The sequence below is a fragment of the Candidatus Paceibacterota bacterium genome, from assembly GCA_035452965.1.
Lineage (GTDB): Bacteria > Verrucomicrobiota > Verrucomicrobiia > Limisphaerales > UBA8199 > UBA8199.
Window position 1 is genome coordinate 1 of record DAOTCE010000018.1, and the last position, 57671, is coordinate 57671.

Consider the following 57671-nt stretch of genomic DNA (forward strand, 5'->3'; position numbering starts at 1 on the left):
GGAGCAGAACCGGGCTCTCCTCACCACCGGTGAATAACTTTGGATGAGCTATAAGGCGGCCGGGATCGTGACGGTGGGTTTCATTGACACGACCTGTCCCCCGACGAGCGTCTATGCCGCCTACAACGCGCTCAAGGGCAAGAAGGAAATCTTCAACGACCCGCCCAGCGCCCACGCGATTTCACCGGGCGCAAGAGAGGCAATGCGCAGCGCCATCCTCCGGTATGCCGACAAGCTGAAGTAGTCGAGGCAAGCCTCCAGTTCTGTCTTGGCCAACGGCCGAGGTTTCTGGCGAGGGTGCCCGCCGCAGCGCCCGAGGCTTACGCACTCGTGGATCAATGAAGATCACATTGAGCGTCACCTCGTCGAACGGGTCGGCATAGGTTCGGTTGGCGGTAAAGGTCACCTCGACCGCAACGTTGGCTTCCGTCCGCAGGCTAAGTTCGCTGGGCGCAGCGGAGACCGGCGCGCCCGGCAACAAGGCCAAGGCCAGAGCCAGGTTGCGCTGCAAGGGCGGGGCGGAGCCAGATAGTCGGAAGCCGAAGACTCCGCTCCCGGACCGAATCACCGAGTTGTTGTGGGGCGTGGCGCCACGACCATGAAACAGCAGCCGGCATTTGGAGACCGGAAATCAGCCCGCTCCCTGCGCGACGCGCATCTCCCGCTTTTCGGGGCGCGGAAATTCTTGTCCGCATAAGCGTTGGCCGGCTCATGAGGGCGGACAAGTTGTCCGTGCCGCGTTCTCTGGGGTTGTGCCAGTGACCAGTGAACAGTGAACAGTGGTCAGAAGGTGTCACGTGTCCAGTCGGCCGGCCAGTTGACGGGCGGCTCCGGCAGGATCGGCCTGGCGCGTAGGTCATTGCAGCCGTTCCAGAGGCGGTTGTTAAGGCTGGCTTGAGCAGGCTTCATGGATTCGACGTGGCCATCACAGAAACCGGTATTGGCGCGTCCGAGGTGGCGGGAAGAGAGGAAGGAGACGTAATCGTAGAAGGCCCAAGCCTCCAGCGTTCAGTCTTCGTCTCTGACCGGCTTGACCGCCCAATCGGGATAGGGCACGTCCGGCCCCTTCATGGCACGCCAAAGAATGCGGTTGAAAACATCCTCCGGACAACGGTCCACTTCCTCAAACGGCAGGCGACTGGAGGTGAGGGCGTCGTGACGCAGCACCGGGTCGGAGACCTGCCCGGGCTCGGGATTCAATTGATCGAGCGGCACCCGGTTAGGGACGCTCGTGAACGGGGTCAGGTCCGCTTTCCCGGTAAAACAGTCGGTCATCGGCGTGGCCGTGGCATCCAGGTGGTTCATCGGCGGCAATCCAAGAATCAGCTCCATAGTCCGCATAAGGCTCGTCTGGTTGTATTGCGTGCTGATGGTCTGCCGGCGCTTGGTGTAAGGACTGACGACGTAGCAGGCGGTGCGATAACCGCTCACATGATCCCAGCCATTCTGTGGATCGTCCTCAATCGTGAAAACGCAGGTCTCCGGCCAGAACCGGCTGTGACTGACAGCCTCCAGGATCAGGCCCAGGGCCAGGTCATTATCGGCCATCTGCGCGCCCGGGGTGGGATACCGGCTGCGCGTGCCGGCAGTGTGGTCATTGGGCAGAAAGAGAATCACCAGATCAGGAAACCACCCCCGGGCCTCGAACTCACGCAGTTCCCGAATGAACTCGGCCGCGCGCATCACATCCGGCACCCTCAAGTTCCAGCCGAGGGTGTTGGTGTTGCTGTACGGCCGGAGAGTCTCGATGGCCGGTCGGCTGCGAATCTGCAGGGCCCCCGCCCCGGTTTGGAACTCCCGCCAGAAATCAAGCCAGGTGGCAGAATCCTTGCGGTTGCGGTCCTTCCAGCCGGCCTCGGAGAGCATCCACTCGCCATAGTTGCGGAAGGTCTTCCCGTGCGCCAGGGCGTTGTCCCAGATGAATCCGGAGGAGGCCCAGGCCAACGCGTCGGCGCCGTCCTCGGTCTTGCCCCCCGGGTAACTGCGCGGGGTGTCGGAGGTGATCTGGCGCTCCATGTACTCGTTGGCAATCGCGCTGTCGGTCCATTGGTGTCCGTCTGCGCTTTGGACGCCGGAACAATACGTGTTGTCGAGCAGGACGAATTCGCGCGCGATCTTGTGCTGGTTGGGGGTGTAGGTCTCGCCGAAGATGCATAGGGCGGGGTCTCCGTTGCCCTCCGTCATGTCGCCCAGGAGCTGATCGTATGTGCGGTTCTCCTTAATGATGTAGATCACATGTTTGAACACGCTCGGTTCGCCCACCCGCTCAGGCACGGGCCGGGCCGGCACGCCGGTCCGGGCTGGCAGGCGTGCTGCCGCCAGCCTCGGGTAATGCATGTTCCGCAACGCGCGCTTCGTGAGAGCCGACAATGCCTTCTTCGTCGGCACCGGAATCAGGGAAACAGTACCGAAGAAGTCCTTGGTATTCAGCTTTACCGCCTCATGCGGCTCAAAGACTTTGGTGGCCCCAATGCCTTTCATGTTGGCGACGCAGAGTGTCTTGCGGTTCGTGTCATACTGAATCGCACCGGGGAACCAGCCCGTCGGGATCAGCCCCAGCATCTTCGAGGCGTTGGCCTCCGGCTCGAACCGGATCACCGCCACTGCGTTCTGCGTGCCGTTGCACACATAGAGGCGCCGCCCGGTCCGGTCGAAGGCGAGCGCGTTGGGCTGCGCGCCGAACAGGTCGGCGGGAGTCTGGCGCGCCCAGACCTTCTCCACGATCCGATCCGTGGCAGTCTCAATCACGTTGAGCGTGTCGCTGCCGCTGTTGGCGACCACCACGTACTGGCTGTTCGGGGAGACTGCCAGCGCGGATGCGTGCAGCCCGACCAGGATTTCGGACTTCACCTTTCCTGCGGTCAGGTCAATAACCGTCACTGAGCCCTCGCTGGCAATGTGCCGGACCGGGTCCACCCGGACAGTCGTGCCTTTCCCTGCAGGGGCGACCAGATCGCCTGCCTCCGGGCGACGCCCACCCAGGTTGCTGACGTAAGCCTTGTCACCCGCCAACACGACGTCGAACGGCGCCGCGCCCGTCTTCCACGAGCGCAGGATCTTTCCGGACTCCGCATCCAGCTCATGGAGCCGGTTGCCCAGATTGCCTGCGACATACAGCCGCTTGCCGTCCGGCGAAACGGCGATGCCGGTCGGGATCTCATGCTTCTGATGCGGGACATTGGCATTCGGGACGGCAAGCAACTTTGGCTGGCCTGCCTGGCCCAGGCGATCAATCGGAAACACCCAAACATTCCCGCCAGTAGTCGAAAGGTAAACCCGCCGGCTATCCGGGGAAAAGGTAAGCCCTGTGAAACTCATCTGACCGGTGACAGTCTCGGAGCTGTCCTTAGCTTTGGGGGTGGAGAGTTGCACCGTCTGCAGGATGCGGCCGTCGGCCGGATCAATGAGCACCAGTGTTTGATTCTTCCCCCCGGTCGCCAGTAGGTTGCCATTCGGACTTAACGCAAGCGCCTGCGGACGCATCCCCGGCAACTCAATCTGCCGGCCAGTGGGGGTCAGTAATTGCCCGGTAGGGACCTGATAGATGTTTGCCCCCACGCGTCCGACATGTTGCGGCTGCACCAGTGATCCGGGTGCTTCATCCAAATCGCGGATGCATCCGGACAAAAGGACCGTGAGTGCCATGCTTAAGGCGCAGCTCAGCCGACAAAAATCAATTTGGCGCATTCTCCATATCTTAACCCAATAGTCCGGTGAAGCGTCAACCTCGTTGGCCAAGCGGCTAAACCAGGCTGACGGCAGGTCTTTACCGCTGGAGGCCATGGAAAAGCTGCTCAGCGCGGATGCGCTGCGTCGAAACGGCGGGAACCATCGAGAGACGGCAAGGGAGTTGGGCATCAACCCGGGCACGGTCTTGCGGGAGGTGAAAGTCTTGAAGCCGGCCAGGAGCGGTTGAGCTTGATACGGTTCGGGGACTGATGAACACGCTGGTTCTCAAGTCCATCGGCACGGCTCATTCTCCGTTTCGGGAAGTCACGGGCACTCCAATACAAAGCGCCTTGGCGCAAGGTGTGTAAGGTTCGGTCGAGGGGTTGCCGGAATTTGTGTCAGGACTGCGGGACCTCGGGGGATTCGATCGCATTTGGCTGCTCTACTGGTGGCGATCGAGTTAGGTAGGCAGGTCTTTGCCGGTGGAGGTGACGGTGAGTTTGCCGTGCTTGACACCTTTGGCGGCGATAAGCTCATCGGCGATCTTCTTGACCAGCACTGCCTGCCCGCGGACGACGAGGACCTCCAGGCAGTTGTGGTGGTCGAGGTGGACGTGGAGGGTGGAGATAATCAGCTCGTGGTGGTCGTGTTGGATATCGGTCAGGGCGGCCTGGACGTGTTGCTTGTGGTGGTCGTAGAGGAGCGTGATGGTGCCGGCGATCTCGCGTTTGCCAAGGTTTTGCCGGTGCTCCACCAGGCCAGCGCGGATCATGTCGGCGACGGCGAGTGAGCGATTATCGTAGCCCTTCTCGCGGGTCATTTGGTCGAGCTGCGTGGCCAGGTCGCGTGGAACGGAGACGGTGAAGCGGACCACGCCGTCGGTTTTGGCGGTTTTCATCGCGGGGAGCCTAGCAGAGGCGGGTCGGACATCCAGTGTTTAACAGCAAGTGCGGACGGCGCTCGGCTCTTTGACGGTGGGGTGAGACGGCTTACTTGTGCAAGAGCAAGTCCCCGGCGTCGCCGGCATCGCGAAAAGGGTTGTCTGGAGACCGGGCGTGCGGTTACTTGATCTGATTATGCTGCGCATGCGGATCCGGATCGAGGTGAACCCATGAGGCGAAAGACCTTGTGGGGGCTTGCGGCCCTGCTGTTGGTCGGCGCGGCGGACGTGTCTGCCGGCGCGCCGGACGGGTTTCTGCACAACGGCGTCACCGCCCACCGCGGCAACTCGAGCGAGTTCCCGGAAAACACCATCCCGGCTTTCCAGAGCGGGATTCATCTGGGCGCGGATTGGATTGAATTAGATGTGCACCGCACACGGGACGGTCAACTGGCGGTCAGCCATGACCGAACCACCGGCCGCGTCGGCGACCAGGATCTGGTCGTGCCCGAATGCAGCTACGCAGAGCTGCGGGCGGTGGATGTGGCGGCCAGTTTCCGGCGCGAGCGCGGCAAGACCCTCGATCAATGTCCGAAGCATACCATGCCACTGCTGGAAGAGGTGCTCCGGTTGGTCATGACTCAGAACCGAACTCGGCTCTCGATTCAGCCCAAGATGGACTGCGTGGCTGACGCGGTGAAGCTGGTGCGGCGGCTGGGGGCTGAGAATTGGGTCGGCTTCAATGACAGCACCCTCGACTATATGGTCGGGGCGAAGAAGTTGCTGCCTGCCGTCCCGGTTTTTTACGACCGGCACCAGACGAACCTGCTGGAGGATATTCGTGTGGCCCGGCAGCATGGATTCCAGGCCCTGGTGCTGCACCACACGCTGATCAACGAAGCGCGGGTCCGGCTGATTCACGCGGCGGGACTGGAGGCGGGCGCCTGGACGGTGAACGATGAAGCCGAGATGAACCACCTGCTGAACCTTGGGGTGGACCGCGTTTACACGGACTACCCGGGGCGGGTGCTCGCTCTGAAGCGGCAGCGCGCCCGCTACCAATCGGCATCCTGCGAGGGAACCTACCCCAGACACCTCCAGGGGATCTGCCTGGACGGCAAAGGCGCCATCTACTGGTCATTCACCGACGCACTCGTGAAGACGGATGCGGTCGGGAAGGTGCTGAAGAAGGTGGCCGTGGCCAACCACCACGGCGACCTTTGTTACCACGACGGCAAGCTGTACGTGACGGTCAACCTCGGCAAGTTCAACGAGCCGCCGGGAAAAGCCGATTCGTGGGTTTATGTGTATGCCGTCGGCAACCTCACCGAACTGGCCCGCCACCGGGTGCCCGAGGTGGTGCATGGCGCGGGCGGCATTGGCTGGCACGCCGGCCGCTTTATGGTCGTGGGCGGCCTGCCACCCGGCGCCAACGAGAACCCCGTTCACGAGTACGACCCGAACATCCGGTACGTTCGGACGCACATCATCCGGAGCGGCTACACGCTGATGGGCATCCAGACAGCGGAATTCAGCAACGGCTATTGGTGGTTCGGCTGCTACGGGAATCCCCGGATTCTGCTTAAGACGGACGACTCGTTTCGCCTCGTCGGGCGGTATGAGGTTGACTGTGCCTTCGGGCTCGCCGGCCTGCCGAACGGCAGGTTCTTGATCGGCCGGGGGGCAAACGATGCCCGGAAGGCGTATGTCGGGCACGTCGTTCTCGCGCGCGCCGATGAGATCAAAGGGCTCGTGGTGGAGGACGCCGAGCGATCCGCGGGCAGGTGACGTTGGAATGACCCGCGGCGGGTGACTCTTGCGCTGCTTCTGGAAGAGTCCAACGGTGGTGGGGCCAATCGCGCCAGAGCGCTTTACCTGATTCTGTAGCCGCGAACGTTAGTTCGCGCCATATCATCTCCTGCCCCTCAAGAGCAGGCTGGACAGCCCGCCCTAAAGCCGCCGATGGCCGGGGCCCAAATTCGGTCCCGGCCATCTCGTGGCCGCCTAGTGGCCGTCTCGGTGCCGCTATCACCCGCGCAAGCGCTCAGACGGGCGCGCAGAAAGCAGATCTGCCAATGCCAGTCTCATGGCGAGGACACTCGGTAGAGGCGGGCAGGGATCGCGGCTGACGGAGGTAATGGGGACCACCATGCAAACAGGTTCGCCGCGTGTAAGAACCTCCAGCTAGGAGGGGCGTCCGGATCAATAGTCAGGAGCCGGAACTTGTAAGTGTCGGCCTTCAGATTCCCCGGCAGGGGCAGAAGGCCGTTGGCGGCGCCGGCGGGCCCTTCGTCGTAGCTGCCGCCTAAATAGCCGGAGTAAATGATTGGACTGGGAGCCGCGCCCGTGGCCGGCCGCAGCGCCGACAAAGCGACCAAAAGCATGAGCAGGCAAACCGCCTTTTGACAAACTACCTCCCTCGACCTGCCCGGAACCCGCAAGCCGTTCTTCATGCAGGAACCCGGATTCAGGGCTACAGACCTCACATTGTCCCTGGCGAACCCCGCAACCTTCCACACGGGTTCAGCGCCGTCAAACGAGCGGCACCGAAGTCTGTCGCGTTACAGCGCGTACGCAGGAAGGCACGCGGGCAGCTTGCCCGCTTGGCTGGTCCGCAATCCGCAAAGCGGGCCGCACTCCTACGGCAGCTTCATGCATATGCGCTAGTCGCGTTGAGACTTTCGCGGCGTAGCAAGGACCGGGGGGCGCTGACTCCGGCCAGCCTCAAAGCAACTATGGGTATCGCCTCCGGCCACAATCTCGCAGGGTGGCCGCAAAGGCGGGGGACGTCACTTGTTGGACTAACCCAGACGATTGGGAAGAGCGTCGGTCTCCCAGGGTGTCATTGAACCCGGATGCGGTAGAACCGCTGTTGGCTCGACGGATTCAAGTCAAAGAGGTTAGTGATTGTGCCATTTCCCCGGCAGGAGGTAATTGGCGTCCAGACCGTGGTCAACGCGAGATTAGTCACGTACTCGAGATAATAGAAAACGTTGGCATCAGGGACCGTCGGGAAACTGAACATGTATTCGGCCGGATAGGGGGCCGAGATCGTCACCTGGGGCCGGGGCGGAGTTGCGACACTGGACGGCGCGAGGGTGGCCACAAACGCTCGCGGGTTCGCGGGGTTATTGGTGTCCAGGCCGACGCCGGCAACCACCAACCCGCCAGCCGCGTTGGTGCCGACGCTATACGCCCGGGTCAACCGGCTGAATACACCCATAGCTCCCTTGGTCAGCGCCAAGTCTGTCAGGTCAACAACCGCCCAGTTGGTTGCCTGGGCATCTTGCGTATCCCACAGCACTGCCTTTTCGATCCCCCGGTAGCTCATTCCCACCGCGAACCTTCCGTCCGCCGTGCAGCCGTAAGGCGCCGCGGCGCTGCCGGCGGTTCCCACGGTTTCAGGGAAGTTGGGCAACTCCTGCACCCTCTGCAGCACGCCGGGGCTGGCGCTGGTCACGACGGCTTTGTAAGCCCAGCTTCCCGGCCGGCCGCCGCTGACGGGTGACTGGCCGAAGAGAATGGTGCCGTCGGCGCTGACCGCAAAGGCCTCGCCCGCGGTGCTGCCATTCAAACCGTTGAAGGACCAGGCCGTCGGCGTGCCGGTTCCGGTCCAATCCAGGATGTAATGTGTCCGGGGAGTGTTGCGGAAGCCCACCGCTCGCCCGGTGGCAGAAATGCCATGCGTTTGAGCCAGGCTGTCGCTGGCCGCTGTCTTGTCCCAGACCGGCGTCGAGGGCCACGCGCCGGAGAACCTGCCAACGTAGAGCTGGTTGGCCTTGCTGTTACCGTCATACCACGTCGAGAAGAATACATCCGTTGCTGTCCCGGCCAGTCCGTTTGCCAGGACGCCCACGGGAGCTGTGCCCACGTTGGTGTCCCGGCGCTTGGCGCCAAAGGCCGTGCCATTGGTTGTCATGTAATTGGCATTCCAGCCGGAGGAAGTGCCGGACATCACCACTTCCGTTTGGCCGTTCAAGCGGCGGTGACCCACCCCCGACAGCAGGGTGGCTTGGGCCCCGCCGGCACTGACGTTGAACACGTTCGTCGTACCGACTTCATGGAGGAACCCGCGCGTGCCGGAGATCCCGACAACCCATCGGCCATCGGGGGTTACCGCGCGCGCCTCGTTTGTGCCGTCGCCGCTCAAGGCGGGCACGGCCGCGAGCGTTCCGAGGACGAAGTTGTTGGTGACCAGCATCAGGGCGGCCGGACTGCTGGTGACGCTTCCAAAAGCGTTGGTCACCACGCAACGGTAGCTGGCCACATCGCTGCTGTCGGCCGCGGTCACGAGCAGCACCGCCGTCGCGCACCCTGAGTAGTGTCCGCCGTCGGCCAGGTTGGCCAGGTTCTTTTGCCACCGATAGCCTAGCGGGCTTGTTCCGTCCGCCGCGACGCTGAAAGCCGCGTTCTGGCCCACCGGCACAAACTGCGCCCCCGGCTGCTGGGTGATGCTGGGCGGGAAGTTCACGCACCATTCCGGAGCAAAGCTGCAGACCCCCGGCTGGACCTCCTGGGTATAGCGCTGCTGCAAATTTGCCCGCAGCGACGCATTCCGCGTCAGCACGATCATCCGCGAGACGTTCAGCGTGCCCAACCCGACCACTACCTGGTTGCCGTTGGTCTGCAGATTCACATCGCTCAAACCGCTGGCGGCAATCTCGAACGCGGTCGGATGCTGCATCCAGGAGGGCAGGGTGACGGTCACCGTGGCATTGGCGACTGGGTTGTAATGGCAGCCCGCACCGTCATTCGTGTAGTTGTCGTTCACCGCCAACAGGATCATGGAATCCGTTCCGACCGCGAGCGCCCGCGCCCAGACATTGGCGCTGGCGGCCAGCGGCCAGTCCACCGGATGGCTGGTGACCAGCAGTGGCTGGGCGGTCTTGATCTCGGCGCCCAGCAGGCCAATCTCCTTCCATAGCGCCAAGGCTCCCGGTGTCCCCGCGCCGAGGCCATTGAACTCGAAGTCGGTCAGATACCACCAATACGCCAGGCCCTTGGCGCCGGCCGCCAAGGAGTAATACACCTCGATCCGCTTGGTGGCTGGCGGGGCAAAGGGTCAGGACTCGCCCGTGGACGTGTTTCCGTAAGAACACGAGTACAGAATCATGTGCATCGGGTTGGGCTCGCAGGCCAGCGCCGCGGTCTGGGCGCTGGCGTAGATGTAGGTGGCTTTGCGGTAGAGGGGAATTTTGTAATTGTCGTACCAGTGGGCATTCGCCAGAAGCGGCTGGTAATAGGCGTCGGTCATGAAGACGTCGGGCACCTGCCCCCAGTTCCAGTAGTTGTAGGGCTTGAGGTTGCCGTTGATGTTGACCGTGGTCGGGGCCAGCGGGTAGTTCGGCCGAAGCCCCTCGCCGTCCTCGATCATCTGCATGGCCATGACGCCGGGCTTGTGGGTATTGCCCGCAGGCAAACCGCCCACCGTGTAATCCACATAGTCGGGCTCATCACGGATGAACCACATCCGGGGCGTGCCACAATAGAACTGGCCATACGATTGGATGACAAAGCCGTAACCGCGGCTCTCGGCGTACGCCCGGCCGGCACTCGTGCTGAGAAGAGTTCCCAGGCCATCCGCCCAGTTCATGACCAGCGCGTTGACGCCATGGGCCGTGGCCTCATCCACCCAGGCTCGCCCCGCGCTCACATCGGCCGGGATCGGCTTCGAGCCCCAGGTGCCGTGGAGAAAAGGATTGGCCCACGTGCGGACGGCTGCCGTGGCGGTCTTGCCGTCCCCGAAGATTCCCTGATACACGTGGTTCGTCATCGCGGAGAGCGGCGCCGCCAGGTGCACCACCGACGCGCCGAAATTTACCGCCGCGTCCCCCACCGTGGTTGTGTTCGCGGTCACGTTCGTGCCATCCATCCAGACCGTGGCTGGCGCGGCCCCCTCCGTCCGGCGCCAATGCAGATACACCTTCGTGAGATCGGCGGAAAAGCCGACACTCGCCAGTTGCGGCGCGTTCGCATCCACCGTGATATTCGTGGTGACCGTATTGCCGGTGGCTACAACCCCCACCGCAACCGTTGGGGTCGTGGGCACCTGTCGCAATCGCACGACCACCTGAGCGACCGCGCCAGGCGGAAGCGCTGTCGCCGGGTCAACCTTGTACCAGACCGGTTCCCCGGCATCCATAATTGCCTGGGGCGGGGTGGTCCAGTAAAAGTAAATGCTGCTCGCGTTGCCCCAGGTCGCGCTCTTCGGAATCACCGTCTTCAGGCTGTAGCCGGCCAGCCTCACGTCGGTAATGGCCTCTGCCGACGCGCCGGTGTTCTTCACGAACACCTTGACGTTGGCCCCGGGCACCGTGGCGGTGCAGGGGCCGGGATACTGCCGGTCATGCCAGATGCATTCATACTCCGGAAAGATTCGGTCCGGCTGATACTGCACGCCAATCACGCTGACTTCCGCCCTGGCCACCCCGCCGATGAGGCTCGCGATGAGTACGGCCAGGAGGGATGGTACTGCCAACCCTGCCCGGCAGCGCAGGTGTCCCCACGAGCCGGGATTAGACGAATTTGACCGGATGCAAGCAGGATGAGCGGGATGCTGTGTCATAAAATCAGGGCGGGTCGCTGCTGGACGCGGATACGATAACACTTAAAACTGACTTTGCGCGTTACGCGTACTCAGCGCTGCGCGGGTGAGGGAGAATCGGTCTTCTGCAACTCACTGAATATGGTGCGATGATACCACAAAGGTGTCCGCTGTGTCAACGAGCCGTTTTGCCGCCACCAGCGGTAATGGTGGGGCGACCAGTCCCGGCAAGTTCCGCAGAGCGTGCCGCGGGGCCAATACGGTTACTGCATTCTGGGGCAGCTTTGGTACCAGCAAGACCAGGCGAAGCGGCGTTTCCTGCGGCAGGAAGACCGAACGCCCAGGCTGGCGAGGGCTCCAATGCGGCGGCGGCAGCGGCTTCCTCGCCCCTTCGGGCAGGTGTGGCCTGGCGCACTTCAGGAAGCCGGTGCATTCATACTAAATGGGTATTGCGTAATACCCAACGGCGCAGTAATATTGTATGATATGAACGTAACGCTGGCAATGAAACGCAACCACGCGGTTACCGCTCTCGCCCTGGCTGCTTGTCTAATGGCTGGAACAATCCATGCGGAAACGCACTCGAATTTGCAGGCTGTCACCAGTGTCGGCACCAGCGCCTGGAGCGGGTCGGCCCCGTTTACTCTGACTGGAGTACTATTGACCGACCCGATCGAGATGCTGGATCCGGCGCCTAATTTCATCCCCTGGAACGGAGGGGCGGGGCAGTACCAACTGGGCGCGCAGTGGCAGATCTTTTTCCAGGCGGTGGAGCCGGGCGACCGGGGCGGGACGGCCTGCTACGTGGGCCAATGTTACGGGAACATGCCCTGGAACCACAACGACGACCTGAGCTACGCCAACGCCGCGTGGACGGCGGAGGTGCTGCGCTTGAGCTTTGATGCCGAGACGATGCACCCGTTTCGCGCCGGGGACCTGATCGAGGTAACGGCCAATAGTTACGCGTTCTACGGCGGCAAACTAAACGTCAACGAGACGCACCACATTGATCCGGCCTTCAACTTCACCATCTCGCTAGTGACCTCGAACTATGGTTTGCCGGAGCCGGACGTGCTCACACTGGCGGATTTGAAGCAGGCCGACGACACTTACATATTCGACGACACGCGGGCAACCGGGGGTGAGCACTGGCAGGGGATGCGGATTCGGATCAACAATTTGACGTTGCTGACCACCGACGGCTGGAACCCGACCAACGCCTGGGGAGCGCGGCTCTGCACGGCGACGGACGGCACGGGCCGCACATTCCCGCTGCGGACACCGCGTTACAGCCTCGGCGCCGCGCCGAGCGGGGTATTTGACGCGATCGGGGTGCTGAACCAGGAGTCCGGCTCGGGCAGCCAGGGCACCAATGGCTACGAGCTGTTTGTGCAGCAGGTGATTCCGCAAGCGGAGCCGGCGCTGGGCATCGCGCTGAAGATCGCGCTGACCTGGCCGGTGAGCGGCGCGGATTACCAACTGGAATATCGCGACGACCTGAACTCGACCAACTGGCACGCCTACACCAACAGCACGCCCGTGGTGATTGACGGGCAAACCACAGTGCTCGTTCCGCCGGCGGCGAACACGCAGCAGTATTTCCGGCTCCGGAAGACGAACTGAGGGTTGCATGCGACCGAGCGGGGCGTCGGGAAAACGGCTGGTCCGCCGCCGCCCCAGGCCAGTCCATGAGCCTGCTTGACGGTCAGAGCGGGAGTGTTACGCTTAAAGTTGGCCGTAATATCATGACCAGGCAATTGTCGCATTCAGCCAGCCGCTCGCGCCCTCCGGGCCGTGAGGCGTTTACGCTGATTGAGCTGCTGGTGGCGATCGCCATTATCGCGGTGCTGGCGGCCCTGCTGCTCCCGGCGCTGGCCCGAGGCAAAGAGAAGGCCAAGGTGGCGCGGGCACATGCGGAACTGTATGGCGTGGGCCTGGCGCTGGAGATGTATTCCGAGGACAACCAGGGCCGGTTGCCGCCGGTCCGGATCAACTGCAACAGCGACCTCGTGACCCATTGGTGCGAGTTTCCGGTGGAGCTGGCTGAACAACGTTACCTGGGGAGAAGCGACAAGCCGGGGATGGCCGCCAACATGGAAGATGTGTTCAACCGGGAGCACACCTACAAATACGCCGCCCCGGGGCCGCAACTGCTCAACGGCAGTCCGTCCGGCAATTACCAGCTTTGGGTGCCGAACGACTCTCCCGCCTGCGCCAGCACGAATGGCCAGTATTACTCGACCCAGAAGGACTCGCCAGTGCGCTGGGTGATCTGGAGTTTGGGACCGCAGCCCAACAGCGCGAAGACGCTGGATTCACGGGCGCCGATGGCCAGCCGGAGCTGGTATCGCCGCGCGGGACAAGGCGGCGTTATCGCGCGCTTCGCCACGCGCAACGGTTTGCAGATCAAGAGCCCCTGATGAACCTGCCCGTATGACCTGGAGATTGACCACAACCGGGACCCCGAGGAGAGCCGCCGGACTCGCGCTGGCGATGCTGTTGTTGCTGGCTGCCGCGCCCGCCCCCGCGCACAGCGGCCCGGGGGTGATTGTGGACACGGACATGGCGGCGGACGACGCCCGGGCGCTGGCGCTGCTGCTGAATTGCCCGTACCTGAATGTGCTGGCAATCGTCACCAGCGACGGAGTGAGCCCGCCGGATGCAGGAGCGACCAACGTCTGCCGAATGTTGGGGTTTCTACGGGTGGAGGGGGTGGCAGTGGGGGTCGGGCGGGCGCTGGGAACGCCGGCACCGGCTTTCCGCGCCAACGCCACCGGGTTGGATTGGGATCAACTCGGCGAGCCGGCGGCACCGGCGGGCCGCATGTTGAGCGCAACGAACCTGATCCGATTAGCGCTGCGAAGCAGTCCCGAGCGCGTGGTTTATATATGCCTCGGCCCGCTGACCAACCTCGGGGATGCGCTGGCGGGCGCGCCGGAATTGGCGGAAGCGATCAGCGCGGTGCTGTGGTTCGGCACGGCGCCGGGCGGGAGCGAACCCGACTGGAATGCGAAGCGTGACGAGGCCGCGTGGCGGCAGATCGCCGGCACAGGGTTGCGGGTGGAGGTGATGCAGTGGCCGAAGTCGGCGACCGCACCGGTGGTTGATGACGCGTTGCTGGACGAGGTGGGAGCGCTGGATTCGCCGGCAGCCGAACTGATCACGCTCCTGCACAGCACCGGGCGCGGGGCGGAGCTCGTCCGCGCCGGGCACCTGCGTCTCTGGGACGACCTGGCCGCGCTGCGGTTTTTGGATTCGACGGTGGGCAAACTTTCACCCGCGGCGAGCCAGCCGGGCTGGTGGGAGCTGACGGCGGTGGATGCGGCCGCGGTTCGCCGCGCGTTCCTGGCCAAGCTGCGCCTGTTTCCTGAACGGGCCACGGTGGTGATGGCGGAGTTTCCGACCGAGCCGCAGCGGCTGCTGCCGGATGTGAGGGAGTTGGGAACCCGGATCATCCAGCAGCATGGGTTGGAGGAATGGAAGGCGGCGGTGCTGACGAGTGAGCTGCACCGGCACCTGGGCACCTACTCGATCGTGGGGGCCAAGATGGGTCTGCGGGCGCGCGAACGGCTCAACGCGGCGCTGGACGAGCTCCACGTCGAGAGCCACGCCGGCTTGAAGCCACCGCTAAGCTGTGTGAACGACGGCCTGCAGGTGGCGACGGGCGCAAGCCTGGGACGCGGCACCATCACGGTGGTCACAAACGGGCCGGGGGCCTGCGAGGCGGTGTTCAAGCAGGGCGACGCGTGCCTGCAGGTGCGGCTGAAGCCGGAGTTGGCGAAGAAGATAGCCGCGGACATGGCCGAGCTGGAGAAGAGGCACGGGGGGCTGACGCCGGAGTATTTTGAGGCGGTGCGCGGAGTATCGCTGAAGCACTGGCTGGATTTTGACCGGACAACGATGTTTGAAGAGACGATGGAGCGCAGGCCGGTGACGCCGTGAGCCCGGATTGGGGTTGCGGGGAGGCGGGCCGGGCAGGTTAGCGGGACACCAAACGGCTCCTTTCGAACCTCCCTTTGACTCATTCCTCGGTTTTGCTGCTGCGCAGTTGTCAGCCACGGCACCGTGCGGTATTCTGCGCCGGATGTTGAACGAGCACGACCAGGATGTCCTTCCGCGCTGCCACCGCCTCGGTCACGAGCACCACGGAGGCAACTGCCACTGAAAGCAGCGAACACGGCACCGCTCCTGAGGGGCCAAGGCGACTTGTGCGCGCGTAGAGTTGGAAGCTGGCGACTGATATGAACGAATCTGTTTTATCCGCTACTATGACATTAGTCATCTACTGCGCGCTGGTGCTGGTGGCCTCGCTGGCGGGTGGCTGGCTGTTGCTGGCGATGCGGCTAACCCATGCGCGGCTGCAAACGGCGGTGAGCTTTGTCTCCGGGCTGATGCTTGGCATGGCGCTGCTGCATTTCATCCCGCACGCCTATCATCAAAACCACTCGTTGGATCAGACCATGAAGCTGGCCCTGGGCGGCTTCCTGGCGATGTTCTTCCTGCAGCGATTCTTCCCCCACCATCACCATGACGTATCGGAAGGGGCGGCCGAACACGGACACTCCGGTGGTGAGCACGCGCACTGCCACGAAACCAGCGCTGAGCCGGTCGTAGCCGCCCACACACTGGCTGAACAAGCATCCAGCCAACTTTCGTGGACGGCGACTACGATCGGCATGGCGTTTCATTCGGTGTTGGGCGGTGTGGCGCTGGCCGCGGCGGTTGGAGCCGAGGCCGGCGGGCATGGTGGATTGGTCGGATTGGGCACCGCGCTGGTGATTATTCTGCACAAGCCGTTCGACGCGATGACAGTCTCGACACTGATGGCCGCCAGCGGTTGCTCGCGCGCGTCGCGCCACGTGCTCAACTGGCTGTTTGCCCTGGCGACTCCTTTGGGCGCGTTCTTGTTCTACGCGGGTGCGAGTCATTTCTTCGGTTCAAACCCGGCATTTCTGGGCGGCGCCCTGGCTTTTTGTGCCGGCACGTTCCTGTGCATTGCCTGTGCCGATCTTTTGCCGGAGCTGCAATTCCACTCACACGACCGGCTGAAGCTGTCGCTGGCGCTGGTCGCCGGCCTTGCGGTGGCGTTATTTATCGGCCTGCTTGAATCGTCCGGCCACGACCACCATCACGAGGTGCCGTCTTCGGAACAGGTTCTGTGAGGGTGTAGCTGAACCGTTGAGTTTGGTTCACCATGGATTTCCGGGAAGTGCCAACGGTGGTTTGCACCTGCACGACTCGGATGGCCTCCCGACCTTCACTACCCCAACACTGTCCAATTTTGGGACAGTGTTCCTGCCTGTCAGCCTTTTCGAGTCCCTGCTGATACCTGCACCTTTGGCCTGTGATTATGGTGTCTAGCCTGCGGTGCTACGGTGTGGTTCCCATGGGGGTCGGCCCCCATGGGAACCACACCGTAGCCTGGCCGCACTGACAAGCCATCCTCCAGCCAACCGCAAGCCAACGCCGGCGTACGGTCACCGTAGCAGTGCGGACGCCCATCCGGCGGTGGTGCAGGCGGCAAGAAGGGGAGTCCGAGACGGCGAATTGCCAGTGGTATTCCCCGGAAATCCGCGCGAGACCTTAAGCTTGGAGCCAGGGAGTTGATGGAAGGAGGGCGTTCTGCAACGGTGAAGCGTGGTTCAGCCTCTCCCTGGCGCGGTCCAACAATGCGAAGAAATCGCTATGGAAATCGCCGGGTGTCCTGCCGGGCGGCCAAGGGTGGCTTGGCAGGGTGAGGGCTGATGAATAACGAGGCTGCTTATGGTCTCGCGACCAGGATTGCGCGGACCGGCTTGCGCTAGGGTTTGCTGTAAAGCTCGGCTCCGCCTTTGATAAACTCCTTTGCTTTCTCCTCCATCCCCTTCTTGAGGGCGTCCTGTTCAGTCACGCCTTGTTCGACGGCGTACCGGCGGACATCTTCGGTTATCTTCATCGCGCAGAAATGCGGGCCGCACATGGAGCAGAAGTGAGCGAGCTTGGAGCCTTCCTGCGGCAGGGTCTCGTCGTGGAACTCGCGCGCGGTCAGCGGGTCGAAGCCGAGGTTGAACTGGTCTTCCCAGCGAAACTCGAAGCGGGCCTTGCTGAGGGCGTCGTCACGTTCGCGGGCGGAGGGGTGGCCCTTCGCCAGGTCCGCCGCATGCGCAGCGATTTTGTAGGCGATGACGCCGTCCTTGACGTCCTTCTTGTTGGGAAGGCCAAGGTGTTCCTTGGGCGTAACGTAACAAAGCATCGCGCAACCATACCAGCCGATCATCGCCGCGCCGATGGCGCTGGTGATGTGGTCGTAGCCCGGCGCGATATCGGTGGTCAGCGGGCCAAGCGTGTAGAAGGGCGCTTCGTCGCACCACTCAAGCTGCTTGTCCATGTTCTCCTTGATCAGGTGCATGGGGATGTGGCCGGGGCCTTCGTTCATGACCTGGCAATCCATCTCCCATGCGATCTTCGTCAGCTCGCCCTGGGTGCGCAGTTCGGCGAACTGGGCTTCATCATTGGCGTCGGCAATCGAGCCGGGGCGTAAGCCGTCGCCGAGGCTGAAGGCGACGTCGTAGGCGCGCATGATCTCGCAGATTTCGCGGAAGTGGGTGTAGAGGAAGCTCTCCTGGTGATGGGCGAGGCACCATTTGGCCATGATCGAGCCGCCGCGCGAGACGATGCCAGTGACGCGATTGGCCGTGAGGGGGACGTAGCGGAGCAGCACGCCGGCATGGACAGTGAAGTAGTCCACTCCCTGCTCGCACTGCTCGATGAGCGTGTCGCGATACACCTCCCAGGTCAGCTCTTCGGCTTTGCCGTCCACCTTCTCGAGGGCTTGGTAGATCGGCACCGTGCCGATGGGTACGGGTGAGTTGCGGATGATCCACTCGCGGGTTTCATGGATGTTCTTGCCGGTGGAGAGGTCCATGACGGTGTCCGCCCCCCACTTGGCCGCCCACCGCATCTTCTCGACTTCCTCCTCGATGCTGGAGGCGACGGCGCTGTTGCCGATGTTGGCATTGATTTTCACCAGGAAGTTGCGCCCGATAATCATCGGCTCGCATTCCGGGTGGTTGATGTTGGCGGGGATGATGGCGCGGCCGCGCGCCACTTCCGAACGGACGAATTCGGGGGTGATGAAGGAAGGGAGTGTTGCGTGGTGCGTGTTGCGTGTGGCGTGTGGCGCGCGGCCGAGGTTCTCGCGGATGGCGATGAACTCCATCTCGGGCGTGATGATGCCCTGGCGGGCGTAATGCATCTGGGTGACCGCCTGGCCGGCTTTCGCGCGCAAGGGCTGGCGCTTGAGCGTGCTCGGGACGGTCGCGTCGCTGTGGCCGGGGACCGGCTTGTAGGAGGATGCCACTGCTTGGACATCGCCGCGCGCCAGGATCCACTGTCGGCGCAAGGGCGGCAGGCCCTGTTCGACCGTGCCGCTGAATTCGGGGTCTCCCCACGGGCCCGAGCAGTCATAGACCTGAACGGGTGGGTTGGCCTCGGCCCGGCCATTGGCGGCGCGCGTCGGGCTCAGCTTGACCTGGCGGAACGGCACCCGGACCTCTGGGTGCGTCTTACCCGGCACATACACGCGCTCGGAGTTAGGCAGCGGCTCGACGCTCTGCGGTTCGATGGAACTCTTGCTTGCGATCATAGTATGCCTGTGTTCGACAATCAGGAACCGGTTCCGGGAAGCGTGGCGAGATGGGTTCCCTTCGCCAGCATTACCTGGATCAGGTTCAACGGGTCTGCCGCGCTCCCGCGCCGCACTCTCAGCCTTCGCCGCCCGCAATTCCGGACGGCCGGTTGGCTCCCCTGTGATGGAGATAATGCTACCCCCACCTTCCTCCGGGGTCAAGCCGGGCTTCCTCGCACTGGGGAGGGCGCTTAACGACTTTTTAATGCGGGGAAGGGGTGTTTTGATTAGCCGCCGTTGACAGGAGGCACCAACGTGTTCGTATGAACAGCCGCGCTTGCGCAGGACCAACTCCGCGCCCGACCTATGGGTGACCTGATCTTCATCGGAATCACGCTCGCGTTCTTCGCGATTAGCGTGCTGTACGTTCGTCTCTGCGAGAAGCTGTAGGAGGAGCCTATGGAGAACCTTGTCGTAGGCGTCATCGCTCTGCTGCTGTTTGTTTACCTGCTGGTGGCCATGCTCCGGCCGGAGAAGTTCTGAGGATGCCGTTATGCGCTCGATTGATTGGCTGCAGCTCGTGTTGTTCGTCACGGCCCTGGCCTTGATCACCAAACCCATGGGCCTGTACCTCGTGCAGGTCCTGGAAGCCCAAGGCAGGACGTGGCTCGACCCGGTGCTCAAGCCGCTCGAACGCGTCACCTACCGCCTGATGGGCGTGCAGCCCGGCCGCGAGCAGGACTGGAAGCAGTACACCCTTGCCATGCTGCTGTTCAGCTTGGTGAGCTGCCTGTTCACCTACGTCATCCTGCGCCTGCAACATCTACTGCCGCTGAACCCCCAGGGCCTCGGCCCGCTCAGCCCGCACCTGGCCTTCAACACGGCGGTCAGCTTCACCACCAACACCAACTGGCAGAGCTATGGCGGCGAGTCCACCATGTCCTACCTCTCGCAGATGGTCGCGCTGGCCATCCACAACTTCGTCTCGGCGGCCACCGGCATCGCCATCGCCGCCGCATTTGTCCGCGGCATCGCGCGCCACTCGACGCGCACCCTGGGCAACTTCTGGGTGGACCTCGTGCGCACGACCTATTACCTGCTGCTGCCGATTTGCCTCGTGTTCGCCGTGTTCCTCGTCTCGCAAGGGATGATTCAGAACTTCAAGCCCTACACGAAGGCCGCCCTTCTGGAGCCGATGAAGGTCTTCGTGGAGCAGAAGAACGACCAGGGTGAGACCATCAAAGGCCCCGATGGCAAGCCAGTGATGGAGGAGCAAACCGTCACCGAGCAGACCATCGTCCAGGGCCCGATGGCCTCGCAGGTCGCCATCAAGATGCTCGGCACCAACGGCGGCGGCTATGCCAACGCCAACGCCTCCCACCCCTTCGAGAACCCCACCCCCCTTTCCAACTTCCTGCAGATGCTTGCTATCTTCTCCATCGGCAGCGGGCTCACCTACTACCTTGGGCGCATGGTGAAGAACCAGGCCCACGGCTGGTCGGTCTGGGGCGCGATGCTGGCCTTGTTCCTGGCCGGGGTCCTGCTCTGCTGGTATTCAGAAGCTGCCGGCAACCCGATTCATCAACGCCTCGGGGTCGCCGCTGACGGCGGGAACATGGAAGGCAAGGAAGTCCGTTTCGGCATCTTCAACTCCGCCCTGTTCGCCACGATAACCACGTCCGCCTCCTGCGGCGCGGTCAACTCCATGCACGATTCCTTCACCGCCCTGGGCGGCTTCGTGCCGCTGTTCAACATGCAGCTCGGCGAGATCATCTTCGGCGGGGTGGGCGCCGGTCTCTACGGCATGCTGGTCTTCGTCGTGCTGGCGGTGTTCATCGCGGGCCTCATGGTTGGGCGCACCCCCGAGTACCTGGGCAAGAAGATCCAGTCCTACGACGTGAAGATGGCCATGCTGGCGTTGCTGGTGCTGGCGCTGTCCATCCTGGGCTTCGCCGCCTGGGCTTCAGTCAGCCAATGGAGCGTGGCGAGTCTTAACAACAACGGCCCGCACGGCCTGAGCGAAATCCTTTACGCCTACAGCTCGGCCAACGGCAACAACGGCAGCGCCTTTGCGGGCCTGAACACCAACACGCCCTGGTATAACACCACCATGGGCCTCGCCATGCTGATCGGCCGCTTCCTGATGATCATCCCCATCCTCGCCCTGGCCGGCTCGCTCGGCCTCAAGAGGATCGCCCCGCCCAGCGCCGGCACCTTCCCCGTGTCTGGGCTGACCTTCGTGGTCCTGCTCATTGGAACCGTGCTGCTGATCGGCGCCCTGAACTATCTGCCCGCGCTGACGCTCGGTCCCGTCGTCGAGCACTTCCTGACCGCCCAAGGAAAGCTGTTCTAGCCTCGCCCTCGCATCACGCATCACGCATCACGCATCACGTTTCACGTTTCACGCATCACGTTTCACATCTCAGGCGCTCATGACCGCAAAACCCCCTACTCTCTTTGACTGGAACATTGTCGGCCCGGCCATCGCGGCCTCGTTCCGGAAGCTCGACCCGCGGCTGATGGTCCGGAACCCGGTCATGTTCGTCACGATGGTGGGCGCGGCGCTGACGACGGTCGGCATTGCCTTCGCCGGCCCATCCGAGCGCGGCTTCGTCGCCCAGTTGGCGGTCTGGCTCTGGTTCACCGTGCTGTTTGCCAACTTCGCCGAAGCTGTCGCCGAGGGCCGCGGCAAGGCCCAGGCCGACAGCCTCCGCAAAGCCCGCAAGGACACTTCCGCCCGGCGCCTGCGCAACGGGCGGGAGGAAAAGGTCCCGGCCCCGGACCTGCAGAAGGGCGACCTGGTCGTGTGCGAAGCGGGGGACGTGATTCCCGCGGACGGCGACGTAGTGGAAGGCATCGCCAGCGTGGACGAATCCGCCATCACCGGCGAGTCCGCCCCCGTCATCCGCGAGAGCGGTGGGGACCGCAGCGCCGTGACCGGGGGCACGCGCGTCCTCAGCGACCGGATCGTCATCCGGGTAACGATGGAGAAGGGGCACGGTTTCCTGGACCGCATGATCGCGCTGGTTGAGGGCGCCCAACGCCAGAAGACCCCGAACGAGGTCGCCCTCACGATTCTCCTCGCGGCGCTCACGCTGATCTTCCTGCTGGTGTGCGTGACCTTGAAGCCGTTCGGCCTCTACTCGGGCGCGGCGTTCTCGGTGCCGGTGCTGGTGGCGCTGCTGGTCTGCCTGATCCCGACCACCATCGGCGGTCTGCTGAGCGCCATCGGCATCGCCGGCATGGACCGCGTGCTCCAGCGCAATGTGCTGGCGATGAGCGGGCGCGCGGTCGAGGCGTCGGGCGACGTGGACGTGCTGTTGCTCGACAAAACGGGCACCATCACCCTGGGCAACCGCATGGCGGGCGCGTTCATCCCCGCGCCGGGCGTGCCGCCGGACCGTTTGGCCGACGCCGCGCAACTGGCCTCGCTGGCCGACGAAACGCCCGAGGGCCGGTCCATCGTGGTGCTCGCCAAACAGCAGTTCCACCTTCGCGGCCGCGAGGTGGCCGAGCCCCACGCCCGCTTCGTGCCCTTCACGGCCCAGACACGGATGAGCGGCGTGGACCTCGACTCGCGCAGCATCCGCAAGGGCGCCGCCGACGCCATGCGCGCGCATGTGGACCAGTTGGGCGGCAGGTTTCCGCAGGCGGTCAGCCAGGCCGTCGAGCAGGTCTCGCGTTCCGGGGCGACTCCGCTGGTCGTCGCCGAAGGCTGCGATGTGTTGGGCGTGGTGCAACTGAAGGACATGGTCAAGGGCGGCATCAGGGAGCGCTTTGCGCATCTGCGCAGAATGGGCATTCGGACCGTGATGATCACCGGCGACAACCCGGAGACTGCCGCCGCCATCGCCGCCGAGGCGGGCGTGGACGATTTCATCGCCCAGGCCACGCCGGAGGCCAAGCTGAAGCGCATCCGCAGCGAACAAGCGGCCGGCCATCTTGTGGCCATGACCGGCGACGGCACCAACGACGCCCCGGCCCTCGCGCAAGCTGACGTTGGCGTCGCCATGAACACGGGGACTCAAGCCGCCCGCGAGGCTGGCAACATGGTGGACCTGGACAGCAACCCGACCAAGCTCATCGAGATCGTCGAGATCGGGAAGCAGCTTCTCATCACGCGCGGCTCGCTCACCACCTTCAGCATCGCCAACGATGTGGCCAAATACTTCGCCATCATCCCCGCCATGCTCATGGCCACGTTTCCCGCGATCGCGCCCCTGAACGTCATGGGCCTGCGCAGCCCGACCAGCGCCATCCTCAGCGCGGTCATCTTCAACGCCCTGATCATTGTCGCGCTCATCCCGCTGGCCTTGCGGGGCGTGAGATACACCCCCGTCGGGGCGCTGGCCACACTCCAGCGCAACCTGCTCATTTATGGCCTGGGCGGTCTCATCATTCCCTTCCTCGGCATCAAGCTCATAGATGTCCTCATCACCACCCTCAACCTCGTCTGAGTATGAAAGCACTGATTTCCGAGCTGCGCAGCGCCGTGCTGGGCACGCTGGCCCTCGCCGTGGTTTGCTGCGGCCTTTACCCGCTGCTGGTCTTTGGCATCGGCCAGGCCTTCTTTCCCAGGCAGGCCAACGGCAGCCTGATCGTCGACGCCAAGGGCGCGGTGCGCGGCTCGGGACTCATCGGCCAACCCTCCCGCGCTGACAAGTACTTCCACCCCCGTCCGTCCTGTGCGGGAAATGGATATGATGCCGCGAGTTCGGGCGGCAGCAACCTGGGGCCGACCTCGCAGAAGCTGCGGGATGCCATCGCCCGGAACCTTGCCGACTACCGTGCCCAAAACGGCTTGGCGGCCAATGCCACTGTGCCCGCAGACGCCGTCACCGCCTCCGGCAGCGGCTTGGACCCGCATATCAACCCGAAGAACGCGCGCCTCCAGGCCGCCCGCGTGGCTAAAGCCCGCAATCTGAGCCTCGACCAGGTGCAGCAGCTCGTCCGGCGCAACACCGAGCCCGCCGCTCTCGGCATCCTCGGCGACGCCGGAGTAAACGTCCTGCAGTTGAACCTGGCGTTGGATGAACTTGCTGGAAGGTAGGTTGGCTGAGAACTGCACCCGAGCGTCCTGCGTGTGCAATCGTCTTTCCCTTTCAACACGGCGGGCTATAGTCGAATCGTGAGTGATGAGACCCGGCCCAACCCTGACGCCCTCCTGGCGGCCATCCAGCAGGAGGCTGTCCAAAAGAAGCGAGGGAAGCTCAAGGTCTTCTTCGGCATGGCCCCGGGTGTCGGCAAGACCTACGCGATGCTCGAAGCCGCCCGCCGGGAGCAGGCCGCCGGACGCGATGTGGCCATCGGCTACGTCGAAACCCACGGGCGCAAAGAGACTGCCGCGCTGACGGAAGGCCTGCCCGTTGTCCCGCGCCTGAGTCATGCGTATCGCGGCGTGACGCTGCCGGAGATGGACCTCGATGCCGTGCTGGCGCGCCGGCCGCAGCTTGCTCTGGCGGATGAGTTCGCCCATACCAATGCGCCCGGCTCGCGTCATCCCAAGCGGTACCAGGACGTGCTCGAACTGCTGGACGCGGGCATTGATGTGTTTACGACGCTGAACGTGCAGCACGTCGAAAGCCGGGCCGAAGCCGTGCGCCAGATCACTGGCGTCACGATCCGCGAGACGCTGCCGGATACGGCCCTGGAGGGCGCGGACTTCGAGCTGGTGGACCTGCCGCCCGAAGAGCTCCGCGCCCGGCTGGCCGCGGGCAAGGTCTATGTGCCCGAGTCCGCCCGCGCGGCGCAGGAGAACTTCTTCCGCCCCGGGAACCTCTCGGCCTTGCGCGAACTGGCCCTGCGCTTTGCGGCCGAGCACGTCGGTCAGGACGTGCTCGCCTACCGGCAGGCGCACGGCATCGCTGACCCGTGGAAGTCCGGGCAGCGCCTGCTGGTCGCCGTGAGCGCCAGCCCCACCTCCGCCGCCCTCGTGCGTTGGACCCGGCGGCTGGCTGCCGAGCTTCAGGCACCCTGGCTGGCCGTCTATGTCGAGCTGCCCAACCCCCTCCACGCCGACGATCAAGTCCGCCTCTCGCGTCACCTCGCCCTGGCCCGGGAACTGGGGGCGCAAGTCTTCACGACGACCGACGACGACGTGGCGCACGGCCTCCTCCGGGTAGCGCGCGAGCAAAACGCCACCCAGCTCGTGGTCGGCAAGCCGGTCGGCTGGCGCGCGCTCGACCTGTGGCGCGGCGGCTCCCTGCTCAATCGGCTGATCCGGGAGAGCGGCAATATTGACGTCCACGCCGTGCGCGCCGAGGGGGAGCCGCCCCCCTCGCGACCGCTGCCCAGGCCGCGCTTCGACGCCAGTGCCTCGCGCGGCTATGGGATCGCCCTTGGCTTCGTCGCGGGCACAACGGCCTTGAACGCAATCCTGCAGCAGTGGCTGGGATACCAGTCGCTGGCGCTGATCTACCTCGTCAGCGTCGTCGCGCTCGCCATGATCGTCGGACGCGGCCCGACCCTGGCCGCAGCGACGCTCACGGCGCTGCTGTGGAACTTCTGTTTCGTCTCGCCCGTCTTCACCTTTCGCATCACCGGCCCCACCGACCTGATGCTGTTCTGCACTTACTTCGTGGTGGCGCTGGCGATGGGGCACCTGGCCGCCCGCCTGCGCGCGCAGCAAGCCGCCGAGCGCCGCCGCGAGCAGCGCGCCACCGCGCTGTTCTTCCTCACGCGCGAACTGGCCCAGGCCACCGACTTCGCCGATCTCCTGGCCATCATCATCCGTGAGGTGGGCAAGACCACCCGCGCCGAGGTGGCCCTCTCGCTCCCGGGCGAAACCCGGACGGCTCCCCTCACGCCTTACTTCGCCAACACGTGGGCCATGCCTGACAAAGAGCAGAGCGTCGCCTCCTGGGCCTTCCGCCACCAGCAGCCGGCCGGGCGCGGCACCGACACGCTGCCCTCGGCGGCGGGATTGCATGTGCCGCTGGTGGCCGGGGAGCGCGCCATTGGCGTCCTCAGCCTGCGCTTCCGCGATCCCGCGCCCCTCGCGACCGGCCAGCGCGACCTGCTCGATGCCTTTGTCCGCCAGATCGCATTGGTGCTGGACCGCCAGCGCCTGCGCGACGCTGAGCAGCAGGCCAAGCTGGTTGCCGAATCCGAGCGCCTCAGCAAGACGCTGCTGAACTCCATTTCGCACGAAATCCGCACGCCCATCGCCGCCATCACCAGCGCGGCCGGCAGCCTCGCCGAAAAGGGCTCTGCCGGGGCCGGTGCCTTCGAGCGGACGATGATTGCCGAGATTCAGGAAGCCGCCCGCCGTTTGAACCGCCTCGTCGGCAATCTCCTCAGCATGACGCGCCTGGAGGCCGGGCACGTCAAAGCCAACCTGGATTGGTGCGACGTCGCCGACCTGGTCCAGGTGACCCTGAAGGACCTCGCGAGGGACCTCGCGCAGCACAAGGTCACTGTCGCGGTTGCCCCGGGCCTGCCGCTAGTGCGCATGGACTTTGTCCTGATGCAGCAGGCGCTGACGAACCTGCTGTTCAACGCTGCGGTCCACACGCCTCCCGGCACCGCCGTGCAAGTCAGTGCGGCGGCCGAGGAGCAGACCCTCGCGCTGAGTGTCGCCGATCACGGGCCGGGCCTGCCGCGCGAGGCTCTGCCCCTGATCTTCGACAAGTTCTACCGCGCTCCCGCAGCCCCGGCGGGCGGCACCGGACTGGGCCTGGCGATCGTCAAGGGCCTCGTCGAGGCGCAAGCCGGCCAAGTCAAGGCCGAGAACCGCCCCAGCGGCGGGGCGGTCTTCACGATACGCTTGCCGCTCGCCAGCGCGCCCCCCGTCGCCAGGGAAACCACCTGATCATGTCCACTGCGCCCCAACCCCTGGCTCTGGTCATTGACGACGAACTCCAGATGCGCCGGCTGCTGCGCGTCTGCCTCGAGGCCAACGGCTACCGCGTCGCCGAGGCCGCCACCGGCCAGGACGGCATCGCCCACGCGGCCCAACGCCCGCCCGACGTGGTGATCCTCGACTTGGGCCTGCCGGACATGGATGGCGTGGCCGTGCTCAAGCGCCTGCGCGAGTGGAGCCGCGTGCCGGTGGTCGTTCTGTCCGTCCGCGACCGCGAGGAGGACAAGATCGCGGCGCTCGACAACGGGGCCGATGACTACGTCACCAAGCCGTTCGGCTCGGGCGAGCTCCTGGCCCGGCTGCGGGTCGCCCAGCGCCACGCCCAGCCGGGCGCCCAGGACAGCCTCTTCCGCACCGGCCGCCTCGAGGTGGACCTGGCTGCCCGCGTGGTGAAACTCAGCGGCAGGGAAATCCGCCTCACGGCCACTGAATACTCCCTGCTCCGCCTCTTCATCCAGCACGCCGGCAAAGTCCTGACGCACCGCCACCTGCTTCGGGAAGTCTGGGGCCCCAACGCGGTGGAGCAAACACACTACCTGCGTGTCTACATCGCCCACCTCCGCGACAAGCTTGAAACCGATCCCTCTCAGCCCCGGCTCATCCTCACGGAGCCGGGCGTCGGCTACCGCCTCCTGGACGAGCCCAGCGTATAGAGCACCGGCAGCAGCACCAGCGTCAGCAACGTGTTGCTCAGCACACCCCCAATCACCACCGTCGCCAGCGGGCGCTGGACCTCCCCGCCCACGCCGACGTTTATCGCCATGGGGATGAACCCCACCGCCGCCACCAGCGCCGTCATCAGCACCGGACGCAACCGCGCCAGGCAGCCCTCGCGCACCGCGACATCCAGCGCGGCCCCCGCGTCCAGCCGTTGTTTGATGAAGGTGACCAGAACCAGCCCGTTGAGGATCGCCACACCGCTGAGGGCCACAAAGCCGACTGCGGCGCTGACTGTGAACGGCATGTCCCGCAGCCACAAAGCCGCCAGCCCGCCGACCGCTCCGAGCGGTATGCCCGTCGCCACCAGCAACACGTCGCGCAACGTTCCCAGGCTGAAGTAGAGCAGCACCAGTATCAGCCCCAGCGCCAGCGGCACTACGAACCGCAGCCGGGCGCTGGCCCGCTCCATGTTCTCGAACTGCCCGCCCCACTCGATGGTGTAGCCTTCCGGCAGCTTCACGCGCTCCGCGATCGCCCGCTGCGCTTCCGCCACGAACCCACCCACATCCCGGCCTCTCACGTTGCACTGCACCGTGATCCGGCGCTTGCCCCATTCCCGGTTGATCGTGGCCGGGCCCTCCGTTTCCACCACCTGCGCCGCGCGGTTCAGCGGCAGCACCGAGCCCGTGGCCGTCGGGATCAGCGTGTTGGCGAGCGCCTCGGGGTCGGTCCTCTGACGGTCCGGCAGCCGCACCACCAGCGGCACGCGGCGCTGCCCTTCGCGGACTTCGCCCACCTTCTTGGTTCCGACCGCTTCCACCACGTTGAGCACGTTGCGCACCGGCACGCCGTAGCGCTCGGTCGCCCGCGGGTCCACCCGCACCTGCAACACCGGCTGCCCGACAAGCTGTTCCCCGGTCACCTCGCTCCGGCCCGGGATCTCCTCCAGCACGTGCTGAACCTGGTCCGACAGCACGCGCAGGGTCTCCAGGTCGTCGCCGGATATCTTGATGCCGATGTCGGAACGGATTCCGGCCACCAGTTCGTTCATGCGCATCTCGATTGGCTGGCTGAACGCCACGCGCATCCCGGGAATTCGCGCAAACAGCTTCTGCATCTCTGCGACCAACTCCCCCTGCGTGCGCGCCTTCTTCCACTCCCGCCGTGGCTTGAGCGCCAGGAAGAAGTCCGACAGCTCGATTCCCATCGGGTCCGTCGCAATCTCGGCGCTCCCCAGCCGCGTCCAGATGTTGGCGATCTCGTCCTTGAACTCCGCCAGCAGCAGTTTCTCGATCCGGTCGTTCACGGCGACTGCCTCCTCCACCGAGACCCCGGCCACCCGCACCGTGGTGCCTACGATGGCGCCCTCGCCCAGCTTCGGCAGGAACTCGCGGCCGATCCGGGTCGCCAGGAAGGCGCCGGCGGCTAGCAGGCCCAGCGCCACGGCGATCACAAACCCGCGACGGCGCAGCGCGAAATCGAGCACCGGGACGTAGAGGCGCCCAGCGGTGCGCACCAGCCAGGGCTCGCGCTCCTTCATCCCGCGCCGCAACAGCAGGCTCGCCAGGACGGGCATGAGCACCAGCGACAATACCAGCGAGCCCAGCAGCGCGAAGATCATCGTCAGGGCCATGGGGCGGAACATCTTCCCCTCAATGCCCTCCAGGGTCAGGATGGGCAGGAAGACAATCAAGATGATCAGCTCGCCGTAGAGGGTCGGCTTCCGCACCTCGACCGCGGCGTCCCGGATGACCTCGAGCCAGGGCTTGTCCTTGTGGCGCGCCGCATGGCGGACGCAATTCTCCACCATGATGACCGAGCTGTCCACGATCAGGCCGAAGTCAATCGCGCCCAGGCTCAACAGGCTCGCGGCGATGCCAGCCTGCAACATGAAGTTGCCCGCGAAGAGCATCGAGAGGGGGATGGCCGTGGCCACGATCAATCCCGCACGCAGGCTCCCGAGGAAGGCAAACAGAACCGCGATCACCAGCAGCGCACCTGCCAGCAGGTTTTCCATCACGGTGTGGATCACCTTGTCCACCAGTTCCGTGCGGTCATACCAAACCTCCACCTTCACATCCGCGGGCAGCGTCTTCTGCACCTCGGCCAGCTTCGCTTTGAGCGCGCGCGTTACCACGTGGCTGTTCTCCCCCATGAGCATGAATCCCAGCCCCAGCACGATCTCGCCCCGGCCCGCGCCCGTCACCGCCCCGCGCCGTATCTCGTGGTCCACCCGCACCGTCCCCACGTCATGCACATGCACCGGCACGCCGTCATGCGCGGCGATGACGATGTCGGCGATCTCCTGCGCGTTGGTCGTCAGCCCGATCCCCTGCACCAGTAGCGCTTCCCCCGCCCGTACCACCTGCCCCCCGCCCACGTTCTGGTTGTTGGCTTCCAGCGCGTCGAAGAGTTGCTCGAAGGTCAGGCCGTGTTTCACCAGCAGCTCCGGCTCCACCACGACGTGGTACTGCTTTTCGAAACCGCCCCAACTGTTGATCTCGGCCACGCCCGGCACCTTCCGCAGCTCCGGTTTGATCACCCAGTCCTGCAATTCTCGCAGCTCGGTCAACGTTCGGTTGGTGTCGTCCGACCGCACCACGTAATGCAGCACCTCGCCCAGCCCTGTCGCAATCGGGCCAAGCTGCGGCCGCTCGATCCCCGCCGGCAGCTCCACGCTCTGCAGCCGCTCGGTGATGAGCTGCCGTGCCCGGTAGATGCTCGTGTCATCGTGAAACGTCGCCGTCACCTGCGAGAGCCCGAACTTGGATATGGAACGGACGTTTTGGAGTCCCGGCAGCCCGCTGATGGCCAGCTCGACGGGGATGGTCACCTGCTGCTCCACTTCTTCCGGGCTAAGCGCCGGCATGCTCGCGTTGATTTGTACCTGCACCGGGGTGGTGTCCGGAAAGGCGTCAATCGGCAGTCGGCTCAGGGATTGGCCCCCGACGACCACCAGCGCCACCGCCAGCACGCACACCAGCAGCCGGTTCTTGAGTGAGGTTTGAACAATCCAGCTAAGCATGGTTGTCCCCCTGATTCAGAACACCGCTCAGCAGTTGGTCGCCTGCCCCCTCACCCGCCCTAAAGGGCATCCTCTCTCCCTCGGAGCGAGATGGAGTGAGTAGGCCGTTCGTGCTGTCGAGTCTCATGGAAAGGGCCACGATGAGGGGATAGCGTGCCTTCAGTTGCGTGGTCATTCTCCTTAGTGCGCGCAGCCCGCGCCCATGCGTGAGCTCAGCCACTGCGACTTGAGTGCAAACCCCCGATTCACTACTACCTTTTCCCCGGGCTTCAGCCCCTCCAGAACCTCCTGCCGCCCCTCGAACTTGACCCCAATCGCCACCGCCCGGGCCTCGTACAGGTCATCCTCCAGCTTCACGAACACGAACGGTTTGCCCTCGACGGCGCAAATGGCCGAGCTGGGCAGCAGCACCGCGTCCTCCGCCGTCCCCGCCAGGATGCGTGCCTTGGCGAACATTCGCGCGCGCAACACCCCTTCCGGGTTGGGTATTTCTGCGCGCGCCCGCGCCATCCGGCTCCGCTCGTCAACCTCCGCGGCAATCCACGTCAGCTTCCCCTCGAAAGTCCGCCCCGGCAGCCCCTCGACGCGCAGTTCGACTGCCTGCCCCACCTTCACCCGCGCCAGCGCCGCCTCGGGTATGTTCAGCATTGCCCACATCGTCGAGCGGTCCGCCAGCATGAACAGGGACTTCCCTGTCTCCACCAACGCTCCGCGCACCGCGCTGCGTTCCACAATCTCCCCTCCGAAGGGGGCGCGCACTTCTACCAGCACCTGCTCCTGGGGCTTCTGCCCCAGCAGGTTAATCTGCTCCTCGGTGAACCCCAGCATCCGCAGTTGCTGGCACGCCGCCCGGTGCTCCGCCTCGGCTTGCTGTAGGTCTCGCTCCGACGATACCCTGTCCGCTCGTAGCTTCTGCTCGCGATCGAGCGTCTGGTGGCTCAGGACCGCCTTGGCCACCGCCTCCGCGATCGCCGCCGACCAGATCCTCGCCACGGTCTGCTTCTCTTCCACCCTGGCGCCCAGGTCCACGTCCACCGATTGCAGGATGCCCCCCACCGGCGCCGCGACCTGCGCCAACCGGTTCTGGTTGAACGCCAGCTCGGCGTAGCATTCGATGCTCTCCGCGATTTGCCCCACGGTTGCCGGGGCCAACTCGACCCCGACAATGCCCGCCGAATCCGCCGCCGGCAGCCGCACCATTGTCCCTTCACCCGGTTTGAGATTCCCGGCCATTTCGGGGTGGCAGATGCCGCATTCCGCCTCAGGCACGCCATGCTCCGCACACATGAGGGCCGCGTCAGCCGCCGTGGTTGGTCCGACTTTACCCTTCAACTCGGGCCGGCAGAGAAAGCACTCGTCCTCGTAAAGGAAGTGCTCCTCGCAGTAAGCGCGATTCTTGTCTTGCGCCTCGGGATGACAGCCCCAGCAGCGATCCTCATAACGGCCGTGCTCGTTGCACCAGGGCCGGGCCTTGTCCCGCAGGCTGGCGTCGCAGATGAAGCACAGCGCTTTAGGGGCGCCGTGGGCGGCACATTTGGACCCTGCCGCAAGCGCCTTGGCGTTGGCAGAGGCATGCGCCTGAGCGTGGTTGTGGCCTGCGTGGTCATGGTGTCCGTCGGGCTCGCCTTGCTTGGAGCAACCCGTTAGCAGCGCTACTGCGGTCGCGAGCACCGCACCGATTAACCCGGGAATACTGGTCATCATACGTCCTTTCATCTTACTTGGGTTGGTTCTGAGCGCTGTAGCTCGCGCCGGGTTTGCCCGGCACCCGCGCCAGCAGCGCCTCCACGTCCGCCTGTGCGACGTTCAGCTCCAGCAACTTCCGCTGGTAGGCTAGCCGCACCTCGGCGGCTGTCCGCTGCGTGTCCAGCAGGTCAATGAAGCCGAACTTCCCTTCCTCGAAGCCGCGGCGCACCAGCCGCAACGCCTCCTCGCCCCGGGGCAGAATCCGGTCGCGGTAATTGGCTGCCTGCTCGGCGGCGGTGCGCAGCCGTCGGCTCGCGATGCCCCACTCCTGGAGCAACCGCTGCTCGGTCGCCGCCAGCTCCGCATCCGCGCCCACCACGTTGGCCTGCGCCTCCATCCGCCTGCCTTTGGAACGGTCAATGAGCGGCACCGGCACGCTGAGGCTGAATTGAACAATCGAACCCCCGTTGCCCGAGTCCTCACCCCCTGCCGCTCCCAGCGTCACGTCCGGATATGGCTCCAGCCTCGCCCGTCGCACCTCCGTCTCCGCCCGTTGTTTGCCGGCCCGCGCTGCCGCGACTTCGGGATGCCGCGCCAGCCAGTGTGCCGGCTTCTCCTTCAGCAGCCCCAAATCCACCATTTCGGCCAGCGTCCCCGACAGGGAGGCTTCCCTCAGGTCGGGCCGCCCCAGGAGGTGGGCCAGCTTCTCGCGCGCCATCTCCTCCTCCCGCTCAAAGCCCAGCAACTCCGTCCGGGCCTGCTCCAGCGTGATCTCCGCTCGCAACTGCTCTTGGTCCGCCGCCGCCCCGGCGTCCACCCGCTTCCGCGCCGTCGCCGCCGACGATTCCGCCACTGACACCAATTCCCGCGCCACTTCCACCTGCCGCCTCGTCGCCAGCACCTCATAGAATGCCGCCTTGACTTCCCGCACCAGCTCGACTCGCCGTAGTTCATATGTCGCTTCGCTTGTCCGGACCCCCAGTCTGCCGATCTGCCCGTCGAGCTTCTTCTTGCCGGGAAATGGGAGCGTCTGTGCCATTCCCACCAGCTTCTTGGCATCCGTGAAACCACCACCACCACTCGCCGGCCAATCCTCCGCGCTCAACTCCAGCTCGGGATTGGGCCAGAGCTTCGACTGGTAGGCGCGTCCGGCGGCGCTGCCGATGTGGCTGCCCGCGGCGCGAAGCTGCGGGTTGCTGGTTAGCGCTAGTCCGATGGCGTCCTTCAGCGTTAGGACATTGGTGCCCGATCCGGACTGAGTTTCCTGGCTCATTACCGACAGCGCGCTCGCGCTTCCCAGCGCCACCGCCAGGAGCAGTGGCCATTCACATCCGTTCTTTCGTTTCATAGACAGACAATTTGGGTTCAAACCTCAAAACGGGAAAACCGTGCGGCGTGAGGTAACGCCACACCTGCAGAAAAGTCCCCCTGGGGACGGTTCAGGAAACGAGAGAGGGCGCGCGGGGTGGTCGGGCTGCGCGTTGAGAGACGTGCCAAAGCCGGACAAGCTCCGGCGGCGAGGGCGAGGTGCTCACGACGGAAATTGAGGCGTTCGCCCGGTAGTCTTCCGGTAACGGAAGCAGCCAGGTGACCAGCGCGAACAACGGTTTTGCCTGCACCGGTTGCAGCCTGACGTGAATGTAGAAGCCGGATTCCACCGCTCCGCAACCGTCGCCGGCGCATTCGTTCTCATGGTGCGCCGGGCTCTGCGCGGCATCCGCGTGTTGGCAGCAGGACAAGAACTCGAAGCCCGTCAGCAACTCCAGCCGGCAGTGTTGGCCCGCCACGACCCACAGGGTCGCAATCAAAGTGACCAGCACTAATCGCCAGAGCCGCATTGAACCTAATAAAGCGCCGCCGGGGCCAAAAGTCCAATCAATTGTGATCTCTGCTTTCCTCTTGGCCGTTTTTCGTGTTTAGTCGCGGCCGATTATGAGCAAGACCGCGTTGTTATTTGCAGGGCAGGGCGCACAAGTCGTGGGCATGGGGCACAACCTGGCGCAGGTAAGCCCCGCGGCCAGAGCGTGGTTTGACCGCGCTAACGCCGCACTCGGCTACGACTTGGCCTCCGTATGCTTCGATGGGCCGGAGCCAGAGCTGACCAAGACCGAGAACGCGCAGCCGGGGATCTTCCTGGTAAGCTGGGTGGCGTTTGAGTTGCTCAAGGAACGCGTTCCAGAACTGACTTTCCAGGCTGCTGCGGGCTTGTCCCTCGGTGAGTTTACCGCGCTGACCGCAGCGGGCGCGATGAATTTCGAAGACGGCTTGAGGATTGTGCGTCAGCGCGGAAAGTTCATGCAGGAGGCCTGCGAAGCCACCCGCGGCGGCATGGCGGCCGTGATCGGTTTGGACGAAGGGCCGACGCGCGAGGTCTGCGCTCAAGCGGGCGTTGCGCTCGCGAACCTGAACTGCCCCGGTCAAATCGTAATTTCAGGAGCCGCAGATCAGATCGCGCGAGCCTGCGAACTGGCCAAAGCTAAAGGCGCCAAGCGGGCTTTACCGCTCCCCGTGGCTGGCGCATATCATTCCCCGCTCATGGCCAGCGCGCAGCCGAAATTGGAGGCTGAGCTGGTGCAAGTTGCTCTGGCTGCGCCTGTCGTTCCGGTCATCGCCAATGTTACAGCGGGACCCCACGGGGGGCCCGAGGCCATCCGTGCCCGATTAGTCGAGCAGGTCACTTCGTCCGTGCGTTGGGAGGATTCCATGCGGTATCTGGTTGGTCAGGGGTGCACGCGCTTCATCGAACTCGGACCGGGAAAAGCCTTGAGCGGCTTCCTCAAACGCATTGACAAAACCGTGCAAATCTTCAACGTCGAAGACCTTGCGAGTCTGGAAACAACCATCCAGGCTCTCCGGGCGGCATGAAATCTCAAAACCTGAATTGACAACCGCCCGCGGATAGCAGACAAGACACAGGATTTATGAACGAACTAGCCAGTCAAGTAGCGGTGGTGACCGGTGCCGGCCGTGGCATTGGCCAGGCCATTGCCTTGAAACTCGCCAGTGCTGGCGCGGACCTCGCCTGCGTGGATTTGCAGCTCGAGTTCTGCGCTGAGACAGTGCAAAAGGTGCAGGCGCTTGGCCGCAAAGCCTGGGCCTTTGCCGCCAACGTATCCGACGCGACCAGCGTGGAAACCGCCACCGACCAGATCCTGACTGCCGCCGGAAAGGCTGACATCCTCGTGAATAACGCTGGCATCACAAGGGACGGATTGATTATGCGCATGAGCGAGGCGGACTGGGACGCGGTGCTGGACATTAATCTGAAGGGTACATTCCTGGTCACCAAGGCCTTCTCCCGCAGCTTTCTGAAGCAGCGTTCGGGCCGTATTATCAATATCGCATCCGTTATCGGTCTCATCGGCAACGCTGGCCAGTGCAATTATGGGGCCAGCAAGGCAGGGGTGATCGGTTTTACCAAGTCGGCCGCCCGCGAGTTGGCGAGCCGGGGTGTTACCGTCAACGCCATCGCGCCGGGCTTCATCGAGACCGCCATGACCGCCAAGATTAGCCCCGAAGCGCGCGAGACGCTCTTGAAACAAATTCCGCTGGGCAGTCTGGGCCAGCCGGAAGATATCGCCGACGCTGTTCTGTTCCTGGCCGGCCCCGGCGCCCGCTATATCACCGGCCAAGTCCTGCCAGTGGACGGCGGGATGGCAATGTAAATTTCTTCGATTCGGGCTTGACGCCTCCCATAACCTAACTTAGACACACTGCAAAAATTACAACCGGAGCAAATCATGGCTGAGAAAACTATTGAGCAACGAGTTAAGGATATCATTGTCGAGCAGTTGGGCGTGAACGCTGACCAGGTCACTCCCGACGCCAAGTTCATCGAGGACCTCGGGGCGGATTCGCTCGACACCGTGGAATTGGTCATGGCGCTGGAAGAAGAATTTGGCAGCGAGATTCCTGACGAACAGGCGGAGAAACTCCAAAGCGTGGGCGATGTGATCAAATACATCGAAGACCTCCAGCAGAAGTAATCGTGAGTTAAGCACCTCCGGGGCGGCTTGGACTGGTATCAGCTTGGGCTGCCCCGTTTGACTTTATGGCTAGCAACTGGACCGAGCGACGAGTTGTCATTACCGGGTTGGGAGTGGTGACTCCATTGGGTCATGAACTCGGCACCTTTTGGCAAAACATCCTCGCCGGGCGGTGTGGTATCAGCAAGATCACTCGCTTCGATCCCTCAGAGTACGACAGCCAAATTGCTGCGGAAGTAAGAGACTTCGATCCCAATCCTGCGCTGCCGTCACCCAAAGAAGTCCGCCGAACGGATCGTTTCTCTCAATTCGGTGTGTATGCCGCTTGGCAGGCATTACGCGACTCGGGCCTGGACCTCGACCGCGTAAACCGCGACGAGATCGGCGTGTTTATCGGCTCTGGCATCGGCGGGCTGCAGACTGTGTCTGAGCAATGCAAGGTTCTGCTGGAACGCGGGCCGGACCGGCTGTCGGCCTTCATGATTCCTATGCTCATCTCGAACATGGCCTCGGGCCTGTTCTCGATGTACTACAGGCTCAGGGGCCCTAATTTCGCTACTTGCTCGGCTTGCGCCACCTCCAACCACGCCCTTGGCGAGGCGTGGCGGACCATCAAGATGGGGGACGCGCAGGTCATGTTCGCCGGTGGCGCTGAGGCTACCATCGTTCCCATCGGTATTGGCGGGTTCTGTGCCATGAAGGCGCTCAGCACTCGCAACGACGATCCCGTGCACGCCTCCCGGCCGTTCGACAAGGAGCGTGATGGCTTTGTCATGGGCGAGGGGGCTGGCATGCTCGTCCTCGAAGAACTGGAGCATGCCAGGAAGCGCGGCGCCAGAATCTACTGTGAGCTCGCCGGCTACGGCAATACCGCGGACGCCCATCACGTCACTGCCCCCACACCAGGGGGCGAAGGTGCCGCCCGCTGCATGCAAATGGCCCTCCGCAACGGCAACCTGCGACCCGAGGACATCTCCTACATAAACGCCCACGGCACCTCCACTCCCCAGGGTGACATCGCAGAAACGCAAGCCATTAAGGCCGTCTTTGGCCAGCACGCTCGCAAACTCGCCGTCAGCTCGACAAAAGGGGCAACCGGCCACATGCTGGGCGCCGCCGGTGCAGTTGAGATGATCGTCTGCACCAAAGTAATTGAGACCAGCATTGTACCGCCGACCATCAATTACACGGTGCCCGATCCCGATTGCGATCTGGACTACGTCCCCAACACTGCCCGCCAGATGAAGGTCGAGGCCATTCTCAATAACTCGTTCGGGTTTGGTGGCCACAACGCCAGCCTCCTGGCGAAGAAGTTCAACGGCTGAGGGTACCCAGTTCCCGACGTCGGGCCGAATGTGCGCCGCTTCAATGCCCGGGCGGGTCTTGAACCAACCTCCTGCTTTACCGTGCTCTCCGACGCTGGGGGGCTTCTCCAAGGCATGCTGTGACGTGGGAACGGGGAGCGGGCTGAGTTGAATGGCTCAAGACGCATTCTCTCATGCTGGGCAATGGTACGGGAGAGAGGATTTGCGCCACGGTCAGCGCCATTCGTGCTTGGGATACTTGCGCCGCAGTTCCTGTTTGATCTTCGGATAATGCTCGCGCCAAAAGCCGCGGAGATCTTGGGTGATTTGCACAGGGCGATTGTTCGGGGCAAGGATGTGCAACAGCACCGGCACACGGCCCATCGCGATCAAGGGAGTAGTGTTCACCCCAAAGAGTTGCTGGATGCGCAGGGCAATGTGGGGCAGTTTACCCGGCTCATACACGACCTTCGCGGGGCGACCATTGGAGAGGGCGAGGCGTTCAGGGGCGTGTTTGACCACTAGCGCCTGCTGGGCGGACGTAAGCCAGCTGTGCACGATGGACTTGATCGGTTTGTCTTTGAGGTCCTTGCCGGTGAAGGAACCATGGCAAACCTGCTCGACCAAGTGACGACGTTCCTCTTGGCCGATGTGGGGGAGGGTGAGTTCCGGGCACCATTGGCTGAGCAGGTTGAGGCGGAGAATCCATTGCTCGACGGTCTCGTCCCAGTCCTTGAGGATGAGCCGGCCAGCAAGCACTTCATCGGTCAGCAAGCCGGCGGCGGCGTCTGCAGGAGGCGATTCGACACGACGAGTGCCAATGGCCAGGTCACGAAAGCGAACCTGTTCCTCTGCCAATACACGTCGAGTGTTTGCATCGTAGTAGACTCGTTGCGCAGCTGAGAGGTCGTCAGGAAACAGCTCTCGCAGCCATTCCTCTTCTATCGCGGTCGCCAGGCTTAGAAGCGTCTGCACCCCCTTGTCATTACCTCCTACCTCGCGAACCTCGGCGGCAACGAACAACTGATTCTGCCGGACCATGCTTTCGCGAGCCAGCGTCCCGCGCCGGCCATGGACCAGCTCGCAGCGCAGCGTCCCAGAGTCCAAGCGGCGGGCCACGCGGTCGCTGAAGCCAATCAGAATGCATTTATGCAAGGCAGTGTTGGAGACTTGGCGCTGCGTGGTGTCGAGGCCTTCACGGCGCGCGATCTCGAGGAACTGCTCGAATAGCGGACCAACCTGCCGTGCGGTGGCAGCATGCACGCCAAGTTGGCGGCAGGTTTCGGGACGGAAGTCGCTGGCGTAAGTGTGTCGCCAGACGCGCATGAGGAGCAAAAAGTCGCTGGCGGAATTTTCGCCAACCAAGTCTTCGCGGTGGCGAATCGTTTCGGAATCCACGTTTCGCAAGAGCAGATCCCGGCCCTGGGTCAGCGCGGCCAGCAAGCACGCCTGCCAGACGCAACCGTAGTGCTGTGCGGCAAGCAACATGCGTGCATAACGTGGGTGGAGCGGGAAGGCCAGCATCTTCCGGCCTATGGGGGTAAGGGAGAGTTTATGGTGGGTAGACTTTAGGGCGCCCAGATCGGTCAAAATTACTTCGGCGTGAGCCAAAGCTTGCGGTTCAGGGGTGTCGAACCAGCGGAAGCTGCGCAGGTTTTCGATACCGGCGGCTTTCAAGGTCAGGACCACTTCAGCGAGGTCCAGCCGCTTGATTTCAGGCAGTTCTTGCGCTACGCGATGCGAATGCTCCTCCCGCGACCAGAGGCGTAGGCAGGTGCCCGGCGAAGTGCGACCCGCACGGCCCGCGCGCTGGTCGGCGGCAGCGCGGCTGATCTTGTCGACCAGAAGTGTGTTGATGCCACGATATGGATCGTATCGCGGGATTCGGGCCAGCCCGCTATCTATTACGCATCGGATGCCGTCAATGGTCAGAGAGGTCTCCGCTACGTTGGTGGCAACAACGACTTTGCGCTGCTCATAGCGGGCGATGGCGGCGTCCTGGTCATGCGCAGATAGTTCCCCATGCAGCGGCAGCAACCGGAAGTCGCGGGCCTCGTTGCAACGGCGGATGGCCTCAATCGTCTGCGCAATCTCGAAGCTGCCCGGCATGAATACCAGCACATCGCCCGGGCCGCCCGAGCGGACGAAGTCCACAAACGTTGCTGCCGCCTGCTCCCACACTGGACGCTTGTCAAGGTAAGCGGGTTTAACCGCGTATTCTATCTCGACCGGGTATGTGCGTCCCTGCGATTCGAGGAGTTGACACGGCTCCATGTAATGCTCCAACCGCGCAGTATCGAGAGTTGCCGACATCACGAGAATCTTCAGGTCGGGCCGCTCGGTTTCCTGCAGGTCCAGGGCCCGGGCCAGAGTCACATCGCCATAGAGGTGGCGTTCGTGAAACTCGTCGAAGATGAGCGCCGCAACCCCTCGCAACCGTGGATCCTGGATCATCTGCCGCAACAGCAGACCCTCGGTAACGAAACGAATGCGGGTGTCGGTGCTGGTGACGTTTTCGAAACGTATCTGGTAGCCGACGTCGCAGCCGAGTTTGCAGTTGCGCTCCCAGGCAACCCGCGCTGCCAGCAGCCGTGCAGCCAGTCGCCGCGGTTGAAGGATCACAACCTGGCCCGCCCCGAGTAAGCCATGATCCAGCAGCATCTGCGGGACTTGGGTAGACTTGCCTGAGCCAGTGGGTGCGGACACGATCAGCCTGCGGGTCTCCCGAAGTTTGGCCACTAGCGGTCGCTCGATCTCGTAAATTGGCAGTCGTTCCGCCATTGGAAGCGCATCCTAAAGGGTATTCCCCGATTTTGAAAGGCGCCCTCCTGTCCTACCCGGCCGGAACTGTCGCTTTGGGCACTGAATTTTGAACGAAATCGCCATGGCGGGACTCAAAATGCGTGACGGCTTGAATGAAGTTGGCTTTTCCGACTGTCTGGTTGGAGGAGCGAGGCCGTTTGCGGACCGCCGGCTAAACGGTGGCTTGGGTAGTGATAACATGTTCATGCGACCAAGTATTGATGCTTCGGGAAAACCCTTTGATGCGGCAACCGTTGAAGCGGTATGGAGCAAAGCGACCCCCAGTGGCGACCATCCGCCGCTGAGGGTTGATTCCTATGGTGCTTTGATCTGGAAAGAAGGTTACGGGAACACGAACAGTAAGCTGGGCTGGGAGATTGGATACCTTACACCGCCGGCCAAGGGGGGGAGCTACGAGCTGGAGAACCTTCAGCCGATGCAATGGGAGAACAGCCGACTCAACGGTCACGGTGGGTTCTGACCGGACTGCCCCGCTGAACCACTCAGACCGTCAGGCTCACCGAGCAACGTTTCGCTCACTGCGGGCTCTTTTTCGGTTCATCATGGGTTTCCGGGGACTGCCAACGGTGGTTTGTACCCGCACGACTCGGATGGCCTCCCGGCCTTCGCCAAACCAACACTGTCCAAATTTGGGACAGTGATCCTGCCTGTCAGCCTTCTCAAATCCCCGCTGATCCCTGCACCTTTGGCCTGTGATTACGGTGTCTAACCTGTGCTGCTACGGTGTGGTTCCCATGGGGGTCGACCCCCATGGGAACCACACCGTAGCCTGACCGCACTGACAAGCCATCCTCCAGCCAAACGTAAGCCAACGCCGGCGCGCGGCCAACGCAGCAGTGCGAACGCCCGTTCGGCGGTAGTGCAGGTGGCAAGAAGGGGAGTCCGAGAAGGCGGATTGCCACCGGCATTCCCCGGAAATCCGCGAAGAACCACTTTCTCACCATGAAACTGTGTAGGGCATTTGACTACGCCAGATTCCGTATTTTTCCAGGCTAGGCGGAATCCCCTCTTTGAGCATAATCTGCCCTAGAAGTAAATGGAGCAAAGTGATGGGACACGAGCGCAGCCTAACTAAGCTGCGCTGTTATCTTGTGGGTTGGGGCGAGGCGGCTCAGGTTGAAAGCTGGGCCGCCTTTGTCTTGTCTGACTAAAAGTCCGTCTTGGACGTTAGTGTTGCTCCTGTAGATCAATCCTCCGAAAGGTATCGGATAGAATGCAGAGAAGAGCGGGAGCGGCCCAACTACCCGCAAAACTCCTTGGCCAAGCCGGAACCCAACCCTATAATGCATCGCATGGTTCATGTTGGTATCGGCTACGACGTGCACGCCTTGGTGGAGGGGCGAAAACTTATTCTGGGCGGCGTCGAGATTCCACATTCCAAGGGATTGGAAGGGCACTCAGATGCCGACGTATTAATGCACGCGATCTGCGACGCCATTCTGGGTGCGATGGGCGAGGCGGACATTGGTCATTACTTCCCCAACACGGACGCTCGCTGGAAGGGCGCGCAGAGCCGCATCTTTCTGAATGAGGCGGCGCGGTTGGTCGGGCTGCGGGACGGCAAGATTATCAACGTGGATGCTACAGTAATCGCGCAAGCACCCAAACTCTTCCCGCATATACATGAAATGAAGGTCCATATCGCCGGGGCGCTCGACCTGAACCTCCGGCGCGTCGGGATTAAGGCAACAACCAATGAGTGTCTTGGTTTTCTCGGCCGGGAAGAGGGCATAGCGGCCATGGCGGTGGCCAGTGTGGATTTGCCGTGAGTCGGTTGCTTTTCGCAACAAGGATTCAGCGGCCCGGTTCGGTTTGAACGAACATTATGGCCAAGGCGGAAATCAGTTGGCGACGTGTTACCCCGGAGGGTGTCCGACTTCAGATCTATGCCCGGCACGTAGGCCGGGAATGGCGCTTCTTCGCTCGTGAACGCCGGTATGACCTGTGGCAAGCGGTTTCAAATCCCCCGTTGGAGGATTGGATGGCGCTGCTCGACGCGGTAAGGCGCCGCATCAATCGCCGACTTCTCCGGCCTGAGGAGGAAGCGCGCGTGAAGCAGTCCATCCGCGAACGATTCCCCGAGGGCAATCCTGGATAGTGGCAGATGACCATACGGGTGTGCCCCAGTTTCCGCCTGACAGACCGCGTCCTCTATTCCCACAATCCCCGGACATGAGCAAACCACCACTGATCCTCATCTCACCGAGCGTCGAAAGGAAGGGAGACGAATTCGGCGATCTCTCGGTCTGCCTTTCGGAGACTTACCAGCGCGCGTTGATGGGCGTTGGGTGCCTGCCGCTTGCTTTACCTGCCTTGGCTTCCCGGGAACTGATCGCCGAAGGCGTGCGCCACTGTGACGGCGTCCTGCTGACGGGCGGTGATGACGTGGACCCGCGCCTTTACGGGAAGGCATTGCCGCGTCGTTTGCGGCAGAAGGTGACCTTGACGCCGGACGGCGGGGCGCGGGATTGGCGCGAGGTGGTTCTGATTGACGAAGTTTTCCGGCAGCGCAAACCGCTGCTGGCTATTTGCCGAGGCCAGCAAATCCTGAATGTGGCCCTGGGCGGCACACTTCTGGCAGATATTCCCAGTCTAAGGCCCGGCGCGATCAACCATCGGCGGCACGATCGGCGCAGTAAAATAGTGCACGAAGTCTTGTTGACACCGGCTTCATTACTGGCCAAGATTACAGCCGGGCTCAGGCTGGGTGTGAATAGCACACATCACCAGGCTGTTGCACGGGTGGCTGGTCCGTTGATGGTGGCTGGCGTTAGCGGTGACGGGATCATCGAGGCTTTGGAGTTAAAGCCGGGCGCAGCCGAGATACTGCCGTTCCTGTTGAGCGTGCAGTTTCATCCGGAGCGGTTGGTGGACCGGCACCCGGAACATCAGGCGATATTCGGAGCTTTCGCACAGGCCTGCGGCCGTAAAGGCAAACACTACTTATATGAAGGGCAAGATTCTGATTGTTGATGACGATGCGGGCTACCGCAAGACGCTGACCGGATTCCTGGAGGTTGACCACGAGGTCTCCGAGGCAGAGAGTGGCGCGGCGTTGAAGAAGGCCTTGGATCTGGACCAGCCAGACGTGGTGCTGCTGGATGTGGACCTCAAGGATGCCAACGGTCTTGAAATGCTGCCCTCGGTCAAGAAGCGCTGGCCCGAAACCGAAGTTATTGTACTGACCGGGGCGCCAAAGAATGACGCGGAGGCCGTGTCCTGGGCGGTCGCGGCCACCAAGCGAGGCGCATTCAATTTCATACGTCGATCAGGTGATCGGTTCGACGGCGGCAAGCTGCTCGCGGATGTCTCCAACGCCCTGGAGGCCCGCCGTCACACCGAGGAAACCAGCATGTTGCGACGCGCCCTTGAGACCATGAGCGGCAGCGCCTCGCCGGTGTTTCACAGCGCTGTTATGCGCGAGGTGGTCCGGACGATCGAGCGCATCGCCCCCAGCGATGTGGCTGTGCTCATTACGGGCGAGAGCGGAACTGGCAAGGAGGTCATTGCCGACCTCCTCCACACCTTCAGCCCGCGCAGCAAGGGCAGGATCATCAAGATCAATTGCGCCGCCTTGCCGCGTGAGCTTATCGAGAGTGAGCTGTTCGGTTCGGTCAAGGGCGCTTACACTGGCGCGCATGCGGACCGCGAGGGTTTATTCCGGTTGGCCGAAGGGGGCACATTGCTGCTGGACGAGATCTCCGAGATGCCCATAGACACGCAGAGCAAGTTGCTGCGCGTGTTGCAGGACCAGGAAGTGCGCCCTGTAGGTGGCAAGACATCTTATAAGACCAACTGCCGCCTGGTTGCTTCCACCAACCGCAAGACGCGCGAGGCGATCGACGAAGGCAAGCTGCGCGAAGACCTGTTTTACCGCATCAGCGCCATTTCGGTCCATCTCCCGCCACTGCGCGAGCGGCGTGAGGACATCATGCCACTGGCCAATGCATTCCTGAAACGGTTCTCCGCCCAGGCCAATCGGGTCATCAAGGGTTTCACCCCCAGCGCAACGGAGCGGCTCACTGCTTTTGATTGGCCGGGCAACATCCGGCAGTTGCAGAACGAAGTGCAGCGCGCAGTGCTCCTGTCTGAAGGCAACGAGGTGGATGCGGCAGACTTGTCCATCAGTACCGTCAGGTCGGGTGGGGAGGATGCCCCCGACACCAACTTTACACTGCTGGAAGGCGTGGAGCGCAACGCAATTGTCCAGATGCTCCAGGAAACGGGCGGTAACAAGCTCGAAACCGCCAAACGGCTTGGCATCGGTCGCCAGACCCTCTACAACAAGATCAAGGCTTACGGAATTGACGTCTGATGGCCTCGTCAGGCGCAGCTTCTTCAAGCCAGGCCGCAAAGGGCAAGGTCCTCATCGTTGATGATGAGGAAGGCATGCGTGACTTGCTCAAGACTATCCTCGAAAGCGACTACCACATTTCCGAGGCGGATTGCGGCGCAGCCCTGCTCCGCGCCCTGGACCTTGATCAGCCTGATGTGGTGCTCCTCGATATGAAGCTGCCCGACGCCAACGGACTTGGTTTGCTGCCGGCCATCAAGCAGCGATGGCCGGCGACCGAGGTCATTGTGCTCACTGGCCAGCCAAACGACAGCGGAACTGCAGGCTGGGCTAACGAGGCGGTCAATCGTGGCGCCTTTGGCCTGATGTCGAAATCAGCGGGGTTCGATTTCCGGAAGCTGTTGGATGGCATCGGCCTCGCCGTGGCGCGCCGCCAACAGGCCCGGGAAGCCAGCGAATTGTCTGTCGGCGACTAAGAGTTGCCGCGCGGCACAAGGGCGCTGCGCATCCAGCCACTTCTCCCCTCACCTCTCACGCACCGGGTCCGCCACCGCGAGATAGCTCGCTATTCCCAAGCCCAGCGGCACATGTTTGAGCCTAAGTAGTTCGTTGGCCAGTTGGGGGTCCCCCACGTTGTCCTCCTGCAACATGATAAGCTGGTCACGGCTAAAGGGGGGTGGTTTTCGCAGCAGGCGCCGGAACATGAATTCCATGGCGGCGGCTTGGCAACGCGCAAGGCTGAGCGGCACTTGGAGCTTGAACCGTTTCCGGTGCAGCACAGCCAGAACCTGTTCCACGATCTCCGAGAGCGTCAAACTTTCCGGGCCACACAGGTCATAAGTCTGGCCGGCGGACTTGGGTTCGTCGAGTGACGTGACGAATGCCGCCGCCACGGCCTCGACGGACACGGGCTGAAACCGGGCGCGCGGGTTGCCCAGCAGCGGCACGACCGGTGAGAGATGGGCGATCCTCGCAAACAGGTTGATAAACTGGTCCCGGGGACCGTAGATTAGCGAGGGTCTGAATATAGTGAACAGTAATCCGCTGCGCCGGACCAGTTCCTCGGCGGCCCATTTGCTCTGATGATAGCGCGCAGCGGCAGTGGGTCGGGTGCCCAGCGCGCTCATGTGGATGAAGCGCCGTACCCCGGCTTGCTGCGCCACAGTCAGGATATTCCGCGTGCCGTCCGTATGGACGCGCTCGAACGTGTAATCGCCGACCTCGGCAATGATGCCCACCAGGTGGACTACGGCCTCCATTCCGCTCAATGCGTTACCTAGCGAGCCGGCCTCCAGCACATTGCCGACATAAACCTCGGCACCCCAGCGTGAAACCGCTTCCTGCACCGACGGAGAACTGCGGTGGCGGGCGAGGATGCGGATTGAGTGCCCCGCCTCATGAAGCCGCCGGACAATCTCACGGCCAACGAACCCTGTTGCTCCGGTCACGAAGACATTCATAACCAGGTGGAGCAGGGCGCAGGTTCACCGTGCACCAGGCTGCGCAAGAAAGTGGGATGTTCTCGGAGCGGCGCTTCACTGGAATGGGTTGGAGGTGCCTCGAATTGCCTGCCCGTCCTGTTCATGACCTAAACAATGCACGAAAACCTCCGTCTTGCACGAACGAATTGCAGTTGCGGGAAGCTGACTTGCTTCCAACACAACCTCTGCCGCCTTCACGGGAAGCTTCCTCTTACTAAAGTCGAGTCGGGAGCCTGAAACGTGTAGACTAAGGTCAGTGGCCGCCTTTCCGGGGCTTTCGCCCTGTTTGTTCCACCCTGTGGGCCCGATCTCGTTCCCCAGCGACCCCGCCAGCTGTCCTGCGCGGCTACTCCACCGGCCCAGTGGCGGTCTTCAGAACGGCCTTGGCGTGGCGCGCATAGTGGCCATGCAGATCGCGCGAGTATTCGCGCAGGGTCTCTGCGCCCAGGCCCTCATAGTCGCCGCACCGAAATAGCGCACGCGCCAGGTAGAGTTCCTTCAGCGCCTGGTTGCGGATAGAGGTGTCCGTTCTGGTGGGTGGATTGGCCTCCTCCAGGGCGGTATCGATGGTTGTCACAGCGTGGCCGCCAAGTCCGGGCTTGCGGAGCAGTTTGGCCAACGGCTGGGCGGCAGACTTGTCTGCCAGCGCCTCAAGGGCCATCGCAACCGCGCGGAAGTGCGAGAATTCGCTGTTCGCATCGAGTTGGCTGGCCTTCTCCAAAATCGGCTTAAGGCCTGCCAGCGACCGGGTGCGGCCCAGTGCGATGAGGTGGCTGTCGAGCGGGCTCATGCAAGGTCCGAACTGCCCCATGCCGGTGTAGCGCCAGCCCTTGTCCCACTGTCTCGCCCTGACGGCATCGGCCAGAACTTGAGCACCCGCCCCGTCGCCCATCATGCCGAGAATGTGCGCATAGACCAGCCGGTCCTTCTCGGGCGCGGTGGCCAAGGCCTGGCGCAGGAGCGGTTGGGCGATGTCGAATTGGGCCAGCACGATTTCCAGGCCGTCGTAGTCGTTGGCCACCCGGCGCACGGCTTCGGCGACCCGTTCCTGCGGCAGCGGGAAGTTGTCTGTTTCCCGGAGGATGCTCTCGGGCAGGTTGCCGACGGCGACGAGATGCTTCTGTAGTTCTTTGATATCGAGTGCCCGCGTGGCGCCGCCTTTTTTCGCGGTCCAAGCCGCGGCAACGCCGGCGGCGTAGCCCTGGTTCTCAACGTCGGGTTGCATGCGAATGCACGGCAACGCGTCGCGGTGAGCGCTGACGCCGAGCCCGGTGACGATCACCCCATCCAACCCGCGTGGCAACAGACAGCGCCAGGGCACTCGCACATCAATGTCATCGCGGTGGGGCGGCCGGATCATGAACAGGGGATGAATGATGTAACCGTGAGAGTCAAAGTTGCTCCGCGCGATCACGATCGTGTCCGGGAAGGTGCGTTGCAGCACCATGTCCATTGGTGAGAAGAAGAAGTCGCCCAGAATCTGTCGTCGTTCGCGGGTGTCCACTAACTGGCCGAGGTCGTATGCGTCCTGGAACTTCATCCTGGCGGTTACCAGGACGCGCCAGACATCGAATATATCCGTGTCATCCACAAAGGTGTAGTCGGTGTTGACGTATTTCTGGCCCAGATCACGTGGTGGGAGGCCCGCGCCCTGGACCGCCACATCGGTGTCATCCGTGTAACGACAGATGGCGCCGGCGGCTGCGGCAATGTCGGCATTGCCTGTGGAATCCACGACGGTTTTGGCCAGGACGATGCCCCGCCCCTGCGGTGTGAGCACGACCACGCCGATGACCTTCTGCCCATCCATGACCACTCCCTGGCCGAGCACGCCGCACCAAATATCCACTCCGGCTTTCCGCAACTCGCTGCGATACCATTCGCTCTTGTGCTCGGGATTCCACCTTTTCTCACGCGTGGTATCTCCGTATGCCGCGACGCCTTTGCTCACTTCGGTCGAGAAGCCCACGCAGTTGCCATGATAGTACATGGCGATATAACCCATCGTTCCAACGCCTCCCAGTCCGTGCAAATACTCGATCAGCAAGGTTCGCGCGCCCTGTCGTCCCGCGGCAATCCCGGCGGGCGCTCCACCGGTTCCTCCGCCGACCACCACTACATCGTATTCACCCAGGACCGGGACTCCGTAGGTGCTTTCCGTCAGGCGCGTTCCCTCTGCCCGATGGTTTTGCTCGATAGCAACCTCACGGATGACCCCACGCCGCGTTGACGTGGAGGCTTTGCCGGCGACGCGGATGCCTTCAAGTTTTGGCGTCCTGGCCGCCAGCGCCGCCGCGGCCTGGCCAATGCGGGCGCCTAGCGCCATCTGGTTGACGGGACGCAACAGTGCCGCCGCGGTTTCCCGGGACACATCCGCGCAGCCGCCCAGGACATATATCCTCTCCTCCTTCTTGGGCTGGAGACATTCCAATGGCACTTTCTCCGCCCCTGGCCATCTTCCGGCGAACGAACCCTGGCCGCGGAAATGGTCCGGCGGCACTTGGAACAGTACTTCGGAGCTATCCACGGCTTTCGGCGACCAAGTCAGGTCCCGCGCAAGCTGTTCCGCCTCGGCGAAGGCGCCGAAAGCGGCGCCGCGCATCGGCACCTGAATCTCATACTCGTGCACCGGGAAGACCTCGCCTTTCTGGTCGGTGATTGCCAGGGGCGTCGCACTTTGCCGTACGCGCAACCCCTTGCCTTCGCGCGGGGCGCCGCCGACAACGATCCGGGTGAATTTCTGCAAGCCCGCCGGATACTCCGTGAATGCCGCCCCGGCTATGCGCGCTACATTAGCGCGCTCGGTGGCATCAATGATTACCTTGGCAACCACCGCCTGCCTGCCGGATCGGGTCGAAATGATGACCCCGGCCGGCTTCCCCGCGGCATCCCGCAGGAGTTCAGTGGCGTAACACCAGTAGAGGAAGGGCACCTTGGCTTTGATAAGCGCCTGGTCCAAAGTGCGTTTCACCTGCATGGGAGTAACAAACGCGGCGGTTTGCTGCGGTCCCGCAGCAGGTTTGCCGGCCGCCGGGCCTTCCACAACAATCTCCCCCAGCAGGAGTCGGCCGGCTTCAGGACTGCGCTGCACCTGGAGCTTTAGACAGCGGGCCTTGGCACGGATTTCACCTGAAAGGATGAGGGCGTTCCATTCGAACGTGCCATCGCCAGCCTTCGTGTTGGTGATCACGCCCGCCGGAGACCAGTTCTGACCGTCGCTGCCCACGGACACCATTACGCGCGCCACCTCAAATTGCCCCGGGCGCTGATACGCCATCAGGTGAACTCTGCCGATCTCCTGTTCCGAACCCAAATCAAGCATCAGGGCGACGTCGCTGTCATACTGGACGCTTTGGCGGGAGGCGCTCTGCCAATCCCTATCGTTCAAGAGTGACTCGGGCTTGGTATCAGGATGCCTTTCTGCAGAGGGCTGGCTGGCGGAGTACTTGAAAGGCAGGCCGGGGCCGATCGGCGCGGGTGGGGGGGGGCCAGGCTTGAATACCTCACGCGCCAACTCTGTGGACGGCGTTTCACCGGGTTCGAGCCACAGCCGGTAGGTCGCGCACAGGTCCTCGCCCAGGTACGGTCGCGGAGCGGCCAGGAACACATTTGCCCCGGCTTTGGCGGCCTCCACTGCCGCCCCGACACCGCCGGATCCGCCACCGACAACGACCACATCCACCTCGTGCAGGACCGGGATCAATCCGGCGGGTTGGGCTATATCGTCAGCTACGGCAAGCTGTGCCAGGAGAACGGCGAATCCTGGCAGGAGATTTCGGATTGGTGGTAACTGCATCATAGGAACACTGGGCTGCATGGTAGCATATAGAGCGGGACTGTCGAGGTGCATGCAACTCAATCAGGAGGCGAAGATTTGGACTCCTGCGAATTTGCGGGTAATGCCAACGACCTTTCGTCCTTGGGGCCAGCTCCGCCCGCACTGCCTCGGCGCCATCAACTGCGGGGTTGGCGGGCCTATCGGGTGAGACTACGGTGTGGTTCCCATGGGGAGCGATCCCCATGGGAACCACACAGGGTACACCCGTGATTGTCGCAGGGTTAACACGGGCCTTCGCGGCTGGACTGACTGTGGTTGCAGGGCCTCTTGGACGCCTCTTTTCCGGTTTGCACGTCAAGGCAGGGATCCTCAGTGCCGTAAACTACGGACACAACTGCCCTTGCAGGTCGGGGTACCGGATTGGGCCTGGGAGTTCAGGGCCCCATGACCTCTGCGCCGCTGAGTTTAGAAGCGATTAACCGGCGAACTTCCGCTTCATCTGGCCATGTAGTAATCGCGGACTGCGTCCATTGCGACGTCGGGGTAGTCGGTGGCGAAGCTGGCGCAGCCAAGATCAAGCAGGCGGTGGAAAACCTTTGGGTCTTTCTGTTTCCACGGCAGCGTTTGGAACAGGATGCCATAGGTTCGCAGCTCCTGCCCGGTCTGACGCAGAAAGGCTTCGCTCGGGAAGAAGACCCCCTCTGGGCTGGTGTTGACGTGGATCTGGAGCGTGTCAATGTCCGCAAAATTCACCTTGCGGAGCGCCGCCAGCCGCTTGGCAAGCTTTGCCTGGGGTCCGTCTGGCGCATCCGCAGGGCCGCTCATCCAGTTTTGGGGGCCGCCCATCCAGTGGATCGTCCTGGACTTGGGTGCGAACGTTCTCCACAGCTGTATCTCGTCGTATTTCGTGCTGGCCAGGATCAACTGCCGGTGGACCCCAACCGTCTCCGCTGCCAGCTTTCGAAAATCAACCTTCTTGATGTCAATGTAGAGTGAGCGTTCCGGGTGCGCTTTTAGAATACCGACCATCTCGGCGAGGCTGATACCCCTTTGGCCCGCGAACTTCTTACTGCGAAAGCTGCCGACATCGAGCTTCTTGACCTCCTCAAACGTCAGGTCAGCAACTCCCTTCCGCTTCAGATCTTCGGGCGCATTCGGCAGAATCCGGGCGAAGTTATTGTCATGGAACGAGACGATTACTCCATCCTTCGTCTGCCGCAAATCCGCCTCCGGGATGCACCCTAGTTTCCACCCCAGCTCGAACGCCTCCATTGACCCTTCCGGCGCCAGGTCGCCCGCACCGCGATGGGCTTGCATGGTGAACCGGGCGAGCGGGATGTGGTCGCGGACGTTCCAGTCCTTTGGGCCATTTCTGTAATAGGCGCGGAGCGCGTTCATCGCCACATCCGGCCGGTCAGTCCCAAGCCCCTCGGTGCCCAAATCGAACAGCCGGGTGTAGATGGTCTCCAAGTGCGGCACATTCCACGGCATAGTCTGGAACTCGATCCCATGTCCGCGCACCTCGACTCCCGCGCGGCGCACAAACTCGTCGCTGGGCACCATCCGATTGTTATTGGTGTTGAGATGGCAGTGGACCTGCAGTCGGTCAATATGGGCAAACCCGATCTCGCGCAGCTTGGCAAATCGCTTCTCCACATTGGCGTCGTTGGTGTCGCCCCAAGTGCCAATCCACAGGAACGCATCGCTGCGCGGAGCCACCGCTTTCCACCGTGCGCAGTCCATTTCCGAGCCAGTGGCCAGCACGATCTGATCGTGCACATCCGCAGTCTCCCGGGCCATCTTGGCAAAATCCACATTCTTAACGTCAATGTATGCCGACCGCTTCGTGTCCTTCTTGAGTGCCGCAACAATCTCAGCCAGGCTTACGATTCGCTGACCAGCGAATTGAGGACCGCGGAACGCCCCGACGTCGAGCTGTTTTGCCTCCTCATAGGTGACATCTTCCAGCCGCTTCTGCTTCATTTCCTTCGATGCCCAGGGCATAATCCGTGCGAAGTTCTTGTCGTGGAACATCATCAGGTGTCCATCTTTCGTGGTTCGCACGTCCAGCTCGGGAATGCAGCCCATGCTCCAGGAAAGTTCGAGCGCTTCCATGGTGTTTTCAGGCGCTAAATCTCCCGCTCCCCGATGGGCTACGACCGAAACCCGTTCCAACGGGATATTACGAATATTCCAAACGGGTTCGGCGGCTGAACCCACCCAAACGACTGAAATTGCTCCGAGCGCAATGCCCCAAATCAGCGTATGCCGAGATATCATGTGCGCTTGGTAACATATATTTGGGCGGATACAAGCGCCAAGTCGGCGCCACGTTCTGTTGTTGAATCAGTGTGCCCCCGGAGGGCGTTGCGGCGCGCTGCGCCAAGGAGCGAGTGAAATTCCTTTCGCTGCTCGAGGATGGGTCGAACGATCTGGTCGTTACCGGCGCTGCTTCATCATCTTTGCCAGCGTGGGTTCCATCGCTTTGGCCCATAGCTGATAGCCGTATTCGTTTGGATGCAGAAAGTCGGGCATGATTTCAGCTGGGACTTTGCCGTCGGGACCGAGGAAGACTTTGTTGATGTCAAGGAAGCGAACGTTTTTGCCATCATCGAGCGTGGCGATGATTTCGTTGACTTGGGCATTGGTGGCAAGCTGTTCGGGTGTGTCCCTGCGGGTGTTTCGCGGAAACACGGCCAGTAACAGCACCTTGGTTGCGGGGCAGCGAGTTCGTATCTCCCGCACGATGAGCTTGATGGCATCGGCGACGGGACCGGGTTGGTCCTCCTTGCTATTGTTGGTGCCGATCATAAGCACGGCGACTTTGGGGTTGATACCGTCCAACTCGCCGTGTTGGATGCGCCAGAGAAGGTGCTGGGTGCGATCGCCGCCGATGCCAAAATTCGCGGCGTGGCGGGGGGCGTAATACTTGTGCCAGACATTGGAACCTTTCTTGCGCCAACCATCGGTGATGGAATCGCCGAGGAAGAGCAGATCAACGCCGCCGCTGTTAGCCTGAGCGACATAGCCCTCGTGCCGCGCGAGCCAGTTGGCCGGGCTGCTGCGGGTGGTCGGCACCGACGGAGCATTCAGCATCGGCGAGTCGGCGGCTTGTGCTGACAAATGACCTGCCAGCATTAGAGTTGAGATGAACGCAAACCAGGATGGTGTTTTCATACGAGCAGCGGGAAGCTATGCAAGGAACGGGGTGTGGCGCAAGGCTCAACTGGCATCACCCGGCAAGAGTGCAAACGCTTCTGAATGTGGTAAGGTAACTGTAAGATGTTCGCCGCGGCATGCGGAAACCCGCGGGTCCTAATTGACAGGAGAACCTTATGGACAAGTTTGAAAAAATCGCCGTGCTGGAAAGCGAAGTTCAGGCCGAGTTGGTGGACAGCATCCTGGAGGAACGAGACATCCCGCATGTCATGCGGAGCTATCATGATTCAGCCTATGATGGGATATTTCAAACCCACGCCGGCTGGGGACAGATAGAGGCGCCATTGTCCTTCCGGGACGAGATTCTGACAGCGATCGAAGACATCAAGCGCCAGGCATCGTCAGAAGCGGGACGTCAAACATCCTGACATCCTGGAGCCTGCGTTGGCTCTGTTCTCGCTTCACCCTGGCTCTCTTCTTTGGCGAGAAGATCGGGGCGAGGAGGAGAGGCCTACCGCGCGCGTATATCGTAGCAGAGGAGCGTATCCATGTCGCGCAGGTAGAGTCTGCCGTGAGCGATGACGGGGTGGGGCCAGGCTTTCTTGTCGCTGCGATCGGGTTGTTCAAAACGGCCATGTTCCTTGTAGCCGTCCGGCGACGCCTCAATCAGCACCACGGTGCCCTTGTCCTCCGCCCGCAGGTAGAACCGGCCATCGGCATAGACAAGTGAGCCCTTGCGGAGCTCATTGTGCTGCCATTTGAGCGCGCCCGTCTTGAAGTCCTGGCAGGTCCAGCCTTTGCTATCAGCATGGCCGTAGACAAAGCCTCCGACCTTGATTACACCACCGTGCTTGTTGTCCATTACCTGGTTGGCATAGACCTGCTCCGCGCTGAACTTGCCCGCGACCTCGCTGATTTTGAACAGGTTGCAACCAACGCCGTAGCCGGAGCTGACATAAACGCAGCCGTCACCGTAGATTGGATTCGGGATGACCGCCGTGCGACCTTTGCGCGGAGCGCGCCAGAGCACTTTGCCGTCCGTCGCGGCGACCCCCACTACGCTCTCCGCCGTCAGTTGAATGTACTGCCGCACACCGCCGATCTCCGCCACAATGAGGGACGAGTAATGTGGCGAGTCGGTGAAGCCCTTGCTGCGCCAGATCAACGCCCCGCTCTTCTTGTTCAGCGCGACGATTGCCCCCTCCATACCGCCAGGGGTGACCACCACCTTGTCGCCGTCCATGAGCGGGGATTCGGAAAAGCCCCATTGCGGGCGCTTGCCGCCGAAGTCTCTTGCGTAATCCTTTCGCCATAGTTCTTTGCCCTGTGCTGCCTCGAAGCAGACAATTTCGCCCCATTGGCCGACAGCAACCAGCAGATCACCCTCGAGAGTGGGTGTGGCGCGCGGTCCTTCAAACGCGGGCATGCCTGGCGCGCCGACCTTGCCGAGTTTGGCCGACCAGACTCTCTTTCCGTCTGTCGCATTCAATGCGACGACGGAACTGGCCTCGTTGTCATCGCCGATAGTGTAAACGCGGTTGCCCAGGACGGACACAGTCGAGTAGCCGATGCCCAAGCCGGTAGCCTTCCACGCCAGTGGCGGGCCGCCCGGCGGCAGCTCTCGCAGGAGCCCGGTTTCGGCGGAGGCGCCGTCGCGGTTCGGGCCGCGAAATTGCGGCCAATCCCCTGGCGCGGCTTGTGCAGCGGCGGCCAAGGAAAGAACGAGAGCGGTGCCAGCCAAGTTGGCCCGTAATCCAGTGAAGCCTTTTTGCATAGATGCTGCGGGATAATCGCGAAGGTACCCCGGAATTGCAAATGGAATGGTCAAAGGAGGCAGTGCCCTACTCGTTTAGGGCAGTGGCCATTCAAGCCAACCGCAAGCGAACACAGCTCGGTGCTGACCCAGGCAGAGGTCTTGGAGGGCAGAGTCTTGGCCAGCCACACCAAATGTGACGGCGACACAGGCTTTCCCGAGTGCTCTCCATCGCAAAAGCAGGGCGTTGTTCCGCTCCTCGCCTGGTCCAGAAACCTGCGTTCCCTAATTCAGGTTCTTCGCGGATTTCCGGAAAATCCCGATGGCGATTCGTCGTCTCGCTCCCCTTTTCATTGCTACAGCGCACCCGCTGGACGGGGAATGGCGCCATTACAGTGATCGCACCACTGGTTTTGGCTGGCGGATGGTATGTTAATGGGGTCCGGCTACGGTGTGTATCCCATGGGGAGCGCTCCCCATGGGATACACACCGTAGCACTAACGTGCCGCCACCGTAACCCCAAGCCGGAGGTGTCGGTGGCAGAGAGGGCTGGATAGGGCAGGCAGGCAGCCTCACTGTCCTAAAATTGGACAGTGCGCGGTTTTGGAGGTTGGGCGGACCATCCAGACTGTGCGGATGGAAGCCACCGTTGGCACTTTCCGGAAATCCGTGATGAACCCTAATTCAGAGGTACTCCACGGCGGATGTAGGTGGGCACGTCGAGGTCTTCGCCTTTGTGGATTGTTGGCTCGCTCTTGTCAAATCGCCCCTTGGATACAATTTCAAGCGGCAACTGGCCCTGCCGCATTTTCGGCGAAGTCCTGTGTTGCGGCGCGCCAGCCCTGTTCTGCCGTGTCAGGAGTTGCTGGATCTGGTCCGGGGACAGGGCAGGGGGGGGCGGCCCAAATCTCGAGCTGGACCGCCGGCCGCGGGAAGGTGGCAGCAATTGCTGCCCAAGTTCTTCATGGCCACCTGCGCGCCCGCTATTGTCCGGCACGATAGGCTCCGCGCTCGCGCGCGCTGCGATGAGGGTTACCGCCAGGCGCTCGCTGAACGCGTCGTCAATGGCGGCACCCATGATCACCTGCGCGTGCTCGCAATGCCGGTTGACCAGCTCCATCACCCGGTTGACTTCGGCCATGGTCAGGTCTGGTCCGCCGAGCAGACTCACCAGCACAGCCTCGGATTCCGCAAGCATGTGGCCGCCATCGAACATCGGGTGCGCCAGCAATTTGTCCATCACCTCGCGGGACCGCGTCGGCCCCGCGGCCTCGGCCACGGCGAAGGCGCTCTCGGTGTGCCGATCCTGGATGAGTGCGGCCAGGTCACTGAAATGAATTTCGATCAGTCCCCTGTATAGCAGCAGGCGCCAGATGCCGCGCACGCCAGCGGCGAGGAATTCGTTGGTGATTTGGAAGGTCTCCCGCACGCTGGTGTTCTCGTCAATCATCTTGAACATCTGCTGGTTGGGGAGGCAGATCGCGCCGTCCGCCGCGGATTTGAGCCCCGCCAATCCGTGCTCCGCCAACCGCTGCCGGCGGCTGCCTTCGCACTGGAAGGGCATCGTGACAAATCCCAGCACCAGGGCGCCTGCTTCCTTGCCTGCCTGTGCCAGTACCGGGCCGATACCCGTGCCCGCGCCGCCGCCCAAACCGGCCAGAACCAGAACTACGTCAGCCCCTTCGCAAAGCGACTTGAGCTTCGGCAACTGCTCCTGAGCCAGCGCTTGGGCCCGCTCAGGGTCGCCGCCGCTGCCCAGCCCGCGCAAGAGCTGCGTTTCCAGATGAATCTTGTCTGCGGCGGCTGACGTTTCAAGCGACTGGGCATCAGTGTCCACAGCCACGAAAGCCACCCTCGACGGGGCGTCTTTGAGCAGCAACTCCATTACCGCGATGCCCGCACCGCCGAGGCCAAAAACTTTGACGGAGGCGGTCTTCCTGGCGGGTTCTCCTGCCAGGTTGTTCTGTGCGTTGGTAATCATGGGAATCCTGTAAAGGGTCAAGCCCGGCGGAATATCTGGCCCAGGGTGCTCTTGATGCCGTCTGTCAGGGACGATTTGGCGGCCCGCTTCCGTTGTTGAAATGAGCCGAATTTCACCAGTCCAATGGCTGCCGCGAACTCCGGCTGATCAAGGGCCGATTTCAGGCCGCTGATCGAATTGGTCTTGCCGAGAGACACCGGCATCTGGAGGACTTGCTCCGCCAGCCTGGCGATTTGCGGGATGTGCGCTCCACCCCCGCAAAGAAATACTCCCCCGCGCAGGTAGTCCAGCGCCCCAGCCTGCTCCAGGTCCTGCCCAATGAGCTGGAAAATCTCCTCCAGCCGCAGCGACATGATGCGGTGAAGATGTTCGATGTTGATCGTTTTGAGGGCCAGGCCGTGCTCGTTGGCAATGGTGTACGTTTGGCCCTTGTCGGCTTCGTCGAGGAAGCTGGAACCGCGATCGAGCTTGAGCTGCTCAGCCCGGCTAAGCGGCACCTTCAGACCATAGGCCAGGTCGTTCGACACATGATCGCCGCCGACTGCCAGCACGCCGGTGTGTTTGATGATGCCGTTAGCGTAGACCACGTATTCGGTCGTTCCGCCGCCGATGTCAATCACCAGCGAGCCGAGTTCTTTCTGTTCGTTGGTCAGCAGCGCCAGCGAGGAGGCCAGACCGTTGAATACGATGTCATCCACCTCCAGTTGCAGTCCTTTGACGGTTCGGATGGCATTCTGGAGCCGGTTGAGGTTCCCGTGCACGACATGCACGTCAACCTCAATACGCGAGCCCAACATTCCCACCGGATTGGTGATGCCGTCCTGCCCGTCCACCAGAAAGTGCTGGCGGATGGCATGGATCACGTGGTTCTGGGCGGGCAGGTTGATTGTCTTGGCGTTTTTGATCACGTCTTGCACGTCCTCATCGGTAATCTCGCGGTCAGAAGACACAACCGGATGAACACCGCGATTGTTGAAGCCGCGCAGGTGACTGCCTGTCACTCCGAGATAAACACTGCGAATTTCGGCATCAGCCATCTGCTCCGCTTCAACAATCGCCTGGCGCACATCCTCCTCGGCCAGCGGCGCGTCGGCGATTTCGCCTTTGCGCACACCTCGGGAGCGTGCCTGGCCGAGCCCGACAATATTGAGCGCGCCATCCACGCCGAGTTCGCCGACCA

Annotated in this window: 42 protein-coding genes and 1 riboswitch (1 of these 43 running past the window's edge); of the genes, 24 read left to right on the top strand and 18 right to left on the bottom strand. The window is 62.9% G+C overall.

Annotation, left to right across the window (positions count from 1 at the left end; all coding sequences use genetic code 11):
* Positions 1-43 precede the first annotated feature (43 nt).
* Positions 44-244 carry an acetylxylan esterase gene (locus P5205_13925; GenBank protein ID HSA11459.1) on the top strand — a complete coding sequence of 67 codons (201 nt, stop codon included), beginning with the start codon at positions 44-46 and terminating at the stop codon, positions 242-244.
* Between the two features lie 539 nt (positions 245-783).
* On the opposite strand, the gene P5205_13930 is transcribed toward P5205_13925, so the two are convergent.
* Together P5205_13930 and P5205_13935 are read right to left on the bottom strand one after the other, a co-directional pair.
* A complete protein-coding gene (locus P5205_13930) occupies positions 784-909 on the bottom strand; it encodes a hypothetical protein (protein ID HSA11460.1) in 126 nt (41 codons plus the stop codon).
* Positions 910-1008: 99 nt separating this feature from the next.
* Positions 1009-3645, bottom strand: a complete 2637-nt coding sequence (locus tag P5205_13935; protein ID HSA11461.1) for a beta-propeller fold lactonase family protein — start codon at positions 3643-3645, stop codon at positions 1009-1011.
* Between the two features lie 136 nt (positions 3646-3781).
* Here P5205_13935 and P5205_13940 point away from each other — a divergent pair, with 136 nt between their 5' ends.
* Positions 3782-3916: a helix-turn-helix domain-containing protein gene (locus P5205_13940; GenBank protein ID HSA11462.1), complete on the top strand. Its 135-nt coding sequence runs from the start codon at positions 3782-3784 to the stop codon at positions 3914-3916.
* Positions 3917-4129: 213 nt separating this feature from the next.
* On the opposite strand, the gene nikR is transcribed toward P5205_13940, so the two are convergent.
* A complete protein-coding gene (nikR, locus tag P5205_13945) occupies positions 4130-4567 on the bottom strand; it encodes a nickel-responsive transcriptional regulator NikR (GenBank protein HSA11463.1) in 438 nt (145 codons plus the stop codon).
* A gap of 213 nt (positions 4568-4780) precedes the next feature.
* Between nikR and P5205_13950 the strand changes: the two genes are divergently transcribed.
* Positions 4781-6337, top strand: coding sequence for a glycerophosphodiester phosphodiesterase family protein (locus tag P5205_13950; GenBank protein ID HSA11464.1), 1557 nt, complete (start codon positions 4781-4783; stop codon positions 6335-6337).
* Positions 6338-7391: 1054 nt separating this feature from the next.
* On the opposite strand, the gene P5205_13955 is transcribed toward P5205_13950, so the two are convergent.
* Both P5205_13955 and P5205_13960 read right to left on the bottom strand, forming a co-directional pair.
* A complete protein-coding gene (locus tag P5205_13955; GenBank protein HSA11465.1) occupies positions 7392-9578 on the bottom strand; it encodes an immunoglobulin domain-containing protein in 2187 nt (728 codons plus the stop codon).
* 33 nt (positions 9579-9611) lie between these two features.
* Positions 9612-11027, bottom strand: coding sequence for a hypothetical protein (locus tag P5205_13960; protein HSA11466.1), 1416 nt, complete (start codon positions 11025-11027; stop codon positions 9612-9614).
* 552 nt (positions 11028-11579) lie between these two features.
* Between P5205_13960 and P5205_13965 the strand changes: the two genes are divergently transcribed.
* From P5205_13965 to P5205_13980, 4 genes are all read left to right on the top strand, one after another.
* Positions 11580-12716: a hypothetical protein gene (locus P5205_13965; protein ID HSA11467.1), complete on the top strand. Its 1137-nt coding sequence runs from the start codon at positions 11580-11582 to the stop codon at positions 12714-12716.
* Between the two features lie 65 nt (positions 12717-12781).
* On the top strand, positions 12782-13513 hold the full coding sequence (locus P5205_13970; GenBank protein ID HSA11468.1) for a prepilin-type N-terminal cleavage/methylation domain-containing protein: 732 nt from the start codon (positions 12782-12784) through the stop codon (positions 13511-13513).
* A 13-nt stretch (positions 13514-13526) separates the two neighbouring features.
* Positions 13527-15035: a nucleoside hydrolase gene (locus tag P5205_13975; GenBank protein ID HSA11469.1), complete on the top strand. Its 1509-nt coding sequence runs from the start codon at positions 13527-13529 to the stop codon at positions 15033-15035.
* A gap of 353 nt (positions 15036-15388) precedes the next feature.
* Complete coding sequence (locus P5205_13980; protein HSA11470.1) at positions 15389-16255, top strand: ZIP family metal transporter; 867 nt, start codon at positions 15389-15391, stop codon at positions 16253-16255.
* Between the two features lie 638 nt (positions 16256-16893).
* Here P5205_13980 and thiC read toward each other — a convergent pair.
* Positions 16894-18717, bottom strand: a complete 1824-nt coding sequence (gene thiC, locus P5205_13985) for a phosphomethylpyrimidine synthase ThiC (protein HSA11471.1) — start codon at positions 18715-18717, stop codon at positions 16894-16896.
* Positions 18718-18755: 38 nt separating this feature from the next.
* Positions 18756-18890, bottom strand: a riboswitch (TPP riboswitch).
* Between the two features lie 268 nt (positions 18891-19158).
* Between thiC and kdpF the strand changes: the two genes are divergently transcribed.
* From kdpF to P5205_14015, 6 genes are all read left to right on the top strand, one after another.
* Positions 19159-19242 (top strand): K(+)-transporting ATPase subunit F, encoded by an 84-nt coding sequence (gene kdpF / locus P5205_13990; protein ID HSA11472.1) that lies wholly within the window; start codon positions 19159-19161, stop codon positions 19240-19242.
* Positions 19243-19252: 10 nt separating this feature from the next.
* Positions 19253-21052, top strand: coding sequence for a potassium-transporting ATPase subunit KdpA (gene kdpA / locus P5205_13995; protein HSA11473.1), 1800 nt, complete (start codon positions 19253-19255; stop codon positions 21050-21052).
* Positions 21053-21131: 79 nt separating this feature from the next.
* Entirely contained in the window at positions 21132-23156 is a 2025-nt protein-coding gene (kdpB, locus tag P5205_14000) for a potassium-transporting ATPase subunit KdpB (protein ID HSA11474.1), read from the top strand.
* A 2-nt stretch (positions 23157-23158) separates the two neighbouring features.
* Positions 23159-23749 (top strand): K(+)-transporting ATPase subunit C, encoded by a 591-nt coding sequence (gene kdpC, locus P5205_14005; GenBank protein ID HSA11475.1) that lies wholly within the window; start codon positions 23159-23161, stop codon positions 23747-23749.
* 78 nt (positions 23750-23827) lie between these two features.
* Positions 23828-26509 (top strand): sensor histidine kinase KdpD, encoded by a 2682-nt coding sequence (locus tag P5205_14010; GenBank protein HSA11476.1) that lies wholly within the window; start codon positions 23828-23830, stop codon positions 26507-26509.
* Between the two features lie 2 nt (positions 26510-26511).
* Positions 26512-27213 (top strand): response regulator, encoded by a 702-nt coding sequence (locus P5205_14015; protein ID HSA11477.1) that lies wholly within the window; start codon positions 26512-26514, stop codon positions 27211-27213.
* Here P5205_14015 and P5205_14020 read toward each other — a convergent pair.
* The 4 genes from P5205_14020 to P5205_14035 all read right to left on the bottom strand — a co-directional run bounded on the left by P5205_14020 (position 27183) and on the right by P5205_14035 (position 33769).
* Positions 27183-30245 (bottom strand): CusA/CzcA family heavy metal efflux RND transporter, encoded by a 3063-nt coding sequence (locus P5205_14020; GenBank protein ID HSA11478.1) that lies wholly within the window; start codon positions 30243-30245, stop codon positions 27183-27185. The two genes, P5205_14015 and P5205_14020, sit on opposite strands and share 31 nt — an antisense overlap.
* Before the next feature lie 180 nt (positions 30246-30425).
* The gene (locus tag P5205_14025; GenBank protein ID HSA11479.1) at positions 30426-31949 is read right to left on the bottom strand and encodes an efflux RND transporter periplasmic adaptor subunit; all 1524 of its coding nucleotides are present in this window, start codon (positions 31947-31949) and stop codon (positions 30426-30428) included.
* A 13-nt stretch (positions 31950-31962) separates the two neighbouring features.
* Positions 31963-33279, bottom strand: coding sequence for a TolC family protein (locus tag P5205_14030; GenBank protein ID HSA11480.1), 1317 nt, complete (start codon positions 33277-33279; stop codon positions 31963-31965).
* 91 nt (positions 33280-33370) lie between these two features.
* Positions 33371-33769: a hypothetical protein gene (locus P5205_14035; GenBank protein HSA11481.1), complete on the bottom strand. Its 399-nt coding sequence runs from the start codon at positions 33767-33769 to the stop codon at positions 33371-33373.
* A gap of 94 nt (positions 33770-33863) precedes the next feature.
* Between P5205_14035 and fabD the strand changes: the two genes are divergently transcribed.
* The 4 genes from fabD to fabF all read left to right on the top strand — a co-directional run bounded on the left by fabD (position 33864) and on the right by fabF (position 37242).
* On the top strand, positions 33864-34796 hold the full coding sequence (gene fabD / locus P5205_14040; GenBank protein ID HSA11482.1) for an ACP S-malonyltransferase: 933 nt from the start codon (positions 33864-33866) through the stop codon (positions 34794-34796).
* Between the two features lie 56 nt (positions 34797-34852).
* On the top strand, positions 34853-35596 hold the full coding sequence (gene fabG / locus P5205_14045; protein HSA11483.1) for a 3-oxoacyl-[acyl-carrier-protein] reductase: 744 nt from the start codon (positions 34853-34855) through the stop codon (positions 35594-35596).
* 75 nt (positions 35597-35671) lie between these two features.
* On the top strand, positions 35672-35917 hold the full coding sequence (gene acpP, locus P5205_14050) for an acyl carrier protein (protein ID HSA11484.1): 246 nt from the start codon (positions 35672-35674) through the stop codon (positions 35915-35917).
* A 65-nt stretch (positions 35918-35982) separates the two neighbouring features.
* On the top strand, positions 35983-37242 hold the full coding sequence (gene fabF, locus P5205_14055; GenBank protein ID HSA11485.1) for a beta-ketoacyl-ACP synthase II: 1260 nt from the start codon (positions 35983-35985) through the stop codon (positions 37240-37242).
* Positions 37243-37455: 213 nt separating this feature from the next.
* On the opposite strand, the gene hrpB is transcribed toward fabF, so the two are convergent.
* Positions 37456-40002, bottom strand: coding sequence for an ATP-dependent helicase HrpB (gene hrpB, locus P5205_14060; GenBank protein ID HSA11486.1), 2547 nt, complete (start codon positions 40000-40002; stop codon positions 37456-37458).
* Between the two features lie 88 nt (positions 40003-40090).
* On the opposite strand from hrpB, the gene P5205_14065 reads away from it, so the two are divergent.
* The 6 genes from P5205_14065 to P5205_14090 all read left to right on the top strand — a co-directional run bounded on the left by P5205_14065 (position 40091) and on the right by P5205_14090 (position 44814).
* Positions 40091-40504, top strand: coding sequence for a hypothetical protein (locus P5205_14065; GenBank protein ID HSA11487.1), 414 nt, complete (start codon positions 40091-40093; stop codon positions 40502-40504).
* 832 nt (positions 40505-41336) lie between these two features.
* The gene (gene ispF, locus P5205_14070; protein ID HSA11488.1) at positions 41337-41813 is read left to right on the top strand and encodes a 2-C-methyl-D-erythritol 2,4-cyclodiphosphate synthase; all 477 of its coding nucleotides are present in this window, start codon (positions 41337-41339) and stop codon (positions 41811-41813) included.
* Positions 41814-41869: 56 nt separating this feature from the next.
* Positions 41870-42142 (top strand): hypothetical protein, encoded by a 273-nt coding sequence (locus P5205_14075; GenBank protein HSA11489.1) that lies wholly within the window; start codon positions 41870-41872, stop codon positions 42140-42142.
* Positions 42143-42216: 74 nt separating this feature from the next.
* A complete protein-coding gene (locus tag P5205_14080) occupies positions 42217-43017 on the top strand; it encodes a gamma-glutamyl-gamma-aminobutyrate hydrolase family protein (protein HSA11490.1) in 801 nt (266 codons plus the stop codon).
* Entirely contained in the window at positions 42992-44359 is a 1368-nt protein-coding gene (locus P5205_14085) for a sigma-54 dependent transcriptional regulator (protein HSA11491.1), read from the top strand. Before P5205_14080 ends, P5205_14085 begins: the two co-directional genes overlap by 26 nt.
* Positions 44359-44814 (top strand): response regulator, encoded by a 456-nt coding sequence (locus P5205_14090; GenBank protein HSA11492.1) that lies wholly within the window; start codon positions 44359-44361, stop codon positions 44812-44814. Before P5205_14085 ends, P5205_14090 begins: the two co-directional genes overlap by 1 nt.
* 48 nt (positions 44815-44862) lie before the next feature.
* On the opposite strand, the gene P5205_14095 is transcribed toward P5205_14090, so the two are convergent.
* The 4 genes from P5205_14095 to P5205_14110 all read right to left on the bottom strand — a co-directional run bounded on the left by P5205_14095 (position 44863) and on the right by P5205_14110 (position 52774).
* A complete protein-coding gene (locus P5205_14095; GenBank protein ID HSA11493.1) occupies positions 44863-45798 on the bottom strand; it encodes a complex I NDUFA9 subunit family protein in 936 nt (311 codons plus the stop codon).
* Between the two features lie 367 nt (positions 45799-46165).
* On the bottom strand, positions 46166-49618 hold the full coding sequence (locus tag P5205_14100) for an FAD-dependent oxidoreductase (GenBank protein ID HSA11494.1): 3453 nt from the start codon (positions 49616-49618) through the stop codon (positions 46166-46168).
* Positions 49619-50092: 474 nt separating this feature from the next.
* A complete protein-coding gene (locus tag P5205_14105; protein HSA11495.1) occupies positions 50093-51877 on the bottom strand; it encodes a glycerophosphodiester phosphodiesterase family protein in 1785 nt (594 codons plus the stop codon).
* 159 nt (positions 51878-52036) lie between these two features.
* Positions 52037-52774: a GDSL-type esterase/lipase family protein gene (locus tag P5205_14110; GenBank protein ID HSA11496.1), complete on the bottom strand. Its 738-nt coding sequence runs from the start codon at positions 52772-52774 to the stop codon at positions 52037-52039.
* Positions 52775-52932: 158 nt separating this feature from the next.
* Here P5205_14110 and P5205_14115 point away from each other — a divergent pair, with 158 nt between their 5' ends.
* On the top strand, positions 52933-53184 hold the full coding sequence (locus P5205_14115) for a hypothetical protein (protein HSA11497.1): 252 nt from the start codon (positions 52933-52935) through the stop codon (positions 53182-53184).
* Positions 53185-53267: 83 nt separating this feature from the next.
* Here the strand turns inward: P5205_14115 and P5205_14120 are convergent, their stop codons facing one another.
* The 3 genes from P5205_14120 to ftsA form a co-directional block, all read right to left on the bottom strand.
* Positions 53268-54530, bottom strand: coding sequence for a PQQ-like beta-propeller repeat protein (locus P5205_14120; GenBank protein HSA11498.1), 1263 nt, complete (start codon positions 54528-54530; stop codon positions 53268-53270).
* 659 nt (positions 54531-55189) lie between these two features.
* The gene (locus P5205_14125; GenBank protein ID HSA11499.1) at positions 55190-56491 is read right to left on the bottom strand and encodes a cell division protein FtsZ; all 1302 of its coding nucleotides are present in this window, start codon (positions 56489-56491) and stop codon (positions 55190-55192) included.
* A 17-nt stretch (positions 56492-56508) separates the two neighbouring features.
* Positions 56509-57671, bottom strand: partial view of a cell division protein FtsA gene (gene ftsA, locus P5205_14130; protein HSA11500.1) — the 3' portion only. Its footprint extends 61 nt past the window's final position; the window shows 1163 of its 1224 coding nt (coding positions 62-1224); the start codon falls outside the window, past its right edge — the gene reads right to left on this strand; it ends in the stop codon at positions 56509-56511.

What these genes read in the sequence shown, in the direction of transcription:
- P5205_14110 (HSA11496.1), bottom strand. Translation starts at nt 52,774, where the DNA reads ATGAAAACACCATCCTGGTTTGCGTTCATCTCAACTCTAATGCTGGCA.
- P5205_14125 (HSA11499.1), bottom strand. Translation starts at nt 56,491, where the DNA reads ATGATTACCAACGCACAGAACAACCTGGCAGGAGAACCCGCCAGGAAG.
- P5205_14035 (HSA11481.1), bottom strand. Translation starts at nt 33,769, where the DNA reads ATGCGGCTCTGGCGATTAGTGCTGGTCACTTTGATTGCGACCCTGTGG.
- P5205_14100 (HSA11494.1), bottom strand. Translation starts at nt 49,618, where the DNA reads ATGATGCAGTTACCACCAATCCGAAATCTCCTGCCAGGATTCGCCGTT.
- acpP (HSA11484.1), top strand. Translation starts at nt 35,672, where the DNA reads ATGGCTGAGAAAACTATTGAGCAACGAGTTAAGGATATCATTGTCGAG.
- P5205_13970 (HSA11468.1), top strand. Translation starts at nt 12,782, where the DNA reads ATGAGCCTGCTTGACGGTCAGAGCGGGAGTGTTACGCTTAAAGTTGGC.
- ispF (HSA11488.1), top strand. Translation starts at nt 41,337, where the DNA reads ATGGTTCATGTTGGTATCGGCTACGACGTGCACGCCTTGGTGGAGGGG.
- fabF (HSA11485.1), top strand. Translation starts at nt 35,983, where the DNA reads ATGGCTAGCAACTGGACCGAGCGACGAGTTGTCATTACCGGGTTGGGA.
- P5205_14085 (HSA11491.1), top strand. Translation starts at nt 42,992, where the DNA reads ATGAAGGGCAAGATTCTGATTGTTGATGACGATGCGGGCTACCGCAAG.
- fabG (HSA11483.1), top strand. Translation starts at nt 34,853, where the DNA reads ATGAACGAACTAGCCAGTCAAGTAGCGGTGGTGACCGGTGCCGGCCGT.
- hrpB (HSA11486.1), bottom strand. Translation starts at nt 40,002, where the DNA reads ATGGCGGAACGACTGCCAATTTACGAGATCGAGCGACCGCTAGTGGCC.
- kdpB (HSA11474.1), top strand. Translation starts at nt 21,132, where the DNA reads ATGACCGCAAAACCCCCTACTCTCTTTGACTGGAACATTGTCGGCCCG.
- P5205_14115 (HSA11497.1), top strand. Translation starts at nt 52,933, where the DNA reads ATGGACAAGTTTGAAAAAATCGCCGTGCTGGAAAGCGAAGTTCAGGCC.
- kdpF (HSA11472.1), top strand. Translation starts at nt 19,159, where the DNA reads ATGGAGAACCTTGTCGTAGGCGTCATCGCTCTGCTGCTGTTTGTTTAC.
- kdpC (HSA11475.1), top strand. Translation starts at nt 23,159, where the DNA reads ATGAAAGCACTGATTTCCGAGCTGCGCAGCGCCGTGCTGGGCACGCTG.
- P5205_14080 (HSA11490.1), top strand. Translation starts at nt 42,217, where the DNA reads ATGAGCAAACCACCACTGATCCTCATCTCACCGAGCGTCGAAAGGAAG.
- P5205_14025 (HSA11479.1), bottom strand. Translation starts at nt 31,949, where the DNA reads ATGATGACCAGTATTCCCGGGTTAATCGGTGCGGTGCTCGCGACCGCA.
- P5205_14090 (HSA11492.1), top strand. Translation starts at nt 44,359, where the DNA reads ATGGCCTCGTCAGGCGCAGCTTCTTCAAGCCAGGCCGCAAAGGGCAAG.
- P5205_14020 (HSA11478.1), bottom strand. Translation starts at nt 30,245, where the DNA reads ATGCTTAGCTGGATTGTTCAAACCTCACTCAAGAACCGGCTGCTGGTG.
- P5205_14095 (HSA11493.1), bottom strand. Translation starts at nt 45,798, where the DNA reads ATGAATGTCTTCGTGACCGGAGCAACAGGGTTCGTTGGCCGTGAGATT.
- P5205_14030 (HSA11480.1), bottom strand. Translation starts at nt 33,279, where the DNA reads ATGAAACGAAAGAACGGATGTGAATGGCCACTGCTCCTGGCGGTGGCG.
- nikR (HSA11463.1), bottom strand. Translation starts at nt 4,567, where the DNA reads ATGAAAACCGCCAAAACCGACGGCGTGGTCCGCTTCACCGTCTCCGTT.
- P5205_14015 (HSA11477.1), top strand. Translation starts at nt 26,512, where the DNA reads ATGTCCACTGCGCCCCAACCCCTGGCTCTGGTCATTGACGACGAACTC.
- fabD (HSA11482.1), top strand. Translation starts at nt 33,864, where the DNA reads ATGAGCAAGACCGCGTTGTTATTTGCAGGGCAGGGCGCACAAGTCGTG.
- P5205_13930 (HSA11460.1), bottom strand. Translation starts at nt 909, where the DNA reads ATGAAGCCTGCTCAAGCCAGCCTTAACAACCGCCTCTGGAACGGCTGC.
- P5205_13925 (HSA11459.1), top strand. Translation starts at nt 44, where the DNA reads ATGAGCTATAAGGCGGCCGGGATCGTGACGGTGGGTTTCATTGACACG.
- P5205_14075 (HSA11489.1), top strand. Translation starts at nt 41,870, where the DNA reads ATGGCCAAGGCGGAAATCAGTTGGCGACGTGTTACCCCGGAGGGTGTC.
- kdpA (HSA11473.1), top strand. Translation starts at nt 19,253, where the DNA reads ATGCGCTCGATTGATTGGCTGCAGCTCGTGTTGTTCGTCACGGCCCTG.
- P5205_13940 (HSA11462.1), top strand. Translation starts at nt 3,782, where the DNA reads ATGGAAAAGCTGCTCAGCGCGGATGCGCTGCGTCGAAACGGCGGGAAC.
- P5205_13935 (HSA11461.1), bottom strand. Translation starts at nt 3,645, where the DNA reads ATGGCACTCACGGTCCTTTTGTCCGGATGCATCCGCGATTTGGATGAA.
- P5205_14120 (HSA11498.1), bottom strand. Translation starts at nt 54,530, where the DNA reads ATGCAAAAAGGCTTCACTGGATTACGGGCCAACTTGGCTGGCACCGCT.
- P5205_13950 (HSA11464.1), top strand. Translation starts at nt 4,781, where the DNA reads ATGAGGCGAAAGACCTTGTGGGGGCTTGCGGCCCTGCTGTTGGTCGGC.
- P5205_14105 (HSA11495.1), bottom strand. Translation starts at nt 51,877, where the DNA reads ATGATATCTCGGCATACGCTGATTTGGGGCATTGCGCTCGGAGCAATT.
- P5205_13975 (HSA11469.1), top strand. Translation starts at nt 13,527, where the DNA reads ATGACCTGGAGATTGACCACAACCGGGACCCCGAGGAGAGCCGCCGGA.
- thiC (HSA11471.1), bottom strand. Translation starts at nt 18,717, where the DNA reads ATGATCGCAAGCAAGAGTTCCATCGAACCGCAGAGCGTCGAGCCGCTG.
- P5205_13965 (HSA11467.1), top strand. Translation starts at nt 11,580, where the DNA reads ATGAACGTAACGCTGGCAATGAAACGCAACCACGCGGTTACCGCTCTC.